Annotated in this window: 54 protein-coding genes, 1 pseudogene and 3 other annotated features (1 of these 58 running past the window's edge); of the genes and pseudogenes, 40 read left to right on the plus strand and 15 right to left on the minus strand. The window is 41.0% G+C overall.

Translation table 11 applies throughout. From position 1 onward, the window contains the following. Window positions 1–392 precede the first annotated feature (392 nt). The 7 genes from SB775_RS14495 (at window position 393) to SB775_RS14525 (ending at window position 4,890) form a co-directional block, all read left to right on the plus strand. Entirely contained in the window at window positions 393–932 is a 540-nt protein-coding gene (locus tag SB775_RS14495; RefSeq protein ID WP_410861993.1) for a DUF1572 family protein, read from the plus strand. A gap of 166 nt (window positions 933–1,098) precedes the next feature. Then, window positions 1,099–1,482: a YkvA family protein gene (locus SB775_RS14500; protein ID WP_289319763.1), complete on the plus strand. Its 384-nt coding sequence runs from the start codon at window positions 1,099–1,101 to the stop codon at window positions 1,480–1,482. A 154-nt stretch (window positions 1,483–1,636) separates the two neighbouring features. Then, entirely contained in the window at window positions 1,637–1,993 is a 357-nt protein-coding gene (locus SB775_RS14505; protein WP_410861994.1) for an MmcQ/YjbR family DNA-binding protein, read from the plus strand. 273 nt (window positions 1,994–2,266) lie between these two features. Beyond that, window positions 2,267–3,007, plus strand: a complete 741-nt coding sequence (gene map / locus SB775_RS14510; protein WP_061465100.1) for a type I methionyl aminopeptidase — start codon at window positions 2,267–2,269, stop codon at window positions 3,005–3,007. Between the two features lie 251 nt (window positions 3,008–3,258). Next, window positions 3,259–3,612: a DoxX family protein gene (locus SB775_RS14515; RefSeq protein ID WP_081108899.1), complete on the plus strand. Its 354-nt coding sequence runs from the start codon at window positions 3,259–3,261 to the stop codon at window positions 3,610–3,612. A gap of 25 nt (window positions 3,613–3,637) precedes the next feature. Further along, complete coding sequence (locus tag SB775_RS14520; RefSeq protein ID WP_410861995.1) at window positions 3,638–4,399, plus strand: pirin family protein; 762 nt, start codon at window positions 3,638–3,640, stop codon at window positions 4,397–4,399. A gap of 44 nt (window positions 4,400–4,443) precedes the next feature. Further along, window positions 4,444–4,890: a MarR family winged helix-turn-helix transcriptional regulator gene (locus tag SB775_RS14525; protein WP_089364118.1), complete on the plus strand. Its 447-nt coding sequence runs from the start codon at window positions 4,444–4,446 to the stop codon at window positions 4,888–4,890. 71 nt (window positions 4,891–4,961) lie between these two features. Here the strand turns inward: SB775_RS14525 and fabF are convergent, their stop codons facing one another. After that, window positions 4,962–6,197 carry a beta-ketoacyl-ACP synthase II gene (gene fabF / locus SB775_RS14530; protein WP_284469830.1) on the minus strand — a complete coding sequence of 412 codons (1,236 nt, stop codon included), beginning with the start codon at window positions 6,195–6,197 and terminating at the stop codon, window positions 4,962–4,964. A 120-nt stretch (window positions 6,198–6,317) separates the two neighbouring features. Here fabF and SB775_RS14535 point away from each other — a divergent pair, with 120 nt between their 5' ends. Then, entirely contained in the window at window positions 6,318–7,172 is an 855-nt protein-coding gene (locus SB775_RS14535) for a helix-turn-helix transcriptional regulator (protein WP_061464629.1), read from the plus strand. Window positions 7,173–7,342: 170 nt separating this feature from the next. Here the strand turns inward: SB775_RS14535 and SB775_RS14540 are convergent. After that, window positions 7,343–7,399, minus strand: a pseudogene (locus tag SB775_RS14540) (DUF4083 family protein); the annotation flags it as partial. 306 nt (window positions 7,400–7,705) lie between these two features. After that, on the minus strand, window positions 7,706–7,903 hold the full coding sequence (locus SB775_RS14545) for a penicillin-binding protein (RefSeq protein ID WP_410862038.1): 198 nt from the start codon (window positions 7,901–7,903) through the stop codon (window positions 7,706–7,708). A gap of 320 nt (window positions 7,904–8,223) precedes the next feature. On the opposite strand from SB775_RS14545, the gene SB775_RS14550 reads away from it, so the two are divergent. Then, the gene (locus SB775_RS14550) at window positions 8,224–8,841 is read left to right on the plus strand and encodes a poly-gamma-glutamate hydrolase family protein (RefSeq protein ID WP_410861996.1); all 618 of its coding nucleotides are present in this window, start codon (window positions 8,224–8,226) and stop codon (window positions 8,839–8,841) included. A gap of 334 nt (window positions 8,842–9,175) precedes the next feature. After that, window positions 9,176–9,340, plus strand: coding sequence for a histidine phosphatase family protein (locus SB775_RS14555; protein WP_410862039.1), 165 nt, complete (start codon window positions 9,176–9,178; stop codon window positions 9,338–9,340). 319 nt (window positions 9,341–9,659) lie between these two features. Here SB775_RS14555 and mleCBF read toward each other — a convergent pair whose 3' ends face one another. Further along, complete coding sequence (gene mleCBF, locus SB775_RS14560) at window positions 9,660–10,502, minus strand: CBF family alpha/beta fold macrolide esterase (RefSeq protein ID WP_410861997.1); 843 nt, start codon at window positions 10,500–10,502, stop codon at window positions 9,660–9,662. 300 nt (window positions 10,503–10,802) lie between these two features. Continuing rightward, complete coding sequence (locus SB775_RS14565; RefSeq protein ID WP_061464627.1) at window positions 10,803–11,579, minus strand: 3-hydroxybutyrate dehydrogenase; 777 nt, start codon at window positions 11,577–11,579, stop codon at window positions 10,803–10,805. A 256-nt stretch (window positions 11,580–11,835) separates the two neighbouring features. Here SB775_RS14565 and SB775_RS14570 point away from each other — a divergent pair, with 256 nt between their 5' ends. From SB775_RS14570 to SB775_RS14595, 6 genes are all read left to right on the plus strand, one after another. Continuing rightward, window positions 11,836–12,783: a 3-hydroxyacyl-CoA dehydrogenase family protein gene (locus SB775_RS14570; RefSeq protein ID WP_410861998.1), complete on the plus strand. Its 948-nt coding sequence runs from the start codon at window positions 11,836–11,838 to the stop codon at window positions 12,781–12,783. Beyond that, a complete protein-coding gene (locus SB775_RS14575; RefSeq protein WP_410861999.1) occupies window positions 12,780–13,955 on the plus strand; it encodes an acetyl-CoA C-acetyltransferase in 1,176 nt (391 codons plus the stop codon). The genes SB775_RS14570 and SB775_RS14575 overlap by 4 nt, the downstream gene beginning before the upstream one ends. A 64-nt stretch (window positions 13,956–14,019) precedes the next feature. Continuing rightward, window positions 14,020–15,690: a sigma-54 interaction domain-containing protein gene (locus SB775_RS14580; RefSeq protein ID WP_284469839.1), complete on the plus strand. Its 1,671-nt coding sequence runs from the start codon at window positions 14,020–14,022 to the stop codon at window positions 15,688–15,690. A 751-nt stretch (window positions 15,691–16,441) separates the two neighbouring features. Next, window positions 16,442–17,827, plus strand: coding sequence for a GntP family permease (locus SB775_RS14585; protein ID WP_061464624.1), 1,386 nt, complete (start codon window positions 16,442–16,444; stop codon window positions 17,825–17,827). 32 nt (window positions 17,828–17,859) lie between these two features. Next, a complete protein-coding gene (locus tag SB775_RS14590) occupies window positions 17,860–18,555 on the plus strand; it encodes a CoA transferase subunit A (protein WP_034309718.1) in 696 nt (231 codons plus the stop codon). A 17-nt stretch (window positions 18,556–18,572) separates the two neighbouring features. Beyond that, window positions 18,573–19,220 (plus strand): 3-oxoacid CoA-transferase subunit B, encoded by a 648-nt coding sequence (locus SB775_RS14595; protein ID WP_375166203.1) that lies wholly within the window; start codon window positions 18,573–18,575, stop codon window positions 19,218–19,220. A gap of 131 nt (window positions 19,221–19,351) precedes the next feature. Here SB775_RS14595 and SB775_RS14600 read toward each other — a convergent pair whose 3' ends face one another. Next, on the minus strand, window positions 19,352–19,618 hold the full coding sequence (locus SB775_RS14600) for a hypothetical protein (RefSeq protein ID WP_410862000.1): 267 nt from the start codon (window positions 19,616–19,618) through the stop codon (window positions 19,352–19,354). 416 nt (window positions 19,619–20,034) lie between these two features. On the opposite strand from SB775_RS14600, the gene SB775_RS14605 reads away from it, so the two are divergent. Further along, window positions 20,035–20,952 carry a peptidoglycan-binding protein gene (locus SB775_RS14605; RefSeq protein WP_410862001.1) on the plus strand — a complete coding sequence of 306 codons (918 nt, stop codon included), beginning with the start codon at window positions 20,035–20,037 and terminating at the stop codon, window positions 20,950–20,952. 76 nt (window positions 20,953–21,028) lie between these two features. Here the strand turns inward: SB775_RS14605 and SB775_RS14610 are convergent, their stop codons facing one another. Beyond that, window positions 21,029–21,877 (minus strand): HAD-IIB family hydrolase, encoded by an 849-nt coding sequence (locus tag SB775_RS14610; RefSeq protein ID WP_410862002.1) that lies wholly within the window; start codon window positions 21,875–21,877, stop codon window positions 21,029–21,031. Between the two features lie 153 nt (window positions 21,878–22,030). Here SB775_RS14610 and SB775_RS14615 point away from each other — a divergent pair, with 153 nt between their 5' ends. After that, window positions 22,031–23,020 (plus strand): LacI family DNA-binding transcriptional regulator, encoded by a 990-nt coding sequence (locus SB775_RS14615; protein WP_410862003.1) that lies wholly within the window; start codon window positions 22,031–22,033, stop codon window positions 23,018–23,020. 509 nt (window positions 23,021–23,529) lie between these two features. After that, on the plus strand, window positions 23,530–24,087 hold the full coding sequence (locus SB775_RS14620) for a hypothetical protein (protein WP_410862004.1): 558 nt from the start codon (window positions 23,530–23,532) through the stop codon (window positions 24,085–24,087). Window positions 24,088–24,337: 250 nt separating this feature from the next. Here the strand turns inward: SB775_RS14620 and SB775_RS14625 are convergent, their stop codons facing one another. After that, entirely contained in the window at window positions 24,338–24,850 is a 513-nt protein-coding gene (locus SB775_RS14625; protein ID WP_410862040.1) for a GNAT family N-acetyltransferase, read from the minus strand. A gap of 171 nt (window positions 24,851–25,021) precedes the next feature. On the opposite strand from SB775_RS14625, the gene SB775_RS14630 reads away from it, so the two are divergent. The 12 genes from SB775_RS14630 (at window position 25,022) to SB775_RS14685 (ending at window position 37,539) form a co-directional block, all read left to right on the plus strand. Further along, window positions 25,022–26,503 (plus strand): sigma-54 interaction domain-containing protein, encoded by a 1,482-nt coding sequence (locus tag SB775_RS14630; protein ID WP_286141041.1) that lies wholly within the window; start codon window positions 25,022–25,024, stop codon window positions 26,501–26,503. Window positions 26,504–26,774: 271 nt separating this feature from the next. Then, window positions 26,775–28,217, plus strand: a complete 1,443-nt coding sequence (gene kamA / locus SB775_RS14635) for a lysine 2,3-aminomutase (protein WP_061466183.1) — start codon at window positions 26,775–26,777, stop codon at window positions 28,215–28,217. Between the two features lie 2 nt (window positions 28,218–28,219). Continuing rightward, window positions 28,220–28,486 (plus strand): YokU family protein, encoded by a 267-nt coding sequence (locus SB775_RS14640; protein ID WP_089364105.1) that lies wholly within the window; start codon window positions 28,220–28,222, stop codon window positions 28,484–28,486. Window positions 28,487–28,551: 65 nt separating this feature from the next. Then, complete coding sequence (ablB, locus tag SB775_RS14645; RefSeq protein WP_410862005.1) at window positions 28,552–29,415, plus strand: putative beta-lysine N-acetyltransferase; 864 nt, start codon at window positions 28,552–28,554, stop codon at window positions 29,413–29,415. 13 nt (window positions 29,416–29,428) lie between these two features. After that, entirely contained in the window at window positions 29,429–29,659 is a 231-nt protein-coding gene (locus tag SB775_RS14650; protein ID WP_061464616.1) for a ferredoxin, read from the plus strand. Window positions 29,660–29,750: 91 nt separating this feature from the next. Next, the gene (locus SB775_RS14655) at window positions 29,751–31,118 is read left to right on the plus strand and encodes an aspartate aminotransferase family protein (RefSeq protein WP_089364103.1); all 1,368 of its coding nucleotides are present in this window, start codon (window positions 29,751–29,753) and stop codon (window positions 31,116–31,118) included. A gap of 10 nt (window positions 31,119–31,128) precedes the next feature. After that, window positions 31,129–31,827 carry a CoA transferase subunit A gene (locus tag SB775_RS14660; RefSeq protein WP_061464614.1) on the plus strand — a complete coding sequence of 233 codons (699 nt, stop codon included), beginning with the start codon at window positions 31,129–31,131 and terminating at the stop codon, window positions 31,825–31,827. Beyond that, complete coding sequence (locus tag SB775_RS14665) at window positions 31,812–32,474, plus strand: 3-oxoacid CoA-transferase subunit B (RefSeq protein ID WP_061464613.1); 663 nt, start codon at window positions 31,812–31,814, stop codon at window positions 32,472–32,474. The genes SB775_RS14660 and SB775_RS14665 overlap by 16 nt, the downstream gene beginning before the upstream one ends. Window positions 32,475–32,493: 19 nt before the next feature. Then, window positions 32,494–33,675: a thiolase family protein gene (locus SB775_RS14670; protein ID WP_410862006.1), complete on the plus strand. Its 1,182-nt coding sequence runs from the start codon at window positions 32,494–32,496 to the stop codon at window positions 33,673–33,675. A gap of 11 nt (window positions 33,676–33,686) precedes the next feature. Next, the gene (locus SB775_RS14675; protein WP_410862007.1) at window positions 33,687–35,012 is read left to right on the plus strand and encodes a peptidase; all 1,326 of its coding nucleotides are present in this window, start codon (window positions 33,687–33,689) and stop codon (window positions 35,010–35,012) included. Between the two features lie 133 nt (window positions 35,013–35,145). Beyond that, window positions 35,146–36,609 carry an amino acid permease gene (locus SB775_RS14680; protein WP_061464610.1) on the plus strand — a complete coding sequence of 488 codons (1,464 nt, stop codon included), beginning with the start codon at window positions 35,146–35,148 and terminating at the stop codon, window positions 36,607–36,609. A gap of 294 nt (window positions 36,610–36,903) precedes the next feature. Then, window positions 36,904–37,539, plus strand: coding sequence for a DUF7010 family protein (locus SB775_RS14685; RefSeq protein ID WP_410862008.1), 636 nt, complete (start codon window positions 36,904–36,906; stop codon window positions 37,537–37,539). Between the two features lie 40 nt (window positions 37,540–37,579). Here SB775_RS14685 and SB775_RS14690 read toward each other — a convergent pair whose 3' ends face one another. Further along, window positions 37,580–37,855: a hypothetical protein gene (locus SB775_RS14690; protein ID WP_410862009.1), complete on the minus strand. Its 276-nt coding sequence runs from the start codon at window positions 37,853–37,855 to the stop codon at window positions 37,580–37,582. 121 nt (window positions 37,856–37,976) lie between these two features. Beyond that, window positions 37,977–38,198, plus strand: a binding site (T-box leader). A gap of 30 nt (window positions 38,199–38,228) precedes the next feature. After that, window positions 38,229–38,451: a binding site (T-box leader), on the plus strand. Between the two features lie 30 nt (window positions 38,452–38,481). Continuing rightward, window positions 38,482–38,704, plus strand: a binding site (T-box leader). Between the two features lie 59 nt (window positions 38,705–38,763). Here SB775_RS14690 and thrS point away from each other — a divergent pair. Further along, window positions 38,764–40,671, plus strand: coding sequence for a threonine--tRNA ligase (thrS, locus tag SB775_RS14695; protein WP_410862041.1), 1,908 nt, complete (start codon window positions 38,764–38,766; stop codon window positions 40,669–40,671). Between the two features lie 267 nt (window positions 40,672–40,938). Here thrS and SB775_RS14700 read toward each other — a convergent pair whose 3' ends face one another. Continuing rightward, the gene (locus SB775_RS14700) at window positions 40,939–41,565 is read right to left on the minus strand and encodes a LysE family transporter (protein ID WP_089364094.1); all 627 of its coding nucleotides are present in this window, start codon (window positions 41,563–41,565) and stop codon (window positions 40,939–40,941) included. A gap of 269 nt (window positions 41,566–41,834) precedes the next feature. Between SB775_RS14700 and asnA the strand changes: the two genes are divergently transcribed. The 4 genes from asnA to SB775_RS14720 all read left to right on the plus strand — a co-directional run bounded on the left by asnA (window position 41,835) and on the right by SB775_RS14720 (window position 46,661). Next, entirely contained in the window at window positions 41,835–42,830 is a 996-nt protein-coding gene (gene asnA / locus SB775_RS14705) for an aspartate--ammonia ligase (protein ID WP_486360701.1), read from the plus strand. A 271-nt stretch (window positions 42,831–43,101) separates the two neighbouring features. Continuing rightward, window positions 43,102–44,334 (plus strand): MFS transporter, encoded by a 1,233-nt coding sequence (locus SB775_RS14710; RefSeq protein ID WP_410862011.1) that lies wholly within the window; start codon window positions 43,102–43,104, stop codon window positions 44,332–44,334. Between the two features lie 154 nt (window positions 44,335–44,488). After that, complete coding sequence (locus SB775_RS14715) at window positions 44,489–45,121, plus strand: LysE family transporter (protein WP_410862012.1); 633 nt, start codon at window positions 44,489–44,491, stop codon at window positions 45,119–45,121. 124 nt (window positions 45,122–45,245) lie between these two features. Next, entirely contained in the window at window positions 45,246–46,661 is a 1,416-nt protein-coding gene (locus tag SB775_RS14720) for an amino acid permease (protein WP_410862013.1), read from the plus strand. A gap of 45 nt (window positions 46,662–46,706) precedes the next feature. Here the strand turns inward: SB775_RS14720 and SB775_RS14725 are convergent, their stop codons facing one another. Further along, window positions 46,707–48,380: a ribonuclease J gene (locus tag SB775_RS14725; protein WP_410862014.1), complete on the minus strand. Its 1,674-nt coding sequence runs from the start codon at window positions 48,378–48,380 to the stop codon at window positions 46,707–46,709. Window positions 48,381–48,831: 451 nt separating this feature from the next. After that, window positions 48,832–49,731, minus strand: a complete 900-nt coding sequence (locus SB775_RS14730) for a TetR/AcrR family transcriptional regulator (protein ID WP_410862015.1) — start codon at window positions 49,729–49,731, stop codon at window positions 48,832–48,834. Window positions 49,732–49,928: 197 nt separating this feature from the next. Here SB775_RS14730 and SB775_RS14735 point away from each other — a divergent pair, with 197 nt between their 5' ends. Further along, on the plus strand, window positions 49,929–51,434 hold the full coding sequence (locus SB775_RS14735) for a DHA2 family efflux MFS transporter permease subunit (RefSeq protein ID WP_410862016.1): 1,506 nt from the start codon (window positions 49,929–49,931) through the stop codon (window positions 51,432–51,434). A gap of 267 nt (window positions 51,435–51,701) precedes the next feature. Here SB775_RS14735 and SB775_RS14740 read toward each other — a convergent pair whose 3' ends face one another. Next, entirely contained in the window at window positions 51,702–53,705 is a 2,004-nt protein-coding gene (locus SB775_RS14740) for a YhgE/Pip family protein (RefSeq protein WP_410862017.1), read from the minus strand. A gap of 122 nt (window positions 53,706–53,827) precedes the next feature. Between SB775_RS14740 and SB775_RS14745 the strand changes: the two genes are divergently transcribed. Both SB775_RS14745 and SB775_RS14750 read left to right on the plus strand, forming a co-directional pair. Further along, window positions 53,828–54,730, plus strand: coding sequence for a LysR family transcriptional regulator (locus SB775_RS14745; protein ID WP_410862018.1), 903 nt, complete (start codon window positions 53,828–53,830; stop codon window positions 54,728–54,730). Window positions 54,731–54,924: 194 nt separating this feature from the next. Further along, entirely contained in the window at window positions 54,925–55,614 is a 690-nt protein-coding gene (locus SB775_RS14750) for an alpha/beta fold hydrolase (RefSeq protein ID WP_410862019.1), read from the plus strand. A 99-nt stretch (window positions 55,615–55,713) separates the two neighbouring features. On the opposite strand, the gene SB775_RS14755 is transcribed toward SB775_RS14750, so the two are convergent. Next, on the minus strand, window positions 55,714–56,337 hold the full coding sequence (locus SB775_RS14755) for a TetR/AcrR family transcriptional regulator (protein ID WP_410862020.1): 624 nt from the start codon (window positions 56,335–56,337) through the stop codon (window positions 55,714–55,716). 192 nt (window positions 56,338–56,529) lie between these two features. On the opposite strand from SB775_RS14755, the gene SB775_RS14760 reads away from it, so the two are divergent. Next, window positions 56,530–57,288 (plus strand): SDR family oxidoreductase, encoded by a 759-nt coding sequence (locus SB775_RS14760; RefSeq protein ID WP_410862021.1) that lies wholly within the window; start codon window positions 56,530–56,532, stop codon window positions 57,286–57,288. A gap of 377 nt (window positions 57,289–57,665) precedes the next feature. Here SB775_RS14760 and SB775_RS14765 read toward each other — a convergent pair whose 3' ends face one another. Then, on the minus strand, window positions 57,666–57,671 hold the final stretch of the coding sequence (locus SB775_RS14765) for a FadR/GntR family transcriptional regulator (protein WP_089364082.1). It continues 696 nt past the right edge of the window; the window shows 6 of its 702 coding nt (coding positions 697–702); its start codon lies beyond the right edge, outside the window — the gene reads right to left on this strand; it ends in the stop codon at window positions 57,666–57,668.

Below are 57,671 nucleotides of genomic sequence, written 5' to 3' on the forward strand. Positions count from 1 at the left end.
ATGTAACAAAGTGTTATATTTAGATGAAAAAATCAGTCTAATAAAACTGGTTTTTTCTTTTGTTATATTTTATACATTATTAGTCTAAATAACACTCTCTATTTTCATTTACTCCACTAACCATTCCCGTTTGTAAACCTCCTGATATCTTAATAATAATCTCCGGAAAATATACAAATTAATAATAACATTTCTTTACATTAATAATAATTTGAAGTCTTCATTTTTTATAATAGGTTAGGAGATATAACCAATAAACTAGGGATACGTAAAATGCCTTTTTTGGTGAGATTACGATATTTCACTTTAATTTCATTTACAATAAGTAGAGAGAATATTTCGTCATTTAAAATTTAGTAAAATTAAATTATGTTTTTAGGGAGGGCATGATTATGGATATTGGAAACGAATATTTAAAGATTGTAATCGAAAGGTTTAAAAGTGTAAAAAGCCTAGGAGATAAAACGATAAATCAATTATCCGAAGGGGAAATACATTGGACGTATAATATCGAGTCAAATAGTGTTGCAGTAATAGTAAAGCATTTGAGTAGAAATATGGTTTCAAGGTGGACTGATTTTTTAACGTCAGACGGAGAAAAGGAATATAGAAATCGTGATGAAGAATTTATAGATGATATATCTTCAAAATCCGAACTAACTATTGTTTGGGAAAAAGGCTGGAAAACCCTAATTGATACATTAACTAGTTTAAGCGAACAAGATTTATTAAAAAATATATACATTCGCGGAGAAAGGCATTTAGTTTTAGAGGCTATTGAAAGGCAGATGGCACATTATGCTTATCATGTGGGACAAATTGTTTTTATTGGTAAACAAGTAAAAGATAATAAATGGGAGAGTCTCAGTATTCAAAAAGGAAAATCGGAAGAATATTTAAAACAAATGCTTGATAAACACCAGGGAAAATAAACCAAGAATAGTATAACCCTGCTAAAAAAACACCTCGTTATTAAGCAGCGGGTGCTAGAGCTAAGGTCAGAGCTGTCTATATCGGGGAAGATTAGTGCAAAACAATCTTTAGTAAATTTCATTTTGTTATAATGAAAATAAAATCATTACTATTATAGGAGATAAAATGTTTAACAAAATGAAGACTTGGGCGAGAAATTTAAAACGACAGATTTTTATCCTTTACTTTGCTTGCAAAGATGAACGGATGCCTTGGTATGCAAAGGTATTTACAGCTTGTGTTGTTGCTTATGCATTCAGTCCGATTGATCTAATCCCAGATTTTATACCCATTCTTGGCTACTTAGACGATGTAATTCTCGTTCCAATAGGGATAATGATTGCATTAAAGATGATTCCAAAGAGTGTATTAACCGACTGTGAAGTTAAGGCAGAGGAAATGATGAAAAACGGTAAGCCGAAGAATTGGATAGTCGGCTCAATAATATTATTGATTTGGGTCTTAATTATAATATGGGCTATTAGTAATATTTATCGCTTAATTAATTGACAGATGCGATAGCTTAAGATCGGAGCTGTTTTTAAGGCGCTTTTTCCTTAAGGAACTAACGGGGCAGTTAGTGAAATAAAGCGTCCAGGGGTTATAATTAAGGATGCAGCTTTATTAAAAACTAGCAAGTTATTATGTTAGAGAAGGGGTTAAAATGAAAAATAGAGAGGGAGCTATCGGTTACTGTTTGGGAATGGGTAATACATATGAAGGTTATCCATTTCGTGATAAGAATTGGACGTTAATGCGACATATAGATAACAAGAAAGTGTTTGCGTGGATATTTGAAAAAGATGGCCATATTTGGATTAATGTGAAATGTGATCCCGGTTTTTTAGATTATTGGCGTCAGATTTACCATTCGGTAGTTCCGGCATTTCATCTTAATAAGGACCATTGGAATTCGATAATACTTGACGGTACTGTTCCAAAGGAAGCCATTTACGAAATGATAAAACAAAGCTATATGTTAACTAAAAAAAATAATAGTAAAGTTAATTTCAAAAAGTGAAGGCATTGATTCAGCAGGAAGGATTTATGCCTTTTTCTTATGGCACTAACGGGGGCAGATTAGTTCTATAAGAAAAGTGGAAGGTAAATCCAATTACTAGTATAGTCATATGTACTAGATCCTTTTTGTGGTTCCCTTTCTTGATCGAAGAAAAATTCAGCTGAGAGGTATAGTACCAAATAATTTACATTGCTTTTATTTTTCGAGAAAATAAAGGTACAATTAATACTTATATAGCTTATTAATGATAAAAGATAATGAGGTAGGATAAAAATGATTGCAAAAACAGAAGAAGATTTTAATGGTTTGAAGGAAATTGGCAAAATTATTGCTTCCATTAGAGATGAATTGGTACAAAGGACAATTCCTGGCATAACGACCAAAGAACTTGATGATATAGCCGGAGAACTTTTAGAAAAAGCAGGTGCAGTGTCAGCTCCAAAAGGTGTATATGATTTTCCTGGCTATACCTGCATTAGTCTTAATGAAGAAGTGGCACATGGTATTCCGGGTCATCGGGTTATTCATGAAGGGGATTTAGTAAATATAGATGTATCTGCTTCAAAGAACGGTTATTTTGCAGATACAGGAATCTCATTTGTGGTAGGAGAAGGAGAAGAAGTATTAACGAAAATATGCGATGTTGCTAAAAAGGCATTTGAAGCAGGTCTTAAGAAAGCAAAACCCGGTTCCAAAAAAAGCAGAATCGGAAAAGCAGTATTCGAAACAGCGAGACAGCATGGATTCACTGTTATCAAAAACCTTACAGGACATGGTGTTGGACGTAGAATACACGAAGCACCTGACCATATTTGCAATTATTATGATCCATGGGATAATGAAATATTAAAGGAAGGGATGGTTATCGCATTCGAACCATTTATCTCAACCTTTGAAGAAGAAGTGCTCCAAAAAGAAGACGGTTGGACCTATGCTACAGAAAAAAGCTATGTAGCTCAATTGGAACATACGATTATCCTTACTAAAGATGGTCCGATTATTGTCACACTTTAATTCAAGCGAGGATTCGATTGGTGTATCCCACATCAACCCGCTTAAATAAGGGAGTTGTTTGGCAGCTCTTTTTCTTATGAGCTAAAGGGGCAGGATAGTTGAAGAAGAAACAATTTGAATAATAGATAAAAAAACAACCCAATAACCATAAATCGGGTTGTTTTTTTGTTGACATAGACTTATCCTAATGTTAGGATAAAAAAGTACTAAGTTTAGGATAAATAATATTAGGCTAAAGGGAGAGAAAATAAATGACTGTTTTATCAATTATTCTTCAAAGTATATTAGGATTAGGATTCCTAATGTTTGGATTTATGAAGTTCGGTTCAAAGCAAATGGTGGATGAATTTGGGCGTTATGGGTATCCAGGAGGTTTTAGGATATTTACAGGTCTGGTTGAAGTTATTGGAGCAGTACTAGTTATCTCAGGTATTTGGAATGATAAGTTAGCTGCGTGGGGTGGTTTATTTATTGTTGGGACAATGCTTGGGGCAATTTTCACACACATCAAAATTAAAGATTCTGTAAGCAAAATGATGATGCCGATTGTCTTATTAATTCTTGGATTAATTGTATTACTTATAAATTTTGGCTCATTGCTTTAATTATTAACATAAAGGAGGAATGAGAATGGATATTAAAATTATTAAACCACAGGATCAGGCGTTTGGGCAGTTTGATGGCGGTAAAATAATAGAACAAAAACCCATTGGCTTTTCTGGAGAAGGATCACTAATAAATAGGCTAGGACCATTATTTTACTGGGCATGGGCAAAATCTGAGGGCGAAGGTGGTATTGGTTTTCATCCTCATCAAGGTTTTGAGATATTAAGCTACAACATTAAGGGGAGAGGTCGTCACCAGGATACTCTTGGTACGATTAGCGAAGTAGGTGCTGGTGGTGTTCAGGTGATGCAAACCGGCTCAGGTGTGCATCATGCCGAATCTCTTCTTGAGCCGTCAGAAGGGTTTCAAATTTGGTTCGAGCCGCACTTAAGCAAAGCCATAAAGCGAACACCCACTTACTCAAAATACGTGCATGAAGATTTCCCAATCACTTCGGAAAACGGTGTAATGACTAAGACGATATTAGGTGAACATTCACCAATCAATCTCGTGACAGATGCCAAAATGTACGATGTTGAACTTGGAAATGGTGCAACCTATAATTATGCTCTTTCACCTAATCGGACACTAGCTGGTTTAGCTATTAGAGGTAATGGCGGTGTTATTGATGAATTGGAGGTTTCATTTGATAATAAGGATTTCATCATTATTCAATCAGAGAAAGTTGAAAGCTTTACCATTCAGCCTAAAGGTGAAGAACTTCGGATGCTGCTAATAGAAATTCCAGTTGAAGTTGATTATCCTTTATACAGAAAACCAAGATAACCTAAATTGAATTTTAAAAATTATTGTAATAGGAGGTTCGGTGAATGTATCAAGGAGATGAACAAAGTCAGTTGGATTTGAGGTTGTTGCGTGTTTGGCTGAAAGCTTCCCAAGCTGTTTCTGAAAACGTACTGAAAGATATTGAAAGTCATAATATTAGTAGGGAAAATTTTATGATTCTTGAATTGCTTTACAATAAAGGTCCGCATCCTGTCCAAAAGATCAGTGAGACGTTCTCTATTCCAAGTGGAAGTATCACCTATGTCGTAGATAAGTTAGAAAAGAAAGGGTTTGTAGAAAGACAACCAAACCCTAATGATAGAAGGGCTTCTAATGTCGTCATAACGGAAGAAGGAAAAGCACTTTTTGATAAGATTTTCCCAAAACACGTTGCAACAATCTCAGAAAATGTTTCATTCATTACTAACGAAGAGAAAGAACAATTAATTTATTTATTAAAGAAAATAGGAATAGGGGCACAAAGTTTATAAGACCCATTACTAACTAAAGGTTCTCTTGAGGATCTTTAATTTTAATAAAAAAAATACGAGCGAAATTTAATTCACTCGTATTTTTTTAAAACGATAGCTGCATTATGACCTCCAAAACCGAATGAATTGGATAGACCAATACTTATTTCCACTTTACGAGCAACACCTGGTACATAATCCAAATCACATAATGAATCAGGCTTTTCTAAGTTGATGGTTGGAGGAATAATTCCTTCCTTTAAACTTTTTGCCAAGGCAATTGCTTCCACGCCTCCTGCTGCTCCTAACATGTGACCAAGCATGGATTTATTAGCTGTTATTGGGATTTGATAAGCTTTTGATTCAAATAGTTTTTTAATGGCCAGTGTTTCAGATCGATCTCCCACTTCTGTACTTGTTGCATGAGCGCTAATAACATCAATCTCTTCAGGAGAAACTTTTGCATTTTTCAAAGCCATTTTCATTGCAAGATAGGCTCCTTTACCTTCTGGGTGTGTAGCTACCATATGATAGGCATCAGAACTCGCACCATACCCAATGACTTCTGCATAAATTTTTGCATCTCTTTGTAAAGCGTGAGACAAAGATTCCAAGATTAAAATTCCTGCTCCTTCTGACATGACAAACCCATCTCGATTTACATCAAAAGGACGGCTAGCTTTAGCTGGATTATCGTTTCTCGTTGATAATGCTGTAGCATTACCAAAACTAGCTAAAGATAAATCTGTTATAGCTGCCTCTGCTCCTCCTGCAAAAACGGCATCTGCTTCTCCAAAGCGAATAAGTCTGAATGCCTCACCAATAGCTGTATTTCCGATCGCACAAGCAGAAACAGGTGACATAGTAGGTCCCATTGCGTTCCACTTGATACTAATTTGGGCTGCGGCAGCATTTGAAATCATGGCAGGTACCAGGGTTGGACTAACTCGTCTTGGACCTTTTTCTCGAAGAGTATCCACATTATCAATCAATGTTTCAATTCCTCCTATCCCCGAACCGACATATACGCCAAGTCTTTCAAGATTGATATCATCAATATCTAAATTAGAATCAGTCCAGGCTTGTTCGGCAGCAGCCAAAGCAAATTGAGAAAAGCGATCTAGACGTCGGGCTTCATTTTTTCCTAAAATATCATCTGCATTAAAATCACGAATAATTCCAGCAATTTTTGCTTTATGATTGCTTACGTCAAATGTATCAATAGAGGAAATGCCCGATTTCCCCTCAGTCAGATTTCTCCAAAATTTATCTACGTTGTTGCCAATAGGAGAGACTACTCCCATTCCGGTAATAACGACTCTTTCCATTTTTCATCACTCCAAATGAATAGTATATTTGTATTATACTTCGGGATTATCCTATTACAAGTGAGTGTTTATCCTGGTATAATAACTACTAAGTTAAATGTTATGATGGAGGTTTTAGAAATGGATGATAAAAACAGACTTGAAGCTTTGTCTTCATTTTTAAAAACGAAGCGATCCCAAATAAAGCCTGAATCTATCGGTATACCTGCTGGTACACGGAGAAGAACACCTGGCTTACGAAGAGAAGAAGTGGCACATTTGGCTGGAGTTAGTACTACTTGGTATACGTGGCTCGAGCAAGGTCGGGATATAAAGGTCTCTACAAGCGTATTGGATTGCATATCTACAGCTCTACAATTAAATAATGATGAACGAGAGTATCTATATGATTTAGCTTTAGAAGTGAAATCACCCATTATTGATCGAAAGAAGGATCAGCCAAAACTTAGTCCTTCTTTGGAAAGAATTTTAGCTGAGTTGATGTACTGTCCTACTATCATTACAGATCGACATTGTCATATTGTAGGCTGGAACAATGCTGCTGCACATGTATTTTTAGATTTTGAACAACTCCCGGATGATCAACGAAATTTGATCCATCTAGTATTTACAAGAAAAGAATTAAAAGCATTAGCTGTGAATTGGGAGCATTTTGTTAAGGGGTTTCTTTCCATTTTCCGTGCCTATTATGGTCACTACTTAGGTGATGAATGGTATAACCTATTTATTAAGGAAATGAGTAATTCTCACCCGGAATTTCAGTCTTTATGGCAAGAAAGTCAAGTGAGTAAAGCTCCAGAAATGATGATTGAATTTAGACATGCTAAAGCCGGAAAGATGTTGTTTAATTTAACTTCTCTTAAAGTCCAGGGGGACATGGACTTAAGGTGCAGTATCTATACACCAGTAGATGGAACAGCTACAGAAGATAAATTAAAACGATTAATGAAGAAAATCTCCATTGAAAGTTCATAAACCAGCAAATTTAATGTGCCGAAAAATGCCAACTAAGGTGTTTTTTCTTCTTAAGCTAACGGGGGCGTAGCTTAAGATTGGAACTGTCTTTATGGGGAACATGTCTTTTGTGTCGCATAAACAAAGTGTGGGAACAAATGAATTGGAAATCATAAAAGAAATTATTCTCTTTAATCATTTTCAAGTAGCTCAATTATTCTATCAAGTTTTTGTTCTATGCTGTAACTTAACTTAAATTGGTTAGTTCAATACAGTGTCATTAATAAAGGCTCTTTTCGTAAAGATTGTTGTTTTTAAAACGAAACTATTTAAGGTTGATTGGAGCGGAAGTGCGAGACTCCTGCGGGAGCAGCAGGACAGGTGAGAGCCCCACAGGCGTTTACGCCGAGGAGGCTCACCGTCCGCACCAAGGAAAGCGAGCATCCGGAGGGGAAATCAACCACAACTCACTACCTGGTAAATAGCAACAAAGTATGTGAAAACAGCCTTAATAAAAGAAGATCCTTCAAAAATGAAGGATCCCCCTAATATCATTACTCGATGCGAAGGGCTTGGATGTCCCGGCAGTCAACTATAAGGATAGTACCGGGTTCTCCCTCTTCGTCCCTGAATCGGGCACAACAAGTATTTTTGTCAAAGGCAAGGAAGATAACATCTTCAAGAACTGTGCCTCCAGATAAAAAAACGTCTACTTCTGTACCAGGACTCAAACGGCGTAAAGTATTACATATACCATCGTTGGACTATTTTAGTAAGATCGCTAAGTTCTTAGTTTGTCTCTTAGTGTGAGGGTCATCAAGAAGCTGTCGATTTTGCGGAGGCTGCAGCAAATATGGATCGTCAATTCAGTCAGTTCAATAATATGGGGATGGACACCTTCTTGAGAGGGTGTCTTTTTCATTTGAAAATAAATGTTGAGTTTCTTTACACATCGCGTTGATTTAGTAATCTAGCAATTACATTCAACGTTATTTTAATAGAATTATGGTCCTACTATTAAGAACCTTCCTATCTTTGGCGAATATCATATAATTACAAGGAGGTTTTTTTAATGGCAGATTTATACGCAAATTTTGCAGAGCTACAAGCTAATGAAACATACGGTATAGACTATTCTATTACTGTACAAGAACATCCGACTAGTGATATTACGGTATTTACACCACATGGTGGAGGTATTGAGGTTGGCACATCAGAAGCGGTAATTGCGTCCGCAAAAGACATTGCTAATCTATACCTGTTCGAAGGTTTAAAATCTAGCAACAATGACACCCTTCATATTACCAGTGCCAACTTCGATGAGCCTCAAGCCGTGCAACTGATTACATCTAAAGCGCGAGCAATCTCCCTTCACGGATACTATGACCCAGATAACCAAACCATTCTATTAGGCGGTTTAGATACAGAATGGCGTGATATTTTTAAAAAAAAATTTACAAGAGCAGGTTTTAACACCGTTATCGCCAACTCCACGACAGGATATCAAGGAATCGAACCAACCAATATCGTGAATAGATGCTCTTCAGGTGCCGGAGTCCAGTTAGAACTTAGCACCGCCTTACGTAAATCCTTTTTCCAAAACGGTGATTGGTCCATAGCAAACCGCATAAACACTACAAAGACCTTTGATAAGTTTATCCAAGTCATCCGTAGTGTTATTACTAAGTAAGCCCTGCTTGGACAGTTCAGCAAATCCATATCTAGTGTTTTTTCTCCAATTGTATAAATTATCTTTAATATTTCCATTAAATTTAAAGCGTGCTTAATTAAGTTGATATCGTTTTGCTTGTTTGAAGTTTGTATTTCTACCCAAAGATTTACATTAGATTTAGAAGGATAGTAAAAACCTTCTAAACCCTCTATAAAATCCTCTAGGATTTCAAATGTTTTAGGAGCTGTTCCCGATACAGTAAATTCTCACCTGCAACAAGGTACTTAAAAAGCCCTAATGCAGGATTTCAATTTGTAACAAATACCTCAGTTTTAGTTCCACCAGAATTCATATATGGTCAAGTACCTTTCTTCGTGCTAGTAAAACTGCTGAAATTTTATCCAATGCTATCAAATGTCGAGTAGCATTCTTAGACGAGTTACGAGAGAGGCAAGATATGGAGAGTAAATTTGACTTTACGTTACGAGCTCAAAATGTACTTTCCTATTACAATTGATTGAAGGTTTTCTTTAATTACCACCCGAAATTAATGCTGTGCGGTTCAATTCTGATAATACAGGTACATCTTCTTGAGTATACCGAACATCCATAATAAACTTATTAGATTTTTAAACAGTGCCACGCATTATGGGAGCGCTAATAACGATTTTTAAGTAAAGGGAGCCCAATTTCTAGAAACTGGGCTTTATTAGGGATATCGATAACGTGGTAAACCCACATTTTTCTTTAATCCTACTAGGATTATTCATTTTCAAAATTTGAAAGTATAAAAAGGCAGCCACCTTACATAATGGCTAATTTTGCAACTTATTAATTTATCGCGAAGTAAGCTTTATAACTGAATCGATAATTTCATCCCAGTCCTCACTATGAATCTCATGTCCTGATCCATCAAGGGTCACTAATTCAGCATGAGGGATGGCTTTTGCAAGAGCAAGCCCGTGCTCGTACGGCAAGGCTGGATCTTCTGTGCCATGAATGATGAGGACAGGTATGCTGATCTCACCCATTCTATCAAAATATTCGTCTCCTCCAGCAAGCATGGCATGATTAAATCTGCTTTGTAGCTGTTTGGCGCGGTCCGCCTCTCTTTTTGCCAGTTTATACATTCTTTCCTGCTCATAAGGTTTGGAACCGGCTAAAGTTTTCCATCCATCTGCAAGAAAAGCGATGGCCGCCTCCCGATTTGACCAATCCATGAAAGCACTCTTTGCATGGTGATCCAATATGCTCTGGTCCATTGGAGGCAGTTTTTCCATTACAGTCCCGAACACACTTGATGCAATTAACGTAAGCGTGTTTACGCGTTCCGGATATCTCAAGGCAAGAATCTGGCCGATCATACCGCCTAGCGACATTCCGACGATAGAAGCCCGCTCTATGGAATAAGCATCCAGGACACCCGCGGCATCGTCAGCCATGTCCGTTATTGTATAGTTGGAGGTACCCGGTTCATAAATGACCGATCGCCCCAGATCCCGATGATCGTACCGAATGACAAACCTCCCCGAATCAGCGAGGCGGTGACAGAAGTCCTCATCCCACCAGTCTAATGAAGACATTGCCCCCATGATCAAAAGCACAGCAGGGTCCTTTGGGTTTCCAAAACTTTCTGTACATATATCGACTTTATTTATTTTCAGTATCTGTTCACTCATGTTTTTTACCTCCGTATTAAATATTAACTAATAGCCGTTACCATGGCGAAGATCAATAAATACTTCCCGGAGCATATGATTGGCCTGCCCCTTAATTATCGCAGTCTAACCCACTTAATAATCATGACGCGGCCTCCTTTTAATAGTTGTAAAATGGGAGGTATCCCTATATTACTTTAACATGTGCGAATTCTTTATACCACCAAATTTTTCCATAACCCCATAAAGGCAGAAAACCCCGAATACAGAGCACCTTTTTTGGTGTCATTTATTCGGGGTTTATTGTAGATGTTTTTCCTTTTATTGTGCTGTATATCCGCCATCTAACACGACTGCTTGGCCTGTGATGCCCCGTGCTTTGTCGCTTGCGAGGAAAATGGCGTAGTCGGCAATTTCACTTACATCAAGTAAGCGGTTTTGTGGGACAAGTGGATAGATGACCTCTTCCAAAACGCTTTCTAATGGTACTTGTCTTGTTTTCGCCAGATCCTCCAGTTGACCGCGGACGAGTGGTGTATCTACGTATCCTGGGCAAAGGGCATTGACGGTAATGCCAAAAGAGGCGCTTTCCAAGGCGGCGACTTTCGTTAATCCGATTACACCGTGTTTGGCACTATTGTATGCTGCCTTGTTGGCAAATCCAATCAGGCCGTTAATGGAAGAGATGTTGATGATTCTGCCGAAGCCCTGTTCTTTCATGATGGGCAAAACGTTCTTAATTGAAATGAATGGGGCGGTCAGCATGATTTTGATCATCAGTTCAAATTTTTCAGTTGGAAACTCTTCAATTGGTGCAACATGCTGAAGGCCGGCGTTATTGATGAAAATGTCTATTCGTCCGTATTTGTCTTTAGCTTGTTTGATTAGCTGGATAATATCCTCTTCACTTGTTACGTCTGCTTTTAAGCCGATAACTTCCAAGCCTTTGTTCCTTAGGTCTAAAGCGGCTTTTTCAACTGTGTTTTGATCAAGGTCGGACAAAACGACCTTTGCGCCATTTTCAGCAAATATCTTTCCAATCTCAAAACCGATTCCTCTAGCAGATCCGGTAATTATCGCCACTTTATCTTTAACCATTTTACATTCCTCCAATAAAAAATGTAATGGTCCAGGACTGTCATTTTATATAGTAAGCAGGGAATATTTCACAATGTAAGCTCAATCGGAAATATAAAGGGAAGGTTATAAAAATATGGTTTAGGTTAATGAGTAAGAGTCTATCATGATTTTCTGGATAAAAAAAGAATTTTATTTCCCCTTATCGTTGGCATAAATATTGCATATATAAAAAGGTGAGTAAATACAGGTAATTGAAACGGAAAGGGGAAGCTGGATGATTAAAAAAGTTGCCATTATCGGTTCAGGTGTAATGGGAAGCGGGATCGCACAGTCATTTGCAGTAAGCGGGTATTTCGTGACCATTAACGATATAAAGGAAGATTTGCTATATCATGCCCAAAATCGAATTTCTGAGAATCTATCACTGCTCATTGAGGAAGGGGTTTTGACTGATGAGGAAAAGCAAGACGCTTTAGTGAATATTACATACAGTGTAGATTTGAAAGGGGCAGTAAGGGATGCTGATTTTATCATTGAGGCCATTCCGGAAGTCATCGAGCTGAAGTTAAATCTATATGAGCAAATGGAGGAAATGATCAAACCGGATGCCATTGTTGCTTCAAATACATCGACTTTTCCGATTTCTCAATTGATGGGGAAGGCCTCATTTGCGGACAGAATGGTCATCACGCATTTCTTTAATCCTGGCCATTTGGTTCCATTGGTTGAAATTGTTCAGCATGGCGAAACAAAGCCGGAAATCGTCAAGGCAACTATGGATTTAATGCGTAAAATCGGCAAGTCTCCGATTCTCTTGAAAAAAGAAATAGCAGGATTCATTGCCAATCGTCTCCAGACTGCCTTGATGCGGGAAGCCTTTTATCTATTAAAAGAGGGCGTTGCCGATGCTGAGGATATCGATACAGCGATAACGGCTGGACCAGGTTTTCGCTGGGCATTTACAGGGCCGATCGAGATTGCTGATTTTGGCGGACTGGATACATGGCAGCGTGTTTTCGATAATGTTTCACCGGTATTGGATCAGAGTAAGGAAGCCCCTGATTTGATTCGTGATTTGGTTGCTAAGGGAAAGCTTGGGACGAAGTCGGGAGAAGGGATTTTTACGTATGAAGAATCTACCGTTTCCCAGAAAATCAATGAGAGGGACCGTCATTTTATTAAACTGGGAAAATTAAAAATGGAGAAGGAGGAAGTATTATGAGAGAAGTAGTGATTGTAGGGGCAGCAAGAACACCAGTTGGTGCGTTTGGTGGCAGTCTTGCCAATGTTTCAGCGGTTGAATTGGGAGTTGTTGCAGCTAAGGAAGCGATTAAGCGGGCAAATATCTCGGCTGACATGATCGATGAGGTATTGATTGGGAATATTCTATCTGCTGGATTAGGGCAAAATGTGGCACGTCAGGTTGCGATTCATGCAGGGGTTCCGGAAACAACGCCAGCCATGGCCATTAATAAACTTTGCGGATCTGGCCTCCGTACGGTAATAATGGGGGCACAATTCATTGCCCTTGGTGATGCAGATGTGATTCTCGCCGGGGGTATTGAAAGCATGAGCAATGCCCCGTATTTACTTCCAAATTATCGTTTTGGACAGAAAATGGGTAATGCCGAAGCAGTCGATTCCATGACATATGACGCCTTAACGGATGTTTTTAATCAATATCATATGGGCGTGACTGCGGAGAATATCGCCGAGCAGTGGGAAATCAGCCGTGAAAAGCAGGACGAATTTGCTTTAGATAGCCAAAGAAAGGCTGAAAAGGCCCAGCTTGAAGGACGATTTGCAGATGAAATCGTACCTGTTGAATATAAACGCAGAGGAAAGACGATCTTGGTGGACCAAGATGAACACCCGCGTCATGGGCTGACGATAGACCAGCTAGCGAAGCTGCGTCCTGCTTTTAAGGAAAATGGAACGGTTACGGCAGGAAATGCATCCGGAATCAATGATGGGGGTGCGATGTTAGTCCTAATGTCTAAAGAAAAAGCGGACGAGCTGGGACTGGAAACGTTAGCAACAATTAAGTCATATGCAAACGCCGCGCTTGATCCGAAAATCATGGGTTACGGTCCAGTGCCTGCGACAAGAAAAGCTTTGGCAAAAGCGGGATTGACAATAGATGATATTGATTTGATGGAAGTGAACGAAGCCTTTGCGGCACAGTCACTTGCTGTGCTTAAGGACCTTGAGCTGAAGCCGGAGAAAGTGAATGTAAATGGCGGGGCGATTGCTCTGGGTCATCCTGTAGGTGCTTCCGGTGCCCGGATTTTAGTGACTTTATTGTATGAAATGAAACGTAGGGATGCAAAAACAGGCCTTGCTACATTATGTATCGGTGGCGGACAGGGAACTGCGCTGATTGTGGAACGGTAATGACTTGGCCCCATTTTCCTATGATATAATGGAGGAAACTTCAGACGGGTTAAGGAGAATAGGAATGGTCAGCGATAATAAAACTGTTCAATTCGAATTAGTGAAAGCGATATTGGAAGAATTGCCTTTTGGTGTTTTGGTAATGAAAAACGAAACAGAGATCGTTCTCTGCAATCGCGTATTATCCGAGGCTTTTGCGGAGAATCAATTTGATCTGCAAATAAATTTGATTTTAGAAAAAAACCTTGTACCAGCCGTAAATACTCCGATTCGTTTGAACGGTAATAATGGGATTATCAGAAAAGCAATCGTTCAAATGGGTGATGAGGAATATCAGATTTATCTCCTATTGTTTACAAATAATAAAAGTGATTTTCTTAATGTCGATAATCATGAAGAACTGCTGTTTAAGGATATTATCGAATTTGCCTATGACGGCTTGGTGATGGTCGATACGGAAGGGTATGTCCAAATGCTGAGCCACGCTTATGCGGATTTTCTTGGCGTCGAACAGGAAAGCTCAATAGGGAAACATGTAACGGAGGTCATTGAAAACACCCGTATGCATGTGGTCGCCAAAACCGGCAAGCAAGAGGTCGCTGAATTACAGAAAATTAAAGATAATTATATAATTGCGACCCGCTCCCCGATAAGGAAACAAGGGAAATTGATAGGGGCGGTCGGTAAGATTCTTTTTAAGAATGTCGGGCAATTTACCGCTCTTTCCAAACGGATAAATTCACTTGAAGTAGAGCTGAAAAAGTACAAAGGCGATTTTCGCGAGAGAAATAAGGCCTCATATACGTTTGATCATTTGATGGGAAGAAGTCCTGCTTTCATGGAAGTAAAAGGTCAAGCCAAAATTGCCGCTAAAAGCGACTCAAATGTGTTGATTTTGGGCGAAAGCGGAACAGGTAAGGAGCTGTTTGCCCATTCCATCCATAATGACAGCAGACGGGCCATGGGTGTGTTTGTCAAAGTGAACTGTGCCGCCATCCCTGCAGAGCTGCTGGAGTCAGAGCTTTTTGGCTATGAAGAGGGTTCTTTCACCGGTGCCAAAAAAGGCGGAAAAGCAGGTAAGTTCGAAGCGGCTGAAGGAGGTACGATTTTTCTGGATGAAATCGGTGAGCTGCCACTGCATATGCAGGTGAAGCTGCTCCGTGTTTTACAAGAAAAAGAGATTGAGAGGGTCGGTTCGACGGGAAGCATTCCGATTGATGTACGGGTAATCGCTGCAACAAACCGTAATCTGGAGGAAATGGTCTCGAAAGGGGAATTCCGACTTGATATGTATTACCGGCTGAAGGTCTTGCAAATCCAGGTTCCTTCCTTGAGGGAGCGACCAGAGGACATTGAAATACTGGTAAATCATTTTGTTGAAAAGTACCAGAACCTCATGAAAAAACGCGTAACGGGGATGAGTGATCAAGCATTACGGCTGCTTCGCCTTTATAAATGGCCGGGTAATATTCGTGAGCTGGAGAATATCATTGAACGTGCAATGAATATTGTTGAAGAAGGGGAAATGATACGTTCCAAGCAACTCCCTAAAGAAATAACGGGTCATAAAGAGTCAGTTTCAATCCGCACTTTAGCTGAAGTGATGGATGAAACCGAACGGGCTGCAATCGTTTCATGTTTGGAAATGACTTCTGGTAATAAATCAGAAACGGCAAAGAGACTCGGTGTGAGCCGAACAACACTGTATGAAAAAATGAATAAATATGGTTTATGACTGTTGATAAGTATCCTTTTGCCAAAGGATACTATCTAAATTTTTAATAAAGTAGATTGGAACGGGTGTGCGAGACTCCTGCGGGAAAGCAAGTGCCTTACGTTCCACGTAACGTTCAATTTATACAAACCCTAAAATAACCGTAGACAAACTCAAGTATTATCGAGTTCATCTACAGTCTGAAGTGCCCTTTAGCCAAAGGGCACTTTTTAATACTTTTTAACCACCTCTTAAGAATAGACACACATTTGTGACTATTTTACTCTAGTGATATGTGAGTGTGTCAAGAAATCCGTACATAAAATGAGAGGAAATTTAAATGTTGTAAGAAAAGGCTTACACTTTTTTGAAGTTTATACTTATGTGTATTGAAACCTTGACAGTTTTAAGGGGTTTTAGCTTTTAAAAGGGAAATAAAATGTTTGAAAAGGCTTTAAAAGTTGAGGTTTTTCCATTTAATTTAAGTTGGCACAAGAATTGCTTGATTACTTTAGTGAATGGCCTATCTGTCATTTTATATGGTGTTACCACGTAAAATGAAAAGGGATTTCGTAAATCAACAGATCGTTGAAAGCGTTCTCAAAAATTAGGAAGCACTTAGTAAGATCATTCAGCTTGACTTGGGGAAGGCAGGTTTGGATGGTAAAAGCGGAAAAATTAAAAATGTGGAATTTAGGAGATTAATGTTTCTACTAATAGGCTTCCGAAAATAATTTTGGGGCAAGGGGAGAAAAGAAAAGGGGGAATAGTATTGGTGATTCAAATTTTAGCCATCGTTGTGGCGCTGGGACTTTTAATCTTTTTAGCCTACCGGGGCTATCCGGTCATTATCATAGCGCCGCTTGTTACGTTATTGGCGGTCATTTTATCTGGTGGTCATTTGCTGCCGAGTTATACAGAGACATATATGACGTTTGCTGCTAACTATATAAAAGCGTTTTTTCCGATATTTTTACTAGGGGCGGTATTTGGAAAAGTCATGGAAATGAGCGGTGCAGCAGCATCCATTGCCAAGACCATCGTAAAATCACTAGGCTCAAAGCAGGCCATTCTTGCTGTAGTGCTGGCCTGTTCGGCGCTTACATATGGCGGGGTTTCGCTGTTTGTAGTGGCATTCGCCGTTTATCCATTTGCAGCGGCAATTTTTAAAGAAGCAGACATTCCAAAGAGATTATTGCCAGGAACGATAGCATTAGGCGCTTTCACTTATACGATGGATGCTCTTCCTGGAACACCTCAGATTCAAAATATCATTCCAACGAATTATTTCGGAACAGATACCTATGCAGCTCCGTTAATGGGGATTATTGGCGCGATCATGGTATTCACTGGAGGAATGCTCTGGTTAGAACGTCGCCGCAGGCAAGCGGTGGCAAATGGTGAAGGCTACGGGGAAGGACATATTAATGAACCAGAAAGTGCAGAACAGCAAAACTTGCCTAACTTTTGGCTGTCCATCGTACCGCTCATCCTTGTCGTCGCGTTTAATTTTGCTTTCAGCCGCAGTGCCATTTCGGTTAAGCACTGGTATGATGCATCGATGCTGAAGGAAACTTTCAACATTGCCGATGTAAGCACAGTCACTTCATCCTGGTCTTTGATTGTTGCATTGACAATCGGTATTATTGCAGCGATGCTTCTGAATGTTGGACGTATCAAGGTCAAATTGGCAAGTGGATTAACAGCTGCGGCAATGGGGTCATTGCTTGCCATATTCAATACTGCATCTGAAGTTGGTTTTGGGAATGTGGTGAAAACGCTTCCTGGATTCTCGGTCATTCAAAACTGGGTGTTCGATGCAAGCGGTAATCCGCTCGTATCCGAAGCAATTGCCGTCAATGTGCTGGCAGGGATTACCGGATCTGCATCCGGCGGACTTTCGATTGCGTTAGAAGTAATGGGAAGTCACTATTTGCAGGTGGCCCAAAGTGTCGGAATCACCCCGGAAATGCTTCATCGAATTGCATCGATGGCATCTGGCGGGATGGATACGCTGCCGCATAATGGTGCCGTCATTACCTTGCTTGCCATTACTGGACTGACACATCGTCAATCTTACAAGGATATCTTTGCGATTACGGTTTTGAAAACAGTGACCGTGTTCATCATAGCTTTTGCAACTTCACTGTTTATTTAATAGAATAGTATTAAGAATGGAGATGATGGAAAATGAGTAAATTATTAACATCTTTTGATAGCGCTATTCAACAAATCGAGGATGGAGCAACCATTATCGTTGGCGGGTTCGGATTAAGCGGAATACCAGAAAAACTAATCATTGCTTTGCGTAACAAAGGTGTAAAGGATTTGACGATTGTCAGCAACAATTGTGGAGTCGACGATTGGGGTCTGGGTCTTTTGCTTGAAAATAAACAAATCAAAAAAATGATCGCCTCTTATGTAGGGGAAAATAAGTTATTTGAACAGCAATTCTTAAGTGGCGAACTGGAGGTCGAGCTAGTTCCCCAAGGAACGCTGGCCGAGCGCTTAAGAGCGGGCGGAGCGGGAATTCCTGCCTTTTATACAGCTACAGGAGTAGGAACGGAAGTCGCAAAAGGTAAAGAACATAAAGAGTTTGATGGCCGCACATACATTATGGAAAAAGGAATAGTCGGGGATTTTGCCTTTGTAAAAGCCTGGAAAGCAGATCATTTCGGTAATCTTGTATATCGGAAAACGGCAAGGAATTTTAACCCTGTCGTTGCCACAGCAGGGAAAGTCACGCTTGTCGAAGTGGAGGAGCTCGTGGGCACTGGAGAGCTCGATCCGGATGAAATTCATACTTCAGGGGTTTATGTACAGAAAGTGCTTGTAGGAAATGACTATGAAAAACGAATTGAAAGACTTACAACCGCTAACGCATAAAAAGGAGGAGTATTCGAATGACTAGACAACTGATTTTAGAACGGGCCGTTAAAGAAATCCAAGATGGTATGTGTGTGAATTTAGGGATTGGAATGCCGACCTTGATTGCCAACATGATTCCAAATGACTTTAATGTTATGCTTCAATCGGAAAATGGCTTACTGGGAATCGGGCCTTATCCGCAAAAGGATGAAGTCGATCCGGACTTGATTAATGCTGGAAAAGAAACAGTGACGGCAAAATCAGGGGCATCATTTTTTGATAGCGCTGAATCGTTCGCGATGATCCGCGGCGGCCACATCGATCTAGCCATTTTAGGCGGGATGGAAGTTTCCGAGAATGGGGACTTGGCAAACTGGATGATTCCAGGGAAGATGGTAAAAGGAATGGGCGGAGCGATGGACCTCGTCCAAGGCGCAAAACGAATTGTTGTCATTATGGACCATGTGAACAAGCATGGGGAATCCAAAGTGAAAAAGAACTGTACATTGCCATTGACAGGAGAAAAGGTCGTCCATTGCCTGATTACCGAACTGGCTGTTTTTCAATTTACAGAAGCTGGCATGGAATTGATTGAATTGCAAAATGGCATCACACTTGATGAAGTGAAAAGTAAAACAGAGGCTGACTTTACAATAAGCCCCTCTATTGAAATAAAAGCATAAGTTAAAGAGATTAATAAAATAATTCATTATTAGGCTACTTTCATTCGCAAACGGGCGAACGGAAGCAGTCTATTTTTTTGGGGGAAATGAAATTCCCTTTCTATTGTAAAGGAACAACAAGATTTTTCACCTCAGTTATCAATATTGGAAAAAGGTGTAAAATCCAAAAATAAATCTATAAAAACTGGATTGAAGAAATTTGCGACCCTCCTGCCGAATAACTGGCTAGTCGAGATCCCGGAGATCTTGCTTTGATGAGGTTTGGCAAGCAGTGTGCGAAAGGGAGTGGATTTCCGAAAGAGGGTATGTGCAATGATTTCCACTCCAGGCACTCGCTTTCCGCGGGCGGTCCGGGAGCCTCCTCGACGCTTCGCGCCTGTGGGGTCTCCCTTGGCCACGCTTTCCCCGCAGGAGTCTCATACCTTCCGTTCCAATCAATTTAGTTTAAAAAATCCAGATATCCTTTTGTCATCAAAATGAAGTTCGGAATGGTCTCACCCCGTAGCATGTTTTTAAAAGAAAACTTGCTTATCCTTCATGATTTTTTACTGTAATCCTTAATGGATTGAAGAAAATTGCGACACTCCTGCCGAAAAACTGGCTAGCCGAGACCCCACAGACGCTTGCGTCGAGGAGGCTTGGCAGGCAGTCGGCGGAAAGGGAGCGGATTTCAGAAATCAGCTGGAACGTTTATTAAATAAATAACATATTACTTCTATTCTCTAATAAATGAGAACAAACTTTTCCAACTCTGCTACTTTTCTATTAAAAAGGCTTATATAAAGTCTGATGGAACTTAATAGGGGGGATTACATTGACGGTAGCATTACGAACGTTATTGGATCTATCAGTGAAAAAGATGGGCAAAGGGATGAATCCTGTTGTGAAGGCATCAGCATTGGAAATGGTGGAACGTGCTTATAATGAAGGGATCACTGTCCAGATAAGTGCAGGTTATCGCTCTCTAGAAGAACAAGCCAACCTTTATGGTCAAGGACGAGTTTACAGCTACAATGGAAAAAACTATAGTAATCTAGCTAAGCCCATTGTGACGAACGCTAAGCCAGGCCAATCTTATCATAATTTTGGACTGGCTATTGATTTCTTCATTGTGAGTGATGATGGCAAGAAAGCGATATGGACAGTGAACTCAAAATGGCAGCGTGTGGCTGCCATAGGTAAAGAGTTAGGATTTATCTGGGGCGGGGATTGGATTTCATTCAGGGATTATCCCCACTTGGAGATGACGGGCGGGTTATCCTATAAACAGTTACAAGCAGGAAAAAAACCTCACCTTACCTTCAAATTAGAAAAAATGGAAATGCCGAAGGCCAGCAAAGGAGATAGTCATATAATTTCGATACAAAAAACGTTAAATAGCCGATATAAAACGAATATTGAAGGTGATGGGTTTTATGGTCCAAAAACTCGATTGGCTCTAATAAAAGGTTTACAAACGGAGCTGAATAAGCAATACAATAAAAAGCTAATTGTCGATGGGAAATGGGGACCTAAAACCAAGACAGCAACCGTCACCTTAAAAAAAGGAGCTGCTGGCTACATCACATGGATCCTGCAAGCAGCCCTTTATATGGAAGGATATAGCCCCGGGCCCCTTGACGGAGAATTCGGGGAAAAAACCGAGATGGCATTATATAAATATCAAAAGGCAAAAAAGATGACTGCAGATAAGCAAGCAGGTAAAGAAACATGGAATGAATTGCTTGCTTGATAGAAAAACCATACCTTTAGCAGAAAGTTAAAGCTGTGGCAAAAGAGCTCCAACTTCTCACTACTTATACTTCCCCTCAATGATTAATGATTGATTGCAAAGTTCTTAATATTCCTTTAGAGTACGTACCTGTCGCTATTTTAGTATGAGCTTCCTTGGCTTCCTGAGTTGCATTCCCTACCAGATAACCATGTTTAACACTTTTTAACATGAGCAGATCATTTCCGCTATCCCCAAATGCAATGGCATGCTCCCGACTCAGCGCGAATTTGTCTAGCATAAAACGTACAATTTCATTTTTTCCAGTACCTAATGGAATAAAGTCTATATCATAACTATCTTCAGGATCGCCGGCAAGGGGATTACAACGATTAATGTTTACCCCTATCCCGTACTCTTTGGCAACCCTTTGGATGGTGGATAAGTTCTTCTTGTCGACAGATTCATGTTGTATTTGATAATAATAATTTCTTTTGTAGCGTGAAACTCCCATTTGAGTCTGAGGAATCAATGGTATATTGCCGTTATGTAGAACATTATAAATTTCATCGACTTTCCTTTTATTAAATTCTTCGATAGTAATCTGTGAATGCCAATCTGGATCATTTTCCAAAAAATTATTTTCTGAGAAATAGGTGATTTCGGTACCTAAGTCACTGGCAATAAAATGCGGGAAAAATCTGAAGCCACCTTGTTCCATTTTATGTAATATTGATTCGATACTACTTCCAGTGACCCAGCCAAAGACAAGTTCTCCATCGTGACTTTTTGCCTCTAAGTAACTTTCAAGTTCATATAAATCTTTCTGTCTCTCGTGACTCATGGAGTGAGGATAATAGGTTTCATCAAAATCACAGAATACAATATATTTTGGGTCTTCAACATTTGGCAGCAACTGAAACCCGCCCTTTTTATTCAATAACATAACAACCCCTCCATTAGCTAAAAATATCCGCTTCAATAACATGTAAAAATGCAACTCAGGAAAATTTGGTAATATGTGATATGTGAGGAACGGTTTAATAATAACTTCTGAAATCGATAACATGTCAACCACTTATTACAAGGATGTGATCAAATGGCTAAAATTAGCGAAATAGCCAAGATGTGCAATGTCTCTAAAACAACGGTATCTAGAGTCTTGAATAATCATCCATTTGTATCAAAAGAAAAAAGGGAACAAATCTTAAAGGTCATTGAAGAACTTGATTATGCACCAAGTTCACTTGCCCGGAATTTTAGGACAAATAAAACCCAAACCATTGCACTATCAGTCCCAAGATTCGATCATCCATTCTTTGCCCATTTGGTTAAAGGGGTATCTCTGGCAGCATTGGAAAATGATTATAAAGTTCTTATTTTTCAAACCTTTTATGATTCGAAAAATGAATTGGATGTTATGGAAAAATTAAAGAATCGAGAAGTAGATGGAGTTATTTTAGGAGCGTTAGAAAATGAATGGAATCTAATAAAGCCTTATTTGAAATACGGCCCAATTTTATTGTGTAATGAATACCACCATTTCGCCCCTATACCAATTATTGGTTATGATGAGTCGGAAGCGACATACCAAGCTGTTAATCATTTAATAAAAAAAGGCTATAAAAAGATAGGTTTTTGTTACGATACTTCGTATAGTCAGGCCCAGAGTCAAAGAAAAGAGGGGTTTTTAAAAGCGTTAGCGGATAATAATTTACTACACAATGAAGATTGGATATTTGGACATGGTTTTAATATTGAAGATGGATTCCGTATTTGTGATGAAATCTTTAAATTAAAAGAAAAACCCACTGCCTTATTTACTGGAAATGATCAAGTTGCAGCAGGAATTATTAAAAGGGCAACTACGTTGGATTATAAAATACCGGAATACCTAGCTATAGTTGGTTATGATAATCAATCAATTTGCCAAGTCACAACCCCCACCATAACCACAATCGATATACCAATTATGGAACTGGGACAACGCTCTGTCATAGAGTTAATAAAATATTTAAATAATGATTTGGAAGTAAAGCGCGACGTTATTAAATTACCTACCAAACTTAAAATTAGGAAATCAACCTAACCTTCATATACCTTTATATTAAACTCTAAAGGTGCGGAGTTCCAATTATATGTACGTTGACAAGATAGGATGTAATCCGTCCTACACTGAATTAATTCGACAAACCCCGGGAATAATTCGACTTTCCCGGGAAATAATTCACCTGAACTCGGCATAATTCGACTTACCGTGTAATAAGCCTACACAAAAATCCTCTATTTAAATAAGGCTCTTTTCGTAAAGATTGTTGTTTTTAAAACGAAACGATTTAAGGTTGATTGGAAGTGCGAGACTCCTGCGGGAGCAGCAGGCGGTGAGCATCTGGAGGGGAAATCAACCACACTGCACTACTTGGTAAATAGCAACAAAGTATGCGAAAACAGCTAAGAATGGAAAACCAATAAATGAGGTTGACAAACTTAATGGTAAACCTAAAAAAGGTTATTACTGGCATTGGCACCCTTATAAGCGAGCTCCGAAAGCTCATGCTTTTTACGGTGGACCCGTCAAATAAACGCAGGGGGTAAACAATGAACAATTACGAAAAGTTATATAAACAATACCTATATAGGCAAGATGAATTATCGTTAACTAAGGAACAGGTCGTTGACCGTATTTTATCTAAATTTAAAGCCAGAGAATTTTCAAAAAAAGAAGTGCTAGATTTAGTCAATGATGACCAATTAGAATACTCTAAGATTTTCAGGTGTCTTGTTATAGATGATCCATCGGTGTTAAATAGGCTGTTTTCAAACGAAGAAAGACGATACCACAAGGAACAAGTCCTGGATAATCACGAAAATCCGATTAATGAGAAAAAAATAAAAAAAATCGAATGGGATTACAACCATTTACTATTAGATGAACAAGAAGGTAGAAGAATCGATATATTCTTCGAAAGCAAAGATGGCAAATACATTTCGGAGTTTATTGTAAGAGACCAGTGTGAGAAATTGAATGGTTATTTAAATGCGTTGATTGTAGGTTCACTTATTCAAAGGGGCGTCGCAGAGTATCCCACTGACATTTCAGATGAGTATTTTCAATATTACTTAAAAAATTTAGAACAATTTGGATTCTTGAATTAATAAATATCGGGTTTACTTACTTAATTAATAACTCAAGCGTTTTCCAAGAAATCAAACAAAAAAGAGCTAAAAATATATTTAAATGCCCAGTCTCCCTTGTTTATAGAGAGAGTGGGCTTTTGTCACTCTATTGAATGGACTTCTATGTTTGTAATTGAAAATTTTGACAAACTTTTAACTGGTTGAGTTTAATTCAATACAATCCAAATTTCTTTCATTTACTACTATCCTAAGGGTAATGGGGACATTGTCAGATAAGTTCCAAGCACCAGTCATTGCAACGCATAAAGCTCCCTGGAGGGTATTCGAATTCACATTCGGAGGTAAGCTTGAAGTCAAGCTTGCGGCAAATTGCATTTGATGCTGGATTATTGATCGAGGGGAATGCGTGAATGTATTTGTATTTTCGTTCGGCTTTTATTTTCTCTATCAGTGCCTTCACTGCATGGGAAGCAATCCCTTTTCCCTGAAATGAAGGGAGGACACTCCAACCGATTTCGTACACATTTTCATCGTTCCGCACTGTTTGCCAGTAGCCAACGGAACCGGCTGCTTCAGCCTCTGGAAACGAGATGATGCTAAACATGCATCCCTTATTTCCGATATGAAGATACCGTTGATGGCGTTTCAGGATTTGTTCATTACCTTCAGGTCCGCCAAGATATTCCATCATTTCTGGGGCATTTAGTTGAAAAAGTAATTCCAGGTCTTTATCTTCCCACGGTTTAATTTCTATTTTCGTTTCTTTGCTTCGTTCTGAAATCCGAATCACCCCTATATTTTATATTTTCTTATATAACCTTCTTGGCTTAATGCGAGATTCCTTTTTTTGACCTTATTATTCTATTGCCTTTATGTTGAAGTTTTAATCTTATAAGAATAAAGGGATAAATGCTTCCCATTAAATGCTATAATTTACAGGTGATTCTATCAAATGACAGAGAACGGAGATGAAGAAATGAAATCTTCAGTAAATCAGTTTTCCACTCAATTTGAATGGATATTGAATGTGATTAATGTGGGTGTCCATATCGTGAATAAGGATGGGGATACGGTATTCTATAATGAAATGATGGCACATATTGACGGGCTTGATCGTGAACAGGTGCTGGGGGAGAATATTTTTCAGCTTTATCCTTCATTGACTGATGAATCCAGTACGCTGCATGTAGCATTGGAAAAAGGCGATGAAACGATTGAGTCCATTCAAACGTATGTCAATTTAAAGGAGAAAAAAATAACGTCCATCAATAGTACGTATCCTTTGTATGAGGATGGTGTAATTATTGGGGCAGTGGAAATCGCAAAGGATATTACGAAGGTCATGAATATGTACGACCAAATTGTCGATTTACGTTCCCAGCTGGCAGAGACCCATAAGAAAAATAAGTTTTCTGAAGGGACGGCGACCTATCATTTTAGTGATTTGATCGGTACTAGCCCTGCTTTTCAGCAAGCCATATCATTGGCGAAAAAAGCGGCCCGTACACATTCCCCAGTCATGATTTATGGACCTACAGGGACAGGGAAAGAACTGGTCGCTCAAAGTATACATAATGTAAGTGCTCATAGAAATCAGCCTTTCATCGCGCAAAACTGTGCGGCTGTTCCAAAGGAATTGATGGAGGGGCTGCTGTTCGGCACGACGAAAGGGGCTTTCACCGGAGCGATGGATCGCATGGGCATTTTTGAACAGGCAAATGGCGGTACCCTTTTCCTTGATGAGTTGAATAGTCTTGACCTCGGTCTGCAGGCAAAATTGCTGCGGGTGCTTCAGGAAGGCGAGGTGCGCCGTGTTGGGGGTTCGAAGGAGCAAAAGGTTAATGTGAAGATCATTGCTGCGATGAACATTTCTCCAGAAGAGGCGTTGGAGCGGGGAATCATTCGCTCGGATTTATTTTTTCGCCTGAATGTTGTGACAATCCAAATGCCTTCACTTCTGGAGCGTAAAACGGATATTCCGGAAATCGTCAATCACTTTATCCAAAAATTCAACAAATCATTTTTTACGGAAGTGCGCGGGATCAGTCATAAGGCGATGCAGCGGCTTCTTCAATATCCATGGCCCGGGAACATTCGTGAACTGGGACATGCCATTGAGTTAACCTTTAATGTCATGGACGCAGGGGAAGATATGATTGATGAACATCATCTTCCTGCCTATCTTTTTCCTTCTGGAAATTACGCTGCATCAAATGCGCAGAACCATCCTTCCCCATTGAAAAATAAGATTGATTTACCTGTCGTTCTTGAAGAAATGGAAAGGGAAATGATCATTAATATGTTTGAGAAATATAACGGGAATATCAGCAAAACGGCTGAAGCCCTCAATATTAAAAGACAGGGACTGCAATATAAGTTAAATAAGTATGGCATTGAAAAAGTTTATTCGGCAGGATCGAAGGAATCGAAATAAATTGAGGTTTTTTGAAAACGCTGTCACTTCCTTAATGATGATGTACCTTGAAGAGGGCTCTCGTGTGTCGAGGCCCTCGTTTTTTGAATTTTCTGCTTAGTGCAAATAATCTGGCTGCAAAAAATTATGCGTAATGAAAAATATCTTGCGGTTTTAAGGTAGGTTTACCCCCTTTTGCTTACGTTTTCCTTGATTTGAATGTTGGCATCATTCTTGCGAGTATATATTTATAAGTTCTTACAATAAGGGGAGGTAATTTTAAATGAATTTGATGGGAATTGATGTAAAAAATAAAGAATACCTTGGTGGACGCAGGCATTATAATGATATCGAATTGTGGAAGGACGTAACGGAAGAGCAGTGGAATGATTGGATCTGGCAATTGACCAATACGATTAAAACACTGGATGATTTGAAAAAGGTCGTCAATTTGACACCGGATGAAGAGGAAGGAGTCCGGATTTCGACTCAAACGATTCCATTGAACATTACGCCTTATTATGCATCTTTGATGAATCCTGATGATCCTCGCTGTCCGATTCGTTTACAGTCGGTACCGCTTTCGGCAGAAATGAACAAGACTAGATATGATTTGGAGGATCCGCTGCATGAGGATGAGGATTCCCCTGTTCCAGGATTGACACATCGTTATCCGGATCGCGTTCTATTCCTTGTGACGAACCAATGCTCCATGTACTGCCGGTATTGTACACGACGCCGCTTTTCAGGTCAGGTAGGCATGGGTGTTCCCAAGAAGCAGCTGGACGGGGCGATTGAATATATCCGGAATACCCCGGAAGTAAGGGACGTGTTGATCTCTGGAGGAGACGGCCTGTTGATCAATGATAAGATCCTTGAATACGTATTGAGTAACTTACGTGCCATCCCGCATGTGGAAATCATTCGGATCGGCACACGTGCACCGGTCGTTTTCCCGCAGAGGATTACAGAAAATTTATGTAATATTCTGAAAAAATATCATCCAATTTGGTTAAATACACATTTCAATCATTCACTTGAACTGACGGATGAAGCGAAAAAAGCATGTGACATGCTGTCGATGGCAGGGGTGCCGCTTGGTAATCAGGCTGTTATCCTGGCTGGTATCAACGATAGTGTACATATCATGAAAAAGCTTATGCATGACTGTGTTAAAGCAAGGGTAAGGCCTTATTACATTTATCAATGTGATCTATCTGAAGGGATCGGGCATTTCAGGGCGCCGGTTTCAAAAGGACTGGAAATCATTGAAGCGCTGCGCGGCCATACATCAGGATATGCGGTGCCAACCTTTGTGGTGGATGCACCTGGCGGAGGCGGAAAGATTGCCTTGACTCCGAATTACCTGCTTTCTCAAAGTCCGGATAAAGTCGTTTTACGGAACTTTGAAGGAGTGATCACAAGTTATCCGGAGCCGAAGAATTATGTTGCCGGCAGTGCGGATGCTTACTTTGATGAAGTGTATGGTACTGAGGACAGGAAAGAAGCTGTCGGGATTTCCGCTCTCATGACGGACGAGAAATTCAACTTGGTGCCAGAGGGCCTTCGCCGTCTTGATAAGAGAAAAGCGTATGAAAGCACTGGTGAACATGCATCATTGAAGGATCGCCGTGATAAACGGGACGAAATGAAGGAAAAATTAAGGAAGGCCCAAGAAAAAAAGAACGCCTTGGTCGGAAGCGGCTCGGTGAATTCTGAAGGCAAGGGGGAATAAAGATGGATTGCCTCTGGTGTAATGCCCCTAACGTAGAAGAAAGCGAAAAGAAGGATTGTTACTGGATCATGCCTGATGGGAAACGCTCAATAAGGGTCCTTCAAGTTCCAGCCTTGAACTGTCCGGAATGTGGAATCTATGTGTCTGATTCGATGAATCAAAAGGTTGATGAAGCCTTATCCATATATGATGTGAGTGAATACCCTGATGAGTTTACGTATGATCAGCTTCTTCAGGCACCCGTTAAGAAATTATTCAATTGGAAATAGAATACCGGGAGAAGCGGATGATATGCATCTCTTCTCCCGAATTCTTTAAATAAGGGGGATACATAATGCCTGTTCAAAAACTGCCTTTTTTCACCCAGGTGGAGACTGGGGAATGTTATACGATGGAGCTCTATCATGATCATTCCAATCAGCGCTTGCGCATGGATGATTATCGGGGAGATATCAAAAAAGCAATTGCTCGGGCGCTTGTCATCGCAAAGGAGCAGGGCTTTACTAAAGTGATACTTAAAGCCAGGAATGAAGATTTATCTGTGGCATTGGGTCAAGGATTCATGCTGGAAGGAATATTGAGCAGGTATTTCAAAGGGAATGATGCCTATTGCATGGCCTTCTATTTAACGGATGAAAGGCGAACAAGCGATTTTTGGATCAAGGAAGATAAAGTCATCCAAGATGTCAGTCAGATTCCTAGACTGATTGAATCCCAGCAAATGCCTGAGAATTACATCCTACGGTTTGCTACGGAGGAAGATGCACAAGAGCTGGCGAATTTATATGGTGCCATCTTTGAAACCTATCCAACACCGATGAATGATGAGCGATATATCAAGAAAGTGATGGAGGAAGGTACGATCTTCAGTGTTATCGAATATAAAGGAACCATCGTGAGCGCTGCATCCGCGGAAGTGAATGAGATGTATCATAATGCTGAATTAACAGACTGTGCAACAATCCCCCATCATCGAAAGCATGGTTTCATGAAGGTGCTCATCTCTGCATTGGAACAAGAATTGATCAGGAAAAATATATATTGTTCATATTCATTGGCGCGATCATTGTCAATGGGCATGAATGCCGTCTTTCACCAGCTGGGATATGAATATGGCGGCAGATTAACGAAGAATTGCAATATTTGGGATAAGTATGAGGACATGAATATTTGGGGTAAAGATTTATCCGTCAAATAGGAGGATTGTTTCTATGGCTAAGTACACATGGGTTGATAAAGAAACCTGCATTGCGTGCGGGGCATGCGGCTCAACAGGTCCTGAAATTTATGACTATGACGATCAAGGGATCGCTTTCGTGATCTTGGACGATAATCAGGGGATTGCCGAAGTTCCGGAGATCCTGCATGATGACATGCAGGATGCAATGGAAGGCTGCCCTACAGAATCCATCCTGATTCAGGATGAACCTTTTAGCTGGTAAACTTGGTTTCTTATAATTTTTTCAAATTAGGAACTTAATTGATTAATAGAAAAAATGTACAGTGGGTACAACGTTAAAGAGGAGAGATGACATGACACGCAATCATTTGATTAAGCCTACTCTAGATCATGACTATCCCACTATCTCTCATGGGAATGGAATTTATCTTTATGATATAGATGGAAATCAGTATATAGACGGATCATCAGGTGCGGTTACAGCGAGTATCGGCCATGGTGTATTAGAGGTTGTCGAGGCAATGAAGGAGCAGGCCCGCAAAGTTTCTTTTGCATATAGATCCCATTTTACGAGTGAAGCCGCTGAGGCATTAGCCAAGAAGCTAAGTGAGTTGGCTCCTGGGGATTTGAATTGGTCATTTTTCGTGAATAGTGGATCGGAAGCGACCGAAACGGCGATGAAGATAGCGATTCAACATTGGCAAGAAAAAGGATATGAGCGAAAAAATCGCATTGTCTCCAGATGGACGAGTTATCACGGGATTACGATGGGCGCTTTATCGATGTCAGGTCATGTACCAAGGAGAAAACGTTTTGTTCCGCTATTGGAGGATTTCCCAAGCATATCTGCTCCCTACTGTTATCGATGTCCTTATAATAGTGACCCTTCCAGCTGCAAGCTTCAGTGTGCAGATGAACTGGAGACAGCCATCCAAAGGGTCGGCTCCGAGAATATCGCAGCCTTCATCGCCGAACCCATCATCGGGGCATCCGCCGGGGCTGTAACACCGCCGGATGGCTACTATCAAAGGATTAAGGAAATCTGCGAAAGCTATGACATTCTCTTTATCGCCGATGAGGTAATGACGGGAATCGGCCGGACAGGAAAAATGTTCGCGATGGAACACTGGGGAGTCACCCCGGATATCATCGCATTGGGTAAAGGAATGAGCGCGGGCTATACTCCAATGGCCGCCACAATGATTAGTGACCGTGTCATGGAGCCCATTTTAAAAGGCTCGAATTCAATCATGGCCGGCCATACATATAGTGCAAACCCTTTATCTGCCGCCGTTTCATTGGAAGTGCTTACCTACCTTGAGGGAAATGACCTGGTTCAGGCGGCTGAGGAGAAAGGTCAATACCTGTTTAAGAAGCTGCAAGGGCTGGCTAAGAAATTCGATATCATTGGCGATGTACGAGGGAAAGGGCTTCTCCTTGGACTTGAGTTTGTCTCCAATCGGATTTCAAAAACGCCATTCGACATGCAAGTCGGCCTTACTACAAGGCTTGTCAATAAGGCTTTTGCGAAGGGGTTGTTGATCTATCCTGCTGCAGGTGCGATTGAAGGAATTGCCGGTGATGCGGTTATCCTATCTCCGCCATTAGTCATTACGAATGAAGAAATCGATCGCCTCGTCAAGATATTGGAAGCTTCCCTTGAAGAGTTGCAGCATGAATTGCACTCGGAGGGTTTGATTGAGGACATGCAGGCTATTTAGGAGGAACGGTATGAAGCAGGCCATTACGAAGAATAACAAAATAGTGACAATCGAAGAAGCACTGGAGCATATTTCCGATGGCTGCACACTCATGTATGGTGGGTTTGGCGGAGTGGGGACTCCCCCCACGCTCGTACAGGGTATCCTTGCCAAGGGAGTCAAGGAACTGACTTTGATTGGCAATGATACTGGATTCCCTGATATCGGCATAGGCCGGCTTGTGACTGCTGAAAGGGCAAAGAAAGTCATCGCCTCACATATCGGATCCAATCCTAATGCAGGCAGGCTCATGACTGAAGGAAAGCTGCAAGTGGAATTTTCACCGCAAGGGACATTAGCTGAACGGATCCGTGCTGGCGGTGTAGGCTTAGGCGGGATTTTTGTCGATGTCGGGATTGGCACGATAGCCGAAGAAGGCAAGGACAAGATTGTTATAGAAGGAAAAGAATTTTTGGTGGAAACCGCTTTGACCTCTGAAGTCAGCATCGTCCATGCTAAAAAGGCAGATTCGCTTGGGAATTTGGTGTACGACAAGACTGCGTGTAACTTCAATCCGCTGGTAGCGATGGCTGGTGCCTTCACGATTGCGGAAGTGGAAGAAATCGTTCCTGTAGGCGAATTGGATCCTGAGTGCATTGCCACACCAGGCATTTATGTAGATATGGTGATTCCGACAAAAGGGGTGAATTGGAAATGGGCATGGCAGTAGATGTACGAAATCGCATCGCGAAACGCGCCGCCAAGGAAATCCATGACGGCTTGATCGTCAATTTAGGCATCGGCATCCCTACCTTGGTGGCCGACCATATACCTCAAGATATCCATGTGCTGTTCCATGCGGAAAATGGGGTTCTCGGTACAGGTCCAAGTCCGGATCAGGGAAAAGAAGATCCTGCTCTCTGTAACGCTGGAGGGTTCCCGATCACCACTGTAATGGGAGCTTCATATTTTGACAGTGCAACAGCATTTGGAATGATCAGGAAAGGATACATCGACATCACCATCCTTGGAGCCTTGGAAGTCAGTGAAAAGGGGGACTTGGCGAATTGGATCGTCCCAGGTAAGCGGGTACCGGGGATGGGCGGGGCGATGGAGCTTGCCCAGAAGGCCAAAAAGGTGATCGTCTTGATGAATCACGTGAACAAGCAGGGTGAATCGAAGATATTGAAGACATGTACGCTTCCATTGACGGCAAGGCAGAGTGTGGATTTGATCATTACGGATATGGCTGTCATGGAAGTTACGGAAGAGGGTTTGGTACTGAAGGAAGTCATGGCGCCATATACGGTGGATGATGTGATAAGGAATACAGAGGCGACGCTGAAAATCGAGGCTACTGTAAACAGCATTGAATAGGTAAGAGGAGGAAAAGAGCATGAATGAGGTTGTCATCGTTGCTGGGGCGCGAACTGCAGTTGGATCCTTTGGTAAATCACTCCGGAATGTTAATGCTACCGAATTGGGCCGTCAAGTATTGGAAGGTCTAATGGAGAATTCCGGGTTAAGTAAAGATAAGGTCAATGAAGTGATTTTCGGGCATGGCTATGTCCATGGAGGCGGTCTTAACTCGGCCCGAATTTTGTCGCAGATGGCAAATTTCCCGTACAGTGTCCCAGGGCACGTTGTAATCAAAGCATGTGGATCAGGTTTAAAGGCCATTACCAACGCTGCTTTAACTATCGCTGCTGGTCAAGAGGACGTGATCATTGCCGGCGGAGTGGAGAGCATGAGCAATGTGCCTTATATCGTGAAAAATAGATGGGGCGGTAAATTTGGAAACGTAACGATGGAGGATGCTCTGCTGGCAGATGGATTAATATGTTCCTTGGGAAATGAGCATATGGGAATAACAGCCGAGCGCCTGGCTGAAAAATACGGCATCCGTCGTGAAGAACAGGATCAATTTGCTTATCAAAGCCACAAGAAGGCTTGGAAAGCTATGGAAGAGGGTCGCTTTGAGCGAGAAATTATTCCGCTTAAAATCAAGGATCGAAAAGGTCTTCAAATCTTCAACCATGACGAAGGGGTACGCGAGGACATTCATCTGAGTCAGCTAGCCAGTCTTCCAGCAGTATTCAAAAATGAAGGAACCATTACAGCAGGAAATGCCTGTCCCATGAATGATGGAGCGGCAGCTTTACTATTAATGTCCAAACAGCAAGCAGAAAAAGAGGGATTAAAACCGCTCTTGAAAATCAAGGCTTTCGCCAGTGCAGGTGTTGAACCTGGAGTTATGGGGATTGGACCTGTACCAGCGACTCGAAAGGCATTGGAGAAAGCAGGTCTATCGTTAGAGGATATCGGACTGATTGAACTTAATGAAGCCTTTGCTGCCCAAGCACTTGCAGTGATCAAGGAGTTAGATTTGAATCCGGATATCGTCAATGTCAATGGAGGGGCAATTGCACTTGGTCACCCTGTAGGAGCAACAGGTGCAAAATTAACAGTCACACTAATGCATGAAATGTTGCGTTCACAAGTTAAGTACGGAATGGTAACGTTGTGTATGGCAGGTGGAATGGGACTTTCAGTAATCTATCAGAATATGTGTGAATAAGGAGGATAAAAGTGCCGGATATAAAAAAACGGATAAACCAATGGATCAAGGATCATCGGGAAGAAGGAACAGACCTATTGCAAAAAATGGTACAAGCCCCGAGTACGCAAGGAAATGAAGCAGGGGCACAAGCCATTGTCGCCCAGAAGCTTCAGGAAATGGGTTTGCAGATCGATAGTTGGGAACCTGACGGCGGCGAGCTGAAAAAGCATTCTTATTTCTATTCTCCACGCAGTGAATTTTCCAACAGCCCCAATGTGGTAGGTATCATGAAAGGGACTGGAGGCGGCCGTTCCATCATTTTGAACGGACACATCGATGTGGTTCCGGATGGGGACCGGGAGCAGTGGGACGACGACCCATATAGTGGAGCCATTAAGAATGGAAGAATGTTTGGTCGCGGTGTAACCGATATGAAAGGTGGAAATGTATCGCTGATCCTTGCGATGCAGGCATTGAAGGAAAATGGCATCCAATTAAAAGGAGATGTCATTTTTCAAAGTGTGATTGAAGAAGAAAGCGGCGGGGCCGGAACATTAGCGGCCGTCCTGAGGGGATATAAAGCAGATGCTGCCCTTATTCCTGAACCGACGAATATGAGGATTTTTCCGAAACAGCAGGGTTCGATGTGGTTCCGGGTCCATGTAAAAGGGCGGTCAGCCCATGGCGGAACAAGGTATGAAGGCGTTAGTGCCATTGAAAAAAGCATGACCGTCATCAATCATATTCGTGCCTTGGAAGAAAAGCGAAATGCACGTATCAGTGATCCGCTTTATCAAAACACGCCCATTCCGATTCCAATCAATCTAGGTGTCATTGAAGGCGGTAATTGGCCGTCATCCGTTCCCGACCTTGTGAAAATCGAAGGGAGGATGGGCGTTGCGCCGGAGGAAACGATGGAGCAGGCGAAGGAAGAAATGGCCGAATGGTTATTGCAGCTCGGGGAAGTGGACGAATGGTTCAAGGAAAATCCGCCCGTATTGGAATGGTTCGGGGCACGTTGGGTTCCAGGGGCAATTGATGTGGAACATGAACTGATGAATGCGCTTGTCCATCAATTTCGTCGGGTTGCAGGACAGGATCCGGTAATCGAGGCCTCTCCGTGGGGAACTGATGGGGGATTGCTGACACATGTCGGTGAAACGCCTGCAATCGTGTTCGGGCCTGGAGTAACCGAGGTTGCTCACTATCCAAATGAATACATCCTACTCGACAATGTGTTTTCGGCAGCGGAGATCATCGCCCTTACCTTAATTCAATGGTGTGGAATGGACATTGAGCAGGATGAGGTTATTCCGGCTGGGAATAGGCTGACGATACCAGGCAATGGCAATTAAACCGGATACTAGCCTACCCAGTAAAGCCTGATATATCATGATATCCCTTAGTTCGCATATAGTCTTCCGAAAAAGCGATTGTTGGAGACTATATAAATCTTTTAACTTTAATAGAAAATGAGGTAGGAACCATATGGACATGAATCTCATTGAAAATCAAGAACCGACAGTTAAAAGGAAACTGAAAGCAAGGCATATGACCATGATTGCCATAGGCGGTTCAATCGGAACCGGATTATTCCTGGCAAGCGGGGCAACCATCCAAAGCGCAGGGCCCGGTGGTGCCCTCGCTGCATATGCATGCATTGGGATCATGGTTTATTTCCTTATGACAAGCTTAGGGGAAATGGCGACATATATGCCTGTATCGGGATCATTTTCCACCTACGCCACACGCTTTGTAGATCCCGCATTCGGCTTTGCACTTGGCTGGAATTATTGGTTTAACTGGGCAGTCACCCTTGCAGTGGAAATAGCTGCAGCAGCCATCATCATGAAATTCTGGCTCCCTGATGTACCCAGCCTTTTATGGAGTGCATTATTTCTAGGAATCGTCTTCACCCTCAACGCCCTATCCATTAAAAGCTATGGTGAATCTGAATATTGGTTTGCTTTAATAAAAGTCGTCGCGATCATTTTCTTTATCATTATTGGATTATTGACCATCTTAGGGGTTTTTGGCGGAAAGGTGATCGGGTTCGAAAACTTCACCATGGGTGAGGCACCATTCAAGGGAGGGTTTTTATCGATCATCTCAATCTTTCTAATAGCCGGTTTTTCCTTTCAAGGCACGGAACTAGTGGGTATTGCTGCCGGTGAAAGTGAGAATCCCGAAAAAAATGTCCCGAATGCGATCCGCCAAGTATTTTGGCGCATCCTATTGTTTTACATCGGGGCCATCCTGATACTCGGCCTGTTAATTCCTTATACAAGTCCAAGTTTGCTGAACGGGGATGTGGAAAATATTTCTGTAAGCCCTTTCACGCTTGTTTTTGAACGCGCAGGATTTGCATTCGCGGCATCCGTCATGAATGCTGTCGTATTGACTTCCTTACTATCCGCAGGGAACTCGGGGCTTTATGCTTCAACGCGGATGTTATGGTCGATGGCGAAAGATAACCAAGCTCCCAAATTCCTTGCTAAAGTCAACCGCAGGGGAATCCCGATGAATGCTTTGATTCTCACGGCATTAATTGGCGGGCTAGCCTTCTTGACCTCCATTTTTGGGGATCACGTATTTACATGGCTATTGAACGCATCGGGGCTAACCGGCTTTATCGCCTGGATTGGAATAGCCATAAGCCATTATCGCTTTAGACGCGCCTACGTCGCACAGGGCGGTGACATAAACGAATTGAAATATAAAGCAAAATGGTTTCCATTCGGTCCGATTCTTTCATTGGTCCTTTGCATGGGTGTCATTGCAGGGCAGAACTATGAAGCATTCCTAAGCGGCAGCATCGACTGGTATGGCGTCGCTGTCTCCTATATCGGACTGCCGCTATTCCTGGCGATTTGGCTAGGATACAAGATTTATCATAAGACCAAATTAATTTCATTGAAAGATTGTCAATTTGACAAATCAGATGTGGCTTGATATGAATGAAAAAACCTGAGACCCCTTGGAGGACTCAGGTTTTTTTCATGAAGATTTGTATCGAAACCCAATTATATCTGCGAAAATCCAATTATATCTGCGAAAAACGGAATATACCTGCGAAAATCCAATTATATCTGCGAAAATCGGGATATATCTGCGAAAAACGGGATATATCTACGAAAATCGAATTATATCTGCGAAAAACGAATTATATCTCCGAAACGGCAATTATCTCATCTCAAATGATTTTTTTATAGCTGAATAATTGGTGAAGTGGTGCAATACTATTCTATGTACGATTATACTGTGGATGAAAGGAAACTGATGATGAAAGAGGCGTTTCGCGGTTCTGGAATTGGAGTCATTTTCATGGCGGTCTTCGGAACACTGTGGGCGGGTACCGGTGTAATGGGATTGCAAGGGTGGGGGTTTCCCTACGTGGAACTCGCAGCCATATTCGTGGGAATCATCATGGTTATCGTTGGCATTTCATTAATACATGCATCACAAAAAATGTCCAGTCAAGTTTCAGATGATGGGGCAAGACGTCTTAAGCGTATCGGATTTTTGTTTAATATGGTCTTCATTGCCGAAGGTTTGCTGATTGGGATTGCCATTGCCATCTGTAACTTGATCAATCACACCGATCTTATACCGGGGGTAATCGCCATTATTGTAGGGATTCATTTTTTACCATTGGCATCACTTTTCCAAATCAAGGTTTATTATGCAACAGGTGTGCTTCTCTGCTTATTGGCGCTTATCACATGGCTGATTGTGCCAGACACCGTCATGGTTGGGGAGCATCAAATCCTTGCACCGTTATCATTGCTCGGCCTTGGATGCGCGCTAATACTCTGGACCACTGGACTTACGCTATGGCTTGGAATAAAGAATTCAAGTCGAACGATAGCCGATGAAGAATGAATCAATGAAAAAACCCGTCATGGCGAACGGGTTTTTTCATTTAATTTTTCATCCAGGTTAATAGCCTTACGATTTGAAATGGTTCATTCCAAACGAGAATGAAACCCAAAAGAAAGAATGCAGCCACAGCCAAGTATTTCGACTTTCCTTTTTCACTTTTATACATGGCCCCTAAGCTGCATAACATACCAATTAGCAACGCACCGAATCCTGAAATCATAAGCAGATCGGACGCTTTTGAAAAAGCAAGGGAACAGCAAAATGATAGGATACCAATCACTGCAAATACGATTGACCAATTGCTTAAACGTTTCATGGAAACTCCTTTTTTACTAATTATACCAATTTGGTGTTAGTAATGGAATGAAAAAAATTGAGGTTGTCACTTATGGGAATTTATTGTAATATATATAACAATATAAAAACCATTAACATGCAAAGAAGCATTGATAAGGACATGAATCATTTTTACGGTCTACAGAGAGGGAAGGGCAGCTGCAAACTTCCTGGCTTAGGAAACTGATTTACCGCCTTTGAGCCATATCGGTGAACAAGAGTAACTGATATCGTCTAAGCTGCGTTACAAGCTCCAGAGCCATGAGCGTTTTTTGCTTATGGGAAATTGGGTGGAATCACGGGTATACGCACTCGTCCCTTACTTAGGGATGGGTGCGTTTTTTATTTTTATAATTATTGCCATGATAAGGACATGAATCATTTTTACGGTCTACAGAGAGGGAAGGGCAGCTGCGAACTTCCTGGCTTAGGAAACTGATTTACCGCCTTTGAGCCATATCGGTGAACAAGAGTAACTGATATCGTCTAAGCTGCGTTACAAGCTCCAGAGCCATGAGTGTTTTTTGCTTATGGGAAATTGGGTGGAATCACGGGTAAAACGCACTCGTCCCTTACTTAGGGATGGGTGCGTTTTTTATTTTTATAATTATTGCCATGATAAGGACATGAATCATTTTTACGGTCAACAGAGAGGGAAGGGCAGCTGCGAACTTCCTGGCTTAGGAAACTGATTTACCGCCTTTGAGCTATATCGGTGAACAAGAGTAACTGATATCGTCTAAGCTGCGTTACAAGCTCCAGAGCCATGAGCGTTTTTTGCTTATGGGAAATTGGGTGGAACCACGGGTAAAACGCACTCGTCCCTTGCATAGGGATGTGTGCGTTTTTTTATTATTAAAAAGGGGTGTTTATGTGATGGGTGAAAAAATGATTAAAGTTCAATTCCTGGATGGGCAGCAAAAGGAATATCCGCGAGGCACAACAGTGGAAAGTGTGGCAGGGTCCATCAGCTCAAGTTTAAGGAAAAAGGCAGTAGTAGGAAAACTGGACGAAAAGCTGGTTGATCTAAGTTTCAAGTTGGAAAAAGATGCCGAATTGTCGATCTTGACTCTCGATTCGGATGAGGGATTACAAGTTTTACGTCATACATCGGCGCATGTTTTGGCACAAGCCATCAAGAGATTATACGAAAATGTGGAATTGGGGATGGGGCCAGTCGTGGAAGATGGTTTTTACTATGATTTTAAGTTAGAACATCCTTTGAGCTCAGAAGATCTGCAGGCTATTGAAAAAGAGATGGAACATATCATAAATGAAAACCTGGAAATTAAAAGAATCGAAGTGTCTTATGAAGAAGCTGTTAAGTTATTTGAGGGTAGGGGAGAGTCATTCAAGTTGGAGATAGCAAAGAGCATTCCTAAGGGTGAAAAACTAGCGCTCTATCAACAGGGGGAATTCATCGATCTTTGCAGAGGGCCGCATCTTCCATCCACGTCATATGTAAAATCGTTCAAATTAACTCGTGTATCAGGTGCCTATTGGCGGGGAGACAGTCAAAATGAAGTTCTTCAACGGGTGTATGGCGTGGCTTTCAGAAAGAAAAAGGATTTACAGGATCATTTGAAATTCATAGAAGAAGCAGCCAAACGCGATCATCGTAAATTAGGGAAACAATTGGAGTTATTCATGTTTTCGGAGGAAGCCCCTGGAATGCCGTTTTATTTACCGAAGGGACAAATTATTAGAAATGAATTGGAGAAGTTCTCGCGGGAGCTTCAGACTGACGCTGATTACGACGAAGTTCGGACTCCTTTCATGATGAACCAGCGGTTATGGGAACAATCGGGCCACTGGGATCATTACCATGAAAATATGTATTTCACAGATGTAGATCATACAAAATTCGCGATGAAGCCAATGAACTGTCCTGGTCATATGCTCATATTCAAAAACAATCTTTATTCTTACAGGGATTTACCCATCCGGATGGCCGAGTTCGGTCAAGTCCACCGGCACGAGTATAGCGGTGCATTAAACGGGATGCTCCGGGTCCGGACATTTTGTCAGGATGATGCCCATATTTTTGTTCGGCAGGATCAAATCGAAAGTGAGATTAAACAAGTATTTCATCTTATTGACGAGGTGTATCGTACTTTTGGCTTCGAGTATTCAGTGGAGCTGTCGACTCGTCCAGAAGATTCATTGGGCGATGATTCCCTTTGGGAGGATTCTGAATCAGCCTTGAAAAAAGTTCTGGAAAACATCGGGATACATTATCAATTAAATGAGGGGGACGGGGCATTTTATGGCCCGAAAATTGATTTTCATATTAAAGATGCACTAAAACGAAGCCATCAATGTGCAACGATTCAACTTGATTTTCAAATGCCCGATAAATTTGATTTAACTTACATCGATGAAAATAATGAAAAGGTCCGTCCGGTCGTCATTCATCGTGCGATCTTTGGATCGATCGACCGTTTTTTTGGAATCCTGATTGAACATTTTGCTGGTGCTTTTCCAGTATGGCTTGCCCCGGTGCAAGTACAGATCATCCCTGTCTCTCATGTTCATTTGAATTATTGTTTAAAGGTCCAAAAAGAACTGAAGGGTCACGGCATAAGGGTGAAAATCGATGAACGGAATGAAAAGCTGGGATATAAAGTCAGGGAAGCACAGATAGGGAAAATCCCATATATGCTTGTCCTTGGGGATAAAGAGGAAAAAGAAAATGAAGTGAATGTCCGGAAATACGGGGAACAAGAATTTAAAAGTGTCGCAATAGAAGGGTTCATCAAGCAAGTGGTCCAACAAATAAAAGGACGAAGCATCTAAATGCGGAATTCGCGAATAAATTTAAAGGCCCATTAGGTTGAGTTTGGATAAAAAAGGACAGCATTTGGCTGTCCTTTTTTCTAGTATGCCACCTCCTATAAATCACGAGTAAATGCACCAAATTCACGAGTAAATCATTGAAACTCACGAGTAAATGCACCAAATTCACGAGTAAATCCCTTAAACTCACGAGTAAATGCTAGTTTCGATACAGGATTAAGAATAGCCATGGCCTCTGTTGGGTCTTTTTTCTATTACAATTAGATCTTATGTAAATAAAACCTTGGCCGCTTGTATGGCGAAGTAAATGCCTATCCCTATCAGGGATATCCCTGATATGATCGAAATGCCCATTAGAATGGATTTGGATAAAAAACGTCTGAAGGTGCTGGCGATTATAGCCATTGTGAAATCCCAGGCTAAGAGGCCGATAAGAATCCCTGAACTGTATAAAAGTAAATGATTCATATCATATTTTGAAGCGGAGTTTGCGAGAATTGATCCATAAATCCCCAGCCAAAACAAAATGGATAAAGGATTCGAAAGGGACATGATGAATCCTGATAGGAATGAAGAAAAAAGGGAATCTTTCGCTTTCCGTACATTCACTTCAATTTTACCCGCACTAAGCAGACTTTCGATTCCGGTATAGGTCAGGACGAAAAAGCCAAAAAGCCACAAAAATGTCTTCATGAAGGAGTTATCTAAAAAGTGGACGACACCGAAAAAAACGAGGGCTATGAAGACAACATCCGCTAAAATGGCACCCCAGCCGAAAATCCAGGCATGCCAAAAACCTTTCTTGATTCCCTTGTCCAATTGAGCAGCGTTAATGGGACCGATAGGAGCTGCCAGTGATAAGCCTAATAATACATAGCTGAAAAAAGCACCCAAATCATCACCTCATCGTTTGATACATCCTGCTTATTTGAATGTATTCAAACAATTGGACTTGTACCACCTTTTTATCTGAGTCAGTCCTTTTTTGAGTGTATATAGTTAATTATGGAAAATGATTCAAACAGGCTGGTGGTGTTTTGTAACAACCCAGAAAGTTCCTTCATAATGTAATTTAGTCATATGGAAAGATGCCAATTTGCAATATATGCGTTAGTAACCCCGGGTCAAAAACAAATTGGAGGATAATTATGCCCAAATTATCGATGCCAAATAAATACAAATCAATCCTTGATATCATGCATACGGATATAGCGATAAATGAAATTAAGGGTCATTTTGAAGAAGGACTTTCAAATGCGTTAAACCTTATTAAAGTATCAGCTCCGATCGTTTTAAATGAGGGTAATGGGATAAATGACAATTTAAATGGTATGGAACGGAACCTTACGTTTGATGCTTTGGATATTAAGAATAAACAAATAGAAGTGGTCCAATCCTTGGCAAAGTGGAAAAGAATAACTCTATCTAGGTATGGCCTTACTTTTGATGAAGGTATTTACACAAATATGAATGCGATAAGACGTGATGAAAAATTAGATAATTTACGCTCGTTATTTGTAGATCAATGGGACTGGGAGAAAGTCATAGCAAAAGAACAGCGTAACTTAAATACATTAAAATCCGAAGTGAAAAAAATATATAAGGCCATTAAGGCGACCGAACTTCATATGTTTAAATTCCATCCTATGCTTAGGCCTGTGTTGCCTAATGAAATTCACTTTATTACGACACAGGAATTGGAGGATTTATACCCGAATCTGACTCCCACGGAAAGAGAAAATGTGGTAGCAAAGAAATATGGTGCGATATTTATTATGAAGATTGGAAAAAAGTTGCAATCAGGAGAAAAACATGATGGACGTTCACCAGATTATGATGATTGGGAGCTAAATGGAGATATCGTTTTGTGGAATCCACTTTTGGAATGTGCTTTTGAAGTTTCTTCAATGGGAATTCGAGTAGATGAAGATTCGCTGTTAAAACAATTAAGGTTATCCAAAAACGAAGATCGTACGACGCTCGAATATCATAAAGCGGTATTGGAAGGAAAACTTCCGCATTCAATAGGTGGAGGAATAGGGCAATCCAGATTATGCATGTTTTTGTTAAAGAAAGCACATATTGGTGAAGTTCAGGTTTCGGTTTGGAATGACCAAATATTAAAGGAGTGCAAAGAAAGGAATATCATTCTTTTATAAAAAACGGTGTCCCTAAAGCTGCTTATTAGCAGAAATGGAAGGGAAGAAATAGTCGAGTAAAACGCTGTATTTATATACTGGAAACCCATTCTTTTAAAGAATGGGTTATTTGCTATAAAGAATTTTAAAGTCGAGGCAAACTAGGAACACAAGGGATAATTTTGGGTTGAGCGCTACTGAATAAATCTTTCTGTTCAATAACATAATAATTAAAGACATCTTCAAAGAAGGTTACCTTAAGTTGCTTTTATAATGGATGAGGAGTGTAAGTATGGAAGGTCATGAGAAGCAAAATAATAATGTAAGCGTTTGGTGTCTGATCAGTATGGCATCGATTCCATTGGTAATGACCCTTGGAAATTCAATGCTTATCCCGGTTTTGCCCATTTTTGAAGAAAAGGTGGGAATATCTTCTTTTCAATCGAGCATGGTGATAACAAGCTATTCTGTTGCATCCATTTTTTTAATTCCTATAGCTGGTTATTTATCAGATCGATTTGGACGGAAAATGGTGATTATGCCAAGCCTTATCCTTGCCCTTATTGGCGGCTTGGTTGCAGGTTATGCATCATGGAAAATGGATAATCCTTATACATGGATCATCATTGGGAGAGTATTGCAAGGGATTGGGGCATCTGGAGCCTCGCCCATCATTTTGCCTTTAGTGGGGGACCTTTACAAGGATGATGATGAAAAAACAAGTGCTTGTTTGGGTATCATCGAAACCTCGAACACATTTGGGAAAGTTCTGAGTCCAATATTGGGTTCCCTTTTTGCTGCATTTATCTGGTTTTTACCATTCTTCTCGATTTCATTCTTCAGTTTAATATCTATTGTCTTGGTCTTTTTCTTTATAAAGGTACCAAAAGAGAAGGAAGAGCCGAAGAAATTAAAAGAATTCTGGCGTGATACGAAAAAAATATTCAAGCAGGAAGGAAAATGGTTATATACAATTTTCCTGATTGGTGTATTTGTCATGTTGGTTTTGTTCGGTGTTCTTTTCTTTTTGTCAGACAATCTTGAAAAAATCCATGATTTGCATGGAGTCAAAAAAGGTTTAGTGATAGCGATCCCACTGTTTTTCCTTTGTGTATCTTCTTATGTTGCAGGGAAAAAAATCAAGGGAGAATTACCAATCATGAAAAAGATCATCATGATCAGTTTAGCCGTCCTTTCAATTAGCCTTGTATTTGTCGGTTTTACAAAAGAAAAGGTTTTCCTGTTATTACTCGTAACGAGCTTGGTGGGGATAGCAATTGGTGCGTTATTGCCGACACTCGACGCAATCATCACCCAAAATATAAAAAAGGAACAGCGGGGGACGATTACCTCCTTTTACATGTCATCAAGGTTCATCGGAGTTGCGGCAGGCCCGCCGGTCATGTCCCTTGTCATGAAAAATCATCTCAATATGAGCTATATCATTTCAGGAATCCTTGGTATATGCATTGTATTGATTGTTTTGAAATTCATTAGTACAGACAAGAAAGAAGCAGCTAGCTAAAAGCCGAAAAAGGAGAAAGCCTGGTCTTTCCCACGACTTTTTTTTGTTGTAATTCGCGTGAAATGCCATCAATATTTTATCAGTATGATGATATAGGTAGGGGTTGTCACATAGAATGTACAAGTCATGAACAAGCTCGAAGGAGTGATGCTTTTTGAATGTACATTTACTGCTGGGTTACTTTTTCTTAGGACTTACCCTTGCAGCACCGATCGGCCCGGTGAATTCTGCTCGTATCGATAAAGGAATCAAGAACGGGTTTTGGCATGCCTGGATCGTTGGAACAGGGGCGATGATCGCGGATGCCTTGTTCATGATTTTAGTGTATGTGGGTATGGTACGGTTTTTAGAAATCCCGATCGTCCAAATCTTTCTATTGCTTTTTGGCGGATTTGTGCTTATTTATTCTGGGATGGAAAGTGTTTTACGGGTAAATACGATATCATTAAATCAATACAGGAATAGAGATTCTTTATTTTCCTGCTTTTTAACTGGGTTCATCATGTCAGTGACCAGTCCATTATCCATTTTATTTTGGTTAGGGATATATGGATCTGTTTTAGCTAAGACAGCTTCAAGTTATGGGACATCCCAACTTTTCATCTATAGTGGGATGATCTTCCTCGGTCTTACCTGCTGGGATTTTTTTGTAGCGGCATTGACGAATGGATTACGCAGGTTCTTAAATGAAAAAAGCTTAATGGCCATTTCGATAATCTCTGGATTATCACTGACTGGTTTTGGGGTTTATTTTGCCTATCAAGGCATTCGTGCCATCGCATCATAATGCTTCGAGGCATTACATATCACTTCAATGTTAATCAGGAATTATTTAACCATATGATAACTTCTTCCTTGCATAATTCATTGTGGCATTATCAACACTATGAATGATGGAAGGGGGTAATGTTATGACAAAAGCCAATTGCAGTTCAGCTAAAGGGAAGGCTGTACAAGATTCCAAATCATCAGGTGAACAACAAGGCGATATGAAATGGTGGCAGCTATCATTAGTCGGTGTAGGCTGTACAATCGGGACAGGATATTTTCTTGGATCCACCATAGGGATTAAAACGACAGGGCCATCTATTGTATTTTCCTTTGTATTGGCTGCACTTGGTACATACATCGTTTATAATCTACTTGCTAAGATGACGGCTGCCGATCCTCAAGAGGGTTCTTTTTGTTATTATGCCAATAAAGCATTTGGACGATGGGCTGGCTTTAGCTGTGGCTGGAATTATTGGTCCTCCAATATATTGATCATGGGAAGTCAGCTTACTGCGCTTTCGCTGTTATCTCAATTTTGGTTTCCGAAAGTCCCGCTGTGGCTATTTGCGGCTGGATTTGCCATTATTTCAATTTTTGTGGTTTTGCTTGGAACAAAAGGGTTCGACAGAGTTGAAAACATCCTTGCGGTAATTAAGACAGCGGCAATCGTAATGTTTATCATTATAGCAATATGTGCCGTTTTCGGTTGGTTTGGTCTTGATGGAGGGAAACCGCCATCATTTCCGAATACGTACAATGAATTATTTCCAAAAGGGCTAAAAGGGTTTTGGACATCCCTTATCTATGCTTTTTATGCTTTTGGCGGCATTGAAGTCATTGGATTGATGGCGATGCAGCTGAAAAAGAAAGAGGATGCGCCAAAGGCAGGGACGATCATGCTCATGGTTCTTACGATCATATATGTGGTTTCATTGGGATTAGCCGTAACCATGGTTTCATTAGGAGCATTCAATGAAAAAGAAAGCCCATTTGTTTCTGCATTGGACAATTATCACCTGACATTTTTCCCTCATGTATTTAATGGTGCGATCATCATTGCCGGTTTCTCGACGATGACCGCTTCACTGTTTGGTGTAACCAATCTGTTGGTAACGCTTTCCAACGATGGGAATGCGCCATCATTATTCATGCAAAAGATCAAAAAATTCAAGGATCTTCCACTGCCCTCATTGGGTCTTGGAGCCTTAGGGCTTTTAGGGTCAATCATCACTGCCTTGCTCCTGCCAGGCAAGATTTATGAATACATTACAACATCAGCTGGGATATTGCTTTTATATAACTGGGCATTCATCATTCTTTCTTCATTCAAAATCTTGGAAAATAAAATTTGGAGTAAGATTACCGCCGTTTTTGGACTTCTGCTAATTTTTGCTGCGGTCAGTGGCACACTGCTTGAAAAAGAGATCCGTCCAGGGTTTTTCATAAGCCTTTTATTCATCGTTATCATCGGGCTTGCTGCCATTTTCATGAAATTCAAGGTTTGGAATAAAAACAAGGCGATGGCCGCAAGAGCGAGTAAATCAGACCTAGATTGAAAAAAAGAACTTGACTATATGAAGTCGAGTTCCTTTTTGTGTACGCTAAATCTCAATGATTAACGGAAGGATCATTGGTTTTTTCTTGGTTTGGTTATAGAGATATTGCCCGAGTTCCTTCTTGATGGTTTGTTTAATGATATTCCATCGGTATATTTTTTCATTTTGCAAGTCGTTGACCGTTTTCGTGACAAGACGATTTACCTGTCTAAGGAGCTCTTCGGAATTTTGAACATATACAAATCCACGGGAAATGGTATCGGGTCCTGATACTATTTTTCTTTCCGTCTTGCTTAGTGTTATGACAATTACGAGCATCCCATCTTCGGAAAGCTGCTTACGGTCGCGGAGTACGACTTCTCCAACATCACCAACGCCCATGCCGTCAACAAAGGTATTGCCGGCAGCAACCTTTCTCGTTTGACGGGCGACCGAGTTTTCAATATCCACGACATCGCCATTATTGATAATGAAAGTATTGCCCGTTTCCACCCCAACAGACTCAGCAAGTAGCCGATGTTGGTGCAACATCCTATACTCACCGTGAATGGGTATGAAATACTTAGGTTTCATCAGGGTAAGCATGAGCTTTAACTCTTCCTGATAGGCATGTCCAGAAACATGCATGCCTGTTACAGTCCCAGAACCGTAAATGACTTTAGCCCCCAATTGGAACAGGTTGTCGATGATCCGGGAAACATCCCGTTCATTTCCGGGTATTGGAGTGGAGGCAAGGATCACTGTATCACCAGGTAATATGCTCATATCCCGATAATTCGAACTGGAAAGGCGGGACAGGGCAGCAAACGGCTCTCCTTGACTTCCCGTACATAAAACCGCGACCCTTTCAGGAGCATAATTATCGACTTCATGTGCTTGAATTAGCATCCCATCAGGAACCTCAAGGTAGCCGCGCTCAATGGCAACGGATACGACATTCACCATGCTTCGTCCCAGTAAGGCGAGTTTTCGGTTTGTCTTCTGGGCAGCGTTCACCACTTGTTGAACGCGATTGACGTTTGAAGCGAAAGTTGAAAGAATGACTTTCTGTTTAGCCTGCATAAACGCCTCTTCAATATGACTGCCAACCAGATGCTCCGAGGGACTTGAGCCTGGACGTTCAGCGTTAGTGCTCTCAGATAATAAAGCCAAGACACCTGCACTCCCGATTTCGGCCATTTTATGAATATCGGGATACTGGTCATTCATGGGAGTTAAGTCAAATTTAAAGTCCCCTGTATGGACGACCGTACCCTCCGGTGTATGCATGGTGACTCCAAGACAATCAGGAATACTGTGATTCGTTTTGAAAAAATCCAGACTCATCTCCCCAAATTCCAACGTTGAATCCGAGTCGATCTGGATTAATTCAGTATTACCCAAAAGGTTATGTTCTTTTAATTTCAATTCAATCAACCCAAGTGTTAAACGTGTGGCATAAATGGGTACATTCAATTTTTTCAAGAAATAGGGGATGCCGCCAATATGATCTTCATGCCCATGAGTCACGATTAAAGCCCGGATCTTCTCCTTATTTTCCTGTAGAAAGGAAATATCAGGAATGATCAAGTCGACTCCTAATAAACTTTCATCAGGAAACTTTGCACCACAGTCGATAATGACCATATCGTTTGAATATTGAACCACATACATGTTTTTACCGATTTCATTCACTCCGCCTAGAGCCAGAATGGACAATGCATTTTCATTCACACTCAAATAACTAGACCTCCCTTTAGTATAATAAGGATAGTCTTTCCTTAGGCCTCTCTTATAAAACCAACTCTTTTTATAAAATGACTTTCTTCTTCCTGCAATTCAAAAATCAATCTTAAAAATAACCTACTGCAAATTGGCAGATTCCTTTTAAGCGGATAACCATAAAAGGATTAAACCACACTAAAAAAAGAAAACCCGTAAAGAAATTCGAAAATACTGGCAGCAAACCCACCCTTATCAAAAAGCGAAACGAATTCCAGGGTAATATAAAAAACAACTGGTGAAAGTAGCAAAAATGAAAATCCCGAATGAAAAAATGAATATTAAATCCAATATTTACCACCACCATATAGTGATCGTAGATAAAAGGGGCAGCATTATCAATTAAAAATGCTCATAAAAAAACACCTACCGTTTTAGTAGGTGCGTGTTTCCTCTATAAACCATTCCATCATTGGCCCATGCATGAGTTGATGCTTTCTTCAAAAGTCTCGATGTAGCCTTGTATCTGCGCTGCATATTGAGTCTTTAAAGTGAGCAGCAAACTTTCAATCAAAAATTTTCGCGGTTTGTCGGACTGCATCAGCTCATCTTGGATAAAATCGACCAGTTCAATTGCCCTTGATCGATCTTCACCACAAGTAAAAGCATTGTTTATCGCTTTTTTCAAATCCGTGGTGGAATTTAGCAAATCATTATGGCAAGGATCAAGATGGTTTTTAAAGTGGGGAAACCACGTATCCATTTGTTCCGGATCAAGGATCTGTTCTCCGCTATCAGCCACTTCATTGACTAAATGGACAATTCGGTTCATGCAATAGCGGATAATTTGTATGTCCGGTGTACCGACCGCATTAGCACGGTAACTAAAATGATTCATATGGGTCATCATCGAATGAAAGATAATGACGCTATCTAATAGATAGGGTTTTTTGCTTTCCCCGAATATATCGAGAAAACGGTCATACATCCATCGTATGCTCAACAATAGAGTTTGATTGATGAATTGCTTTAATTCCTCGTCGTTGGAAACACGGACTTCTTCGATTAGGATAAGCAATTTACTTTGTTTGTTCACCATCATCTGCAATTCGAGCTGCTGGATGAAAATTTCAATATCAGCTGAATCTTGACCAATCAACAGTTTTTCCCTGTCGTGGCGAATCCTTGTATAGACGGAACGGAAAATGGCAATAAATAATTCACCCTTCGAAGGGAAATAATTATAAAATGTACCTTTTGAAATACCGCTGCCGTCTAAAATGTCCTGAATGGACGTGGCTTGGTAGCCATTATCAATAAACAGCTTATGAGCCGCATCGATGACATTCTGCCTTCGATTATTCATCATATCACCTAATTTTCATTATACTGCTTGTATAAATGTAATCGTACTCTATTTTCCAACACAGTACAAACCCTTATTTAAACAAGTAAATTTTTATTGCAAAAAATGAACTGGGGGTATATTATTGATTTTATGAGATTTAGATATACTCGTCGTACAATTAAATGAACCAATAGTTTGGATGGAGGATTAGATAAAAAGTGAGTACTGCACAAACAACTGAAAAAAAAGGGTCGTATGGCATTTTAGCCATACTGATGATCGGTGCGTTTATAGCGATACTGAATTCAACCCTTTTAAATATTGCACTGCCATCAATTAAAACAGACCTGGGAATAGAAACTTCCACAGTCCAATGGCTGACAACGGGCTACATGCTCGTGAACGGAATCATGATTCCGGCAACAGCCTTCTTAATAAGGAAATATTCAGTGCGTAATCTTTTCCTGACAGCCATGCTCCTATTCTCAATCGGGACGATCATTGCAGGTGTAGCGGAAGCATTCCCACTATTATTGGGAGCACGTATGGTTCAGGCTGCAGGTTCTGCAATTATGATGCCGTTATTAATGAACGTACTTTTAACTGCTTTCCCTGTTGAAAAACGGGGCTCGGCAATGGGATTATTCGGTTTAGTCATGATGTTTGCCCCTGCAATCGGGCCGACGCTTTCAGGCTGGATCATCGAACATTATGATTGGAGAATGCTATTCCATTTCATTACTCCGCTTGCTTTATTAGTGCTAATTTTCGGTTTCTTCAAGCTTAAAGACAAAAAGGAAAAAGTCGATATTAAAATCGATAAATTATCGGTCATCCTATCAAGCCTGGGCTTTGGCGGCCTGCTTTACGGATTCAGTTCCGCAGGCAGCAAGGGTTGGGATAGCCCTTGGGTTTATGGAACATTGATTATCGGTGCCATTTCCCTGATACTTTTCATTACACGCCAACTTAAAATGGAAACACCGATGCTTGAATTCAGGATCTTCAAACATCCAATGTTCGCTTTATCTGCAACGATTTCAATCTCGCTGAATATGGCTCTGTTCTCGGGGATGATCCTAATGCCATTGTATACACAAACAGTCCGTGGCATTTCACCATTTGATTCCGGCTTGCTGATGCTGCCTGGAGCACTATTAATGGCCCTTATGTCACCGGTCACAGGTAAGCTCTTCGATAAGTTCGGTGCTCGCGTGCTTGCTTCAACCGGTTTATTTATCACCGTTGTCACAACGTATTTCTTCAGTAAATTTACAATGGATACATCTTATACACACATTGTGATTCTGTTTTCCATTCGTTCATTCGGGCTTTCCATGGCAATGATGCCAATCATGACAAACGGATTGAACTCGCTGCCAGCCCGAATGAACCCGCATGGTACAGCGATGAATAACACACTTAACCAAGTCTCCGGTGCTATCGGTACTGCATTGCTTGTTACGGTCATGTCCAACCATGCAGCTTCTTCCGGTAAGAGCTTAATGACCAAAGCGATGAGCAAATTAACAAGCCAGCCCACTGCTGAGGTGATGGAAAAAATGCAGGCCCAAGTCGGAATGCAGGCGATGCTGGATGGAATTAACTTTTCCTTCTTTGTATCGACCTTCATTGTTGCTGTGGCACTGATTCTGTCATTATTCATCAAGCGTGCATGGCCGGCTGAAGACAAACCAGCCGTGAAAAAGAATCAAACCGCTTAAAGATACAACCAAAAAGCCCCTATGCCACCTGAATAATCAGGCGCATAGGGGTTTTTACATTATCTCACTTAAGCTTTTTCGGGCTGGAACGGAATAATTCGACCGACAGCCAATGTAATTCGACTCAAACCAGATTAATTTGGAGGAACGATCAACCTTTTTATTCGCGTTTTTACCCATATTCAGTGATTTCACTTCATATTGCTGTTCATCCTTCAGCTGGACTTACATAAGGAAAGCGCCATTAGAATGAGACTGCGCTTTAAATCAAGAAGTCACTTCTTTTGAAGTTACCTTTGCATGCTGGATATGACTGGATATCCAGCCAATGATCGCTGCAGTAATTAGATAGGCAAGTAAGATCCATATCTGCGTCCGCAAGTTTTCCCAGCCTCCTAATGAGATGACCTCTTGCAGCTCTTTTAGTGAGTGGGCCATAGGTAAAAATGAACCGATTTTCATTAATAATGGCATGCCGAGTTCGCCAGGGAATGTTCCGCCGCAAGTAGCCAATTGGAACACGAGAAGGGTCACTGCTGCGAATTTGCCAACCACTCCGAATACGGTCACCAACATAAGGATGAACGTCATGAAGGTGAATGAAACGATGATGCTTGACAGAATGAATACTGGGACACTTGCCACATGTAAATGGAATCCAAAAAGGACGACCGCATCCACTAGAAGTGCCTGAATCATGCCGATTACATATACCAGCCCTAATTTATTCATGAAATGAACGGTTCCGGTAACCTTTAGATTCTGCCTGCGGCCAAGCGGTAAAATATTGGAAGCCATGATACCACCTACATAAAAGGCCAGTGACAGAAAATAAGGGGCAATCCCGGTCCCATAGTTAGGAACTTCCGATAGATTGGATTGAACCAATTGCACGGGTTCAGAGAACATCGAAGTGGTCGAATCGCCGTACTGAAGACTGGCCGTTTTATCAGCTGCTTCATTAAGCTTGGTGGATAACGTGCTTGATCCCGTTTCCAGTGAAGCCAGTCCGTCTTGAAGTTCCGTCGATCCACTGGCTAGCTGGCTGCTTCCGCCGGCTAACGAATCAATTCCGTTGTTTAAAGTGGAGAAACCATTTTTCCATTTAAATAATCCATTCGCTAATTGTTCAGATCCCTCGTTTAATTGCTTAGCACCAGAGGTAGCTTGTGCCATCTTATCACCAAAGGTTTTCATCCCGGTTTGAATGGTGTCCTGTCCATCCGCCACTTTAGCAGCACCTTCGCCAAGTTGTTTTTGTCCGGCATTTAAAGTAGTGGCTGATTTGGATAATCCTTCAGATAGGGCCAGGATTTGCTTGAAGTCTTGATCCTTTATTGCATCAGGATGACTTTTCATATAGGCATCCAATTGTTTCTTAAGAGTATTCGCTGTATCAGCCGCCTCTTCTTGCCCTTGCATCAGTTTTGCATTTCCGGCTGACCAGTTCTTAACCCCCTGATTTACTTCATTCAAAGCATTTTCCAATGATTGATGTCCTTCCGATAGCTGCTTCATGCCGGAATACAGGTTCCGGGAACCTGATGTTAATCCTTCCGCACCATCGGCTAAGGTTTCTTGTCCATCCAAGAGCTTTGTGCTCCCTGTTTTCAGCTGCTGGGCGCCAGTATTCAAGTCCTGAATTCCATCGGACAAGTTCTCACTGCCGCTTTTCGCATCCGCCGTTCCTTGATGAAGCTCTTCCGCTCCATCCCCGGCATCCTTCAAGCCTTTAGAAATATCGTGGAATTTTGAAAGGATGCCTTCAGAATATACTTTCGTAATGCTTGCGTTGATCTTTGTAGTCATCTTTTCAACAGCAGTTGTGCTGATCTGTGAGGCAACGAAGTTTTTACCTGGATTGACAGTATACAAAAGTTTAGCCGTTTCCGGTTTTTCATCCATTAAAGTCGTGACATTTTCCGAAAAATCATCCGGAATCGTGACAACCATATAATAGGCCCCTTCTTTAAGACCCTTATTAGCCTCCTTTGCTGATACAAAGTGAAAGTCCAATTCTTTCTGCTTCTTCAATTGTTTAACGAAATCATTTCCAGCTTCGATTGGCTTATGGTCCATTTCCGAACCATTATCGAGATTGACCACTGCTACAGGGAGCTGATCCATCTGTCCATATGGGTTCCAATATCCTGCCAAGAAGAAACCAGAGTAAATCAATGGAACGATCAAAAGGAAAATCAAGGCGATTCTCCCGTGTTTATGTTTCCACATTGCTTTTATATCTTGAAGTATAAGTTGTAAACCTTTCATTATTGATCCTGCCCTTTCTAACAAAATGAGATTATTTCATCATAATGGCTTTTTTAGATACTGTATAATACATAAATGATTATGTAATAATAGATTTAAATCTATGTGAAGAGAGTGGAGAAATGGAAATATTACAGCTGCAGTACTTTCAAACAGTAGCACGACTGGAACATATGACGAAGGCTGCGGAACTACTTAAGATTGCTCAGCCGTCGCTCAGTAAAACCATATCCCGGCTTGAAGAGGATTTGGGAGTCCTGCTATTCGATAGGGAACACCGGAAAATCAAGCTCAATGCAGCCGGACGAATATTCTTGAACAGGGTCGAACGGGCTTTTGCGGAACTGAATGAGGGAAGGCGCGAAATTGTGGAATTAATGGATCAAGACCAAAAGAACATCACCTTGGCCGTTACCATCCCTAGGGTCCTGCCTGATTTATTGGGCACATTTTTATCTAAATATCCGGATGTACGTTTTCAACAATTCCTAAAATCCATATCATCCATGAAACAGCTTCTAATTGAAGGGGAAATCGATTATTGCATATCATCCGTTCCGATAGAAGGCCCCGACCTAAAGTGGGAACCGCTGATCACCGAAGAAATATATCTGATCGTGCCTCCCAATCACCGGCTGGCTGGCAGGGAAAGCATCCAACTTCATGAAGTGAAAGATGAACCATTCATCAGTATGAACACAGGCTTCGGATTCCGCAGCCTAACCGACCAATTTTGCCTCGAAGCAGGATTTGTCCAGCACATCGCATTCGAAGGCGATGAACCTGCTGTCATCTCGGACCTTGTCAGGAAAGGGTTGGGCATTGCCTTCGTATCAGAATTGACATGGCTCCACCAAACCGGATCATTATCCCATAAAATCAGGATAACCGAACCCGCCTGTCAAAGAACCATAGGGCTTGGCTGGTCAGAAAAACGCTACTTCACCCCGGTAGCCAGGCAATTTCGTTTATTTGTCATGGATTATTTCTCCGCCGTCAACTCCGCTAGGCTGAAGGACGAGTGATGGGCTGAACGCCGATATAATCGGTAAAGGAAGGAATAAATGGGTTGAAGGCCGAAATAATAACGATAAAGGCGATTGCTTCGGTAAAAAGTATAATTTGATATGAGCGGACATAAAATTTCAGGAGGTTTTTAAAATAGGCATCGAAATTATATAGGTGGGTTTATGAATCCCATCCTAGGAGATGAATGGAGATGGAAATGCGGGTTAATCAAATTGATTTGAATGGACTCACTTTTCAATATCGCGAGAGTGGGGAACCTTCTGCACCACCGCTTGTTGCCCTTCATGCGCTGGGGAAAAGTGCAGGTTCATGGGATCAGGCGGCTGCCGTATTGGGGGAAAATTATCGCGTATTAGCATTAGATCAACGAGGCCACGGTGGGAGTGCGAGAACTAATACATACAGTTTTGAATTGATGTGCAATGATTTGCTTCATTTTGCGAATGCTATGAATTTGGGAAGGTTTTCGCTAATAGGGCATTCCATGGGGGGAACAGTTTCCTATCTTTTCTCACAAGCATTTCCATCGAGGATTGAAAGGTTGATTGTCGAAGACACTCCTCCTCCTTTTTCGGATAGACCAATCGAAGTTCCTTCCAAACCTTCTGGCCCTCTTCCGTTTGATTGGCAGGTTGTGCCTTCGATTCTAAGGCAACTGAATGAACCCAATCCCGAATGGTGGGCGCGTCTTACGGACATTATCATGCCAACTCTTATTGTAGGCGGTGGGTCGAGTCATATTCCCCAAAACAAATTGCAGGAAGTTTCCGAGCTTATTCCTAATTGCGAATTGGTGACGATAGAGGATGCCGGGCATTTTGTGCATGAAGATAATTTACCAGCCTTCTTAGCTGCCGTGAAGAGTTTTCTTATTTCATGAACTTCCAAAATACTTATTAAATATAGAAGCTTTAATCTGTCAATGATTAAAGTGCATCCAAATAGCATTTGAGGGAGGGGTGCCGATGCAGCCCTCTTATTACTGCCTGGCATCTTTAAATGTATGGTTTATTTTATAAACGGCGTTTACCGGTTTGTTGCCGATGATTTCCAGCAATTGTTCAGCCATATAGTCAGCGCTATACTTGAATCCAGTGTTGACCCATTCGATGATCATGCCTAAAATCGCATATGCTTGGTAGCTGGAGGCAAGCTCTGTATTGATCTTCGGGTTCGGCTGATAATCTTCTAGGTCCTTTAAAGGGAGTTTCTTTAATTCATTACAAATTCTATCAAGAAGTTTAGGCCATGCATTCGACTTTAAAATGAGGGTATAAATGTTTGCATAGTTAGCTACATGTTCAAATATTTTGATTACTGAAGCCGTTAGTTCATTTATGGTGAACGTATCGACATTTTTATAAGGTTCCCTGTAAGATATGATCAAATCGGCTATGACATCCTCCATGACTTCTTCAAGCAGTTCCTCTTTGTACTGATAATGTTTATAAAATGTACCCCGATTAACGTCGGCGATTTCTACTATTTCTGTAATCGATATGTCCCTAAAATCCTTATTTTGCATTATTGATATGAGGGACTCTTTTAAAGCCTTTTTTGATTTCCTGATCCTTCTATCAATCCCAGTGTTATTAGTAGACATTTTCTTCACCCTTTGTTCGTTATTGTCCTATTGATGAACAAAAATGACCCTTTATGTTCATTGTTCAACATCAAGGTAAGCATTTGCTGATTGTATAAGCCTACTAACTAATTATACTATAAAGGAAGATAGTTAATGAACATCTGTACAATAGGCATCACTTCAATAGAATAGATGAATGGGGGAGTTTAAATGAAATTACAGGACAAGGTTGCAGTAGTGACAGGCGCAGCATCAGGTATGGGGAAACAAATTGCTATAGATTATGCTAGAGAAGGGGCTAAAGTCGTCGTATCGGATTTAAATCTTGATGGTGCGAACGCAACGGTAGAGGAAATAAAAGAGAATGGCGGAATGGCCTTTGCCATTAAAACGAACGTAGCGGTGGAGGATGATATTCAACATTTGATCGATACTACGGTTAGTACGTATGGTACAGTGGATATTTTGGTGAATAACGCGGGTATCATGGATGGCATGGAACCTGCCGGGGATATTGAGGATTCTGGATGGGATCGGATTTTTGCCATTAACACGACAAGCGTCATGCGTTCGACTAGAAAGGTTTTACCAATCTTTTTAGAAAAACAAAAAGGAGTGATCATCAATATTGCTTCTGCTGGCGGTTTATATGGTGCCCGAGCTGGCGCAGCATACACTGCCTCTAAACATGCGGTGGTGGGATTCACAAAAAACACGGGCTTCATGTATGCAGAAAAAGGCATTCGCTGTAATGCAATAGCACCAGGTGGAGTTGAAACCAATATTGGTTCCAGCATGACGAATATCAATAAGTTTGGCGCCTCTCGCCAACAACTGGGGATGGCGATCAATCCACGCAATGGCAAACCTGAAGAAATTGCTAAAGTGGCATTGTTCCTTGCTTCTGACGATTCAAGCTTTGTAAATGGTACTGTCATCACCGCAGATGCTGGTTGGAGTGCATATTAAGCAGTAAATTAAAAAGAGGATGGTCAGAACTTGGGACTGATACATGCATTCCTGCTAGTAAGCAGGGATGCACTTTTTTTTGAGTGGAGCTTTAGATGGGGATTGTGGTCAGCCAACAATTTGCAAGAGGAAGGTTTCGACTTCATCGGGGAACATTTTCATTTCAATCGAAAGTGGATAAGCGGGGGCTGGATAGTTCAACTACTATCCAGTTTTTTAAAAAAAATGATGCTATCAATTGGATTTAAAAGATAAGTTGAACTCTGAAATCTTGGAAGCAAAATAGGTTCCCTGAAAAATCCACTTTCCTATGAAATTGAATCATTGAGTGATCCATTAGTTTGCTGCGATTACTTCCATCTTCCACAAACGATATATTAATT

This window comes from Peribacillus sp. SIMBA_075 (assembly GCF_046534585.1).

Coding starts and splice junctions, on each gene's coding strand:
- thrS (WP_410862041.1), top strand. CDS start 38,764: ATGATTAAAGTTCAATTCCTGGATGGGCAGCAAAAGGAATATCCGCGA.
- kamA (WP_061466183.1), top strand. CDS start 26,775: ATGGGAATTGATGTAAAAAATAAAGAATACCTTGGTGGACGCAGGCAT.
- SB775_RS14670 (WP_410862006.1), top strand. CDS start 32,494: ATGAATGAGGTTGTCATCGTTGCTGGGGCGCGAACTGCAGTTGGATCC.
- SB775_RS14535 (WP_061464629.1), top strand. CDS start 6,318: ATGGATGATAAAAACAGACTTGAAGCTTTGTCTTCATTTTTAAAAACG.
- SB775_RS14740 (WP_410862017.1), bottom strand. CDS start 53,705: ATGAAAGGTTTACAACTTATACTTCAAGATATAAAAGCAATGTGGAAA.
- SB775_RS14660 (WP_061464614.1), top strand. CDS start 31,129: ATGAAGCAGGCCATTACGAAGAATAACAAAATAGTGACAATCGAAGAA.
- SB775_RS14515 (WP_081108899.1), top strand. CDS start 3,259: ATGACTGTTTTATCAATTATTCTTCAAAGTATATTAGGATTAGGATTC.
- SB775_RS14505 (WP_410861994.1), top strand. CDS start 1,637: ATGAAAAATAGAGAGGGAGCTATCGGTTACTGTTTGGGAATGGGTAAT.
- SB775_RS14665 (WP_061464613.1), top strand. CDS start 31,812: ATGGGCATGGCAGTAGATGTACGAAATCGCATCGCGAAACGCGCCGCC.
- SB775_RS14630 (WP_286141041.1), top strand. CDS start 25,022: ATGACAGAGAACGGAGATGAAGAAATGAAATCTTCAGTAAATCAGTTT.
- SB775_RS14655 (WP_089364103.1), top strand. CDS start 29,751: ATGACACGCAATCATTTGATTAAGCCTACTCTAGATCATGACTATCCC.
- SB775_RS14640 (WP_089364105.1), top strand. CDS start 28,220: ATGGATTGCCTCTGGTGTAATGCCCCTAACGTAGAAGAAAGCGAAAAG.
- SB775_RS14610 (WP_410862002.1), bottom strand. CDS start 21,877: ATGTTATTGAATAAAAAGGGCGGGTTTCAGTTGCTGCCAAATGTTGAA.
- SB775_RS14620 (WP_410862004.1), top strand. CDS start 23,530: ATGAACAATTACGAAAAGTTATATAAACAATACCTATATAGGCAAGAT.
- ablB (WP_410862005.1), top strand. CDS start 28,552: ATGCCTGTTCAAAAACTGCCTTTTTTCACCCAGGTGGAGACTGGGGAA.
- SB775_RS14590 (WP_034309718.1), top strand. CDS start 17,860: ATGAGTAAATTATTAACATCTTTTGATAGCGCTATTCAACAAATCGAG.
- fabF (WP_284469830.1), bottom strand. CDS start 6,197: ATGGAAAGAGTCGTTATTACCGGAATGGGAGTAGTCTCTCCTATTGGC.
- SB775_RS14575 (WP_410861999.1), top strand. CDS start 12,780: ATGAGAGAAGTAGTGATTGTAGGGGCAGCAAGAACACCAGTTGGTGCG.
- SB775_RS14580 (WP_284469839.1), top strand. CDS start 14,020: ATGGTCAGCGATAATAAAACTGTTCAATTCGAATTAGTGAAAGCGATA.
- SB775_RS14745 (WP_410862018.1), top strand. CDS start 53,828: ATGGAAATATTACAGCTGCAGTACTTTCAAACAGTAGCACGACTGGAA.
- mleCBF (WP_410861997.1), bottom strand. CDS start 10,502: ATGAGTGAACAGATACTGAAAATAAATAAAGTCGATATATGTACAGAA.
- SB775_RS14685 (WP_410862008.1), top strand. CDS start 36,904: ATGTACGATTATACTGTGGATGAAAGGAAACTGATGATGAAAGAGGCG.
- SB775_RS14755 (WP_410862020.1), bottom strand. CDS start 56,337: ATGTCTACTAATAACACTGGGATTGATAGAAGGATCAGGAAATCAAAA.
- SB775_RS14565 (WP_061464627.1), bottom strand. CDS start 11,579: ATGGTTAAAGATAAAGTGGCGATAATTACCGGATCTGCTAGAGGAATC.
- SB775_RS14615 (WP_410862003.1), top strand. CDS start 22,031: ATGGCTAAAATTAGCGAAATAGCCAAGATGTGCAATGTCTCTAAAACA.
- SB775_RS14710 (WP_410862011.1), top strand. CDS start 43,102: ATGGAAGGTCATGAGAAGCAAAATAATAATGTAAGCGTTTGGTGTCTG.
- SB775_RS14680 (WP_061464610.1), top strand. CDS start 35,146: ATGGACATGAATCTCATTGAAAATCAAGAACCGACAGTTAAAAGGAAA.
- asnA (WP_486360701.1), top strand. CDS start 41,835: ATGCCAAATAAATACAAATCAATCCTTGATATCATGCATACGGATATA.
- SB775_RS14570 (WP_410861998.1), top strand. CDS start 11,836: ATGATTAAAAAAGTTGCCATTATCGGTTCAGGTGTAATGGGAAGCGGG.
- SB775_RS14690 (WP_410862009.1), bottom strand. CDS start 37,855: ATGAAACGTTTAAGCAATTGGTCAATCGTATTTGCAGTGATTGGTATC.
- SB775_RS14750 (WP_410862019.1), top strand. CDS start 54,925: ATGGAAATGCGGGTTAATCAAATTGATTTGAATGGACTCACTTTTCAA.
- SB775_RS14760 (WP_410862021.1), top strand. CDS start 56,530: ATGAAATTACAGGACAAGGTTGCAGTAGTGACAGGCGCAGCATCAGGT.
- map (WP_061465100.1), top strand. CDS start 2,267: ATGATTGCAAAAACAGAAGAAGATTTTAATGGTTTGAAGGAAATTGGC.
- SB775_RS14595 (WP_375166203.1), top strand. CDS start 18,573: ATGACTAGACAACTGATTTTAGAACGGGCCGTTAAAGAAATCCAAGAT.
- SB775_RS14500 (WP_289319763.1), top strand. CDS start 1,099: ATGTTTAACAAAATGAAGACTTGGGCGAGAAATTTAAAACGACAGATT.
- SB775_RS14730 (WP_410862015.1), bottom strand. CDS start 49,731: ATGATGAATAATCGAAGGCAGAATGTCATCGATGCGGCTCATAAGCTG.
- SB775_RS14525 (WP_089364118.1), top strand. CDS start 4,444: ATGTATCAAGGAGATGAACAAAGTCAGTTGGATTTGAGGTTGTTGCGT.
- SB775_RS14650 (WP_061464616.1), top strand. CDS start 29,429: ATGGCTAAGTACACATGGGTTGATAAAGAAACCTGCATTGCGTGCGGG.
- SB775_RS14550 (WP_410861996.1), top strand. CDS start 8,224: ATGGCAGATTTATACGCAAATTTTGCAGAGCTACAAGCTAATGAAACA.
- SB775_RS14520 (WP_410861995.1), top strand. CDS start 3,638: ATGGATATTAAAATTATTAAACCACAGGATCAGGCGTTTGGGCAGTTT.
- SB775_RS14495 (WP_410861993.1), top strand. CDS start 393: ATGGATATTGGAAACGAATATTTAAAGATTGTAATCGAAAGGTTTAAA.
- SB775_RS14720 (WP_410862013.1), top strand. CDS start 45,246: ATGACAAAAGCCAATTGCAGTTCAGCTAAAGGGAAGGCTGTACAAGAT.